General features: G+C 72.9%; 57 protein-coding genes and 1 tRNA gene (2 of these 58 cut by a window edge). 36 read left to right on the forward strand and 22 right to left on the reverse strand.

Features of this window, described 5'->3' with window-relative positions; genetic code table 11:
• Both Bra3105_RS01275 and rsmD read left to right on the forward strand, forming a co-directional pair.
• A protein-coding gene (locus Bra3105_RS01275; protein WP_228358289.1) for an ATP-dependent DNA helicase RecG crosses the window boundary here: on the forward strand, window positions 1-409 show its 3' end. Its footprint begins 1,847 nt before the window's first position; the window shows 409 of its 2,256 coding nt (coding positions 1,848-2,256); its start codon lies off the left edge, out of view; the stop codon is at window positions 407-409.
• Window position 410: 1 nt separating this feature from the next.
• Window positions 411-989, forward strand: a complete 579-nt coding sequence (gene rsmD / locus Bra3105_RS01280) for a 16S rRNA (guanine(966)-N(2))-methyltransferase RsmD (protein WP_228358290.1) — start codon at window positions 411-413, stop codon at window positions 987-989.
• Window positions 990-1,003: 14 nt separating this feature from the next.
• Here the strand turns inward: rsmD and Bra3105_RS01285 are convergent, their stop codons facing one another.
• A complete protein-coding gene (locus Bra3105_RS01285; RefSeq protein WP_228358291.1) occupies window positions 1,004-1,348 on the reverse strand; it encodes a GNAT family N-acetyltransferase in 345 nt (114 codons plus the stop codon).
• 35 nt (window positions 1,349-1,383) lie between these two features.
• Window positions 1,384-1,758, reverse strand: a complete 375-nt coding sequence (locus Bra3105_RS01290; RefSeq protein ID WP_228358292.1) for a VOC family protein — start codon at window positions 1,756-1,758, stop codon at window positions 1,384-1,386.
• A gap of 18 nt (window positions 1,759-1,776) precedes the next feature.
• Between Bra3105_RS01290 and Bra3105_RS01295 the strand changes: the two genes are divergently transcribed.
• On the forward strand, window positions 1,777-2,661 hold the full coding sequence (locus Bra3105_RS01295; RefSeq protein ID WP_228358293.1) for a helix-turn-helix domain-containing protein: 885 nt from the start codon (window positions 1,777-1,779) through the stop codon (window positions 2,659-2,661).
• 57 nt (window positions 2,662-2,718) lie between these two features.
• Here Bra3105_RS01295 and fdhD read toward each other — a convergent pair whose 3' ends face one another.
• The 5 genes from fdhD to Bra3105_RS01320 form a co-directional block, all read right to left on the reverse strand.
• Window positions 2,719-3,630 carry a formate dehydrogenase accessory sulfurtransferase FdhD gene (fdhD, locus tag Bra3105_RS01300; RefSeq protein WP_228358294.1) on the reverse strand — a complete coding sequence of 304 codons (912 nt, stop codon included), beginning with the start codon at window positions 3,628-3,630 and terminating at the stop codon, window positions 2,719-2,721.
• Window positions 3,631-3,677: 47 nt separating this feature from the next.
• Window positions 3,678-4,862 (reverse strand): ABC transporter ATP-binding protein, encoded by a 1,185-nt coding sequence (locus Bra3105_RS01305; RefSeq protein WP_228358295.1) that lies wholly within the window; start codon window positions 4,860-4,862, stop codon window positions 3,678-3,680.
• Window positions 4,859-5,647 (reverse strand): ABC transporter permease, encoded by a 789-nt coding sequence (locus tag Bra3105_RS01310; RefSeq protein ID WP_228358296.1) that lies wholly within the window; start codon window positions 5,645-5,647, stop codon window positions 4,859-4,861. The genes Bra3105_RS01305 and Bra3105_RS01310 overlap by 4 nt, the downstream gene beginning before the upstream one ends.
• Window positions 5,644-6,447, reverse strand: coding sequence for a molybdate ABC transporter substrate-binding protein (modA, locus tag Bra3105_RS01315; protein WP_228358297.1), 804 nt, complete (start codon window positions 6,445-6,447; stop codon window positions 5,644-5,646). Before modA ends, Bra3105_RS01310 begins: the two co-directional genes overlap by 4 nt.
• Before the next feature lie 74 nt (window positions 6,448-6,521).
• Complete coding sequence (locus Bra3105_RS01320) at window positions 6,522-6,914, reverse strand: TOBE domain-containing protein (protein WP_228358298.1); 393 nt, start codon at window positions 6,912-6,914, stop codon at window positions 6,522-6,524.
• Window positions 6,915-7,141: 227 nt separating this feature from the next.
• Here Bra3105_RS01320 and Bra3105_RS01325 point away from each other — a divergent pair, with 227 nt between their 5' ends.
• From Bra3105_RS01325 to Bra3105_RS01335, 3 genes are all read left to right on the forward strand, one after another.
• Window positions 7,142-8,371 (forward strand): molybdopterin molybdotransferase MoeA, encoded by a 1,230-nt coding sequence (locus Bra3105_RS01325; RefSeq protein WP_228358299.1) that lies wholly within the window; start codon window positions 7,142-7,144, stop codon window positions 8,369-8,371.
• Window positions 8,368-8,850 (forward strand): cyclic pyranopterin monophosphate synthase MoaC, encoded by a 483-nt coding sequence (gene moaC / locus Bra3105_RS01330; protein ID WP_228358300.1) that lies wholly within the window; start codon window positions 8,368-8,370, stop codon window positions 8,848-8,850. Before Bra3105_RS01325 ends, moaC begins: the two co-directional genes overlap by 4 nt.
• Before the next feature lie 139 nt (window positions 8,851-8,989).
• Window positions 8,990-9,259 carry a DUF6457 domain-containing protein gene (locus Bra3105_RS01335; protein WP_228358301.1) on the forward strand — a complete coding sequence of 90 codons (270 nt, stop codon included), beginning with the start codon at window positions 8,990-8,992 and terminating at the stop codon, window positions 9,257-9,259.
• A gap of 47 nt (window positions 9,260-9,306) precedes the next feature.
• Here Bra3105_RS01335 and moaA read toward each other — a convergent pair whose 3' ends face one another.
• From moaA to Bra3105_RS01350, 3 genes are read right to left on the reverse strand one after another with little or no spacing between them, the layout of a single operon-like run.
• Entirely contained in the window at window positions 9,307-10,506 is a 1,200-nt protein-coding gene (gene moaA, locus Bra3105_RS01340; protein WP_228358302.1) for a GTP 3',8-cyclase MoaA, read from the reverse strand.
• Entirely contained in the window at window positions 10,503-10,946 is a 444-nt protein-coding gene (locus tag Bra3105_RS01345; protein ID WP_228358303.1) for a molybdenum cofactor biosynthesis protein MoaE, read from the reverse strand. The genes moaA and Bra3105_RS01345 overlap by 4 nt, the downstream gene beginning before the upstream one ends.
• Window positions 10,943-11,428, reverse strand: a complete 486-nt coding sequence (locus tag Bra3105_RS01350) for a MogA/MoaB family molybdenum cofactor biosynthesis protein (protein WP_228358304.1) — start codon at window positions 11,426-11,428, stop codon at window positions 10,943-10,945. The genes Bra3105_RS01345 and Bra3105_RS01350 overlap by 4 nt, the downstream gene beginning before the upstream one ends.
• A gap of 234 nt (window positions 11,429-11,662) precedes the next feature.
• On the opposite strand from Bra3105_RS01350, the gene Bra3105_RS01355 reads away from it, so the two are divergent.
• On the forward strand, window positions 11,663-12,406 hold the full coding sequence (locus Bra3105_RS01355; RefSeq protein WP_228358305.1) for a ClpP family protease: 744 nt from the start codon (window positions 11,663-11,665) through the stop codon (window positions 12,404-12,406).
• The gene (locus tag Bra3105_RS01360; RefSeq protein ID WP_200500874.1) at window positions 12,403-12,993 is read left to right on the forward strand and encodes a ClpP family protease; all 591 of its coding nucleotides are present in this window, start codon (window positions 12,403-12,405) and stop codon (window positions 12,991-12,993) included. Before Bra3105_RS01355 ends, Bra3105_RS01360 begins: the two co-directional genes overlap by 4 nt.
• A gap of 459 nt (window positions 12,994-13,452) precedes the next feature.
• Here the strand turns inward: Bra3105_RS01360 and Bra3105_RS01365 are convergent, their stop codons facing one another.
• Entirely contained in the window at window positions 13,453-13,878 is a 426-nt protein-coding gene (locus tag Bra3105_RS01365; RefSeq protein ID WP_228358306.1) for a helix-turn-helix domain-containing protein, read from the reverse strand.
• Window positions 13,879-14,052: 174 nt separating this feature from the next.
• On the opposite strand from Bra3105_RS01365, the gene Bra3105_RS01370 reads away from it, so the two are divergent.
• Genes Bra3105_RS01370 through Bra3105_RS01380 form a run of 3 tightly spaced genes read left to right on the forward strand, consistent with a single transcriptional unit; the run spans window position 14,053 to window position 16,561 of the window.
• Complete coding sequence (locus Bra3105_RS01370) at window positions 14,053-14,721, forward strand: GNAT family N-acetyltransferase (RefSeq protein WP_228358307.1); 669 nt, start codon at window positions 14,053-14,055, stop codon at window positions 14,719-14,721.
• A complete protein-coding gene (locus Bra3105_RS01375; protein WP_228358308.1) occupies window positions 14,718-15,374 on the forward strand; it encodes a class I SAM-dependent methyltransferase in 657 nt (218 codons plus the stop codon). Before Bra3105_RS01370 ends, Bra3105_RS01375 begins: the two co-directional genes overlap by 4 nt.
• Window positions 15,371-16,561 carry an erythromycin esterase family protein gene (locus tag Bra3105_RS01380; RefSeq protein ID WP_228358309.1) on the forward strand — a complete coding sequence of 397 codons (1,191 nt, stop codon included), beginning with the start codon at window positions 15,371-15,373 and terminating at the stop codon, window positions 16,559-16,561. The genes Bra3105_RS01375 and Bra3105_RS01380 overlap by 4 nt, the downstream gene beginning before the upstream one ends.
• Before the next feature lie 18 nt (window positions 16,562-16,579).
• Here the strand turns inward: Bra3105_RS01380 and Bra3105_RS01385 are convergent, their stop codons facing one another.
• Window positions 16,580-17,416: a helix-turn-helix transcriptional regulator gene (locus Bra3105_RS01385; RefSeq protein WP_228359574.1), complete on the reverse strand. Its 837-nt coding sequence runs from the start codon at window positions 17,414-17,416 to the stop codon at window positions 16,580-16,582.
• A gap of 206 nt (window positions 17,417-17,622) precedes the next feature.
• On the opposite strand from Bra3105_RS01385, the gene Bra3105_RS01390 reads away from it, so the two are divergent.
• The 6 genes from Bra3105_RS01390 (at window position 17,623) to mutM (ending at window position 22,093) form a co-directional block, all read left to right on the forward strand.
• Window positions 17,623-18,396: an SDR family oxidoreductase gene (locus Bra3105_RS01390; protein ID WP_228358310.1), complete on the forward strand. Its 774-nt coding sequence runs from the start codon at window positions 17,623-17,625 to the stop codon at window positions 18,394-18,396.
• 91 nt (window positions 18,397-18,487) lie between these two features.
• Entirely contained in the window at window positions 18,488-19,096 is a 609-nt protein-coding gene (locus Bra3105_RS01395) for a GNAT family N-acetyltransferase (RefSeq protein WP_228358311.1), read from the forward strand.
• A gap of 9 nt (window positions 19,097-19,105) precedes the next feature.
• Entirely contained in the window at window positions 19,106-19,624 is a 519-nt protein-coding gene (gene coaD, locus Bra3105_RS01400; RefSeq protein WP_228358312.1) for a pantetheine-phosphate adenylyltransferase, read from the forward strand.
• A gap of 74 nt (window positions 19,625-19,698) precedes the next feature.
• Entirely contained in the window at window positions 19,699-20,337 is a 639-nt protein-coding gene (locus Bra3105_RS01405; RefSeq protein ID WP_228358313.1) for a YceD family protein, read from the forward strand.
• Entirely contained in the window at window positions 20,337-21,089 is a 753-nt protein-coding gene (gene rnc / locus Bra3105_RS01410; protein WP_228358314.1) for a ribonuclease III, read from the forward strand. Before Bra3105_RS01405 ends, rnc begins: the two co-directional genes overlap by 1 nt.
• A gap of 14 nt (window positions 21,090-21,103) precedes the next feature.
• Window positions 21,104-22,093 (forward strand): bifunctional DNA-formamidopyrimidine glycosylase/DNA-(apurinic or apyrimidinic site) lyase, encoded by a 990-nt coding sequence (mutM, locus tag Bra3105_RS01415; protein WP_228358315.1) that lies wholly within the window; start codon window positions 21,104-21,106, stop codon window positions 22,091-22,093.
• A 57-nt stretch (window positions 22,094-22,150) separates the two neighbouring features.
• Here mutM and Bra3105_RS01420 read toward each other — a convergent pair whose 3' ends face one another.
• Entirely contained in the window at window positions 22,151-22,756 is a 606-nt protein-coding gene (locus Bra3105_RS01420; protein WP_228359575.1) for a DUF4396 domain-containing protein, read from the reverse strand.
• A gap of 244 nt (window positions 22,757-23,000) precedes the next feature.
• Between Bra3105_RS01420 and Bra3105_RS01425 the strand changes: the two genes are divergently transcribed.
• Window positions 23,001-23,615 (forward strand): response regulator transcription factor, encoded by a 615-nt coding sequence (locus tag Bra3105_RS01425; protein WP_228358316.1) that lies wholly within the window; start codon window positions 23,001-23,003, stop codon window positions 23,613-23,615.
• 54 nt (window positions 23,616-23,669) lie between these two features.
• On the opposite strand, the gene Bra3105_RS01430 is transcribed toward Bra3105_RS01425, so the two are convergent.
• From Bra3105_RS01430 to Bra3105_RS01450, 5 genes are read right to left on the reverse strand one after another with little or no spacing between them, the layout of a single operon-like run.
• Window positions 23,670-24,797: a sensor histidine kinase gene (locus tag Bra3105_RS01430; protein WP_228358317.1), complete on the reverse strand. Its 1,128-nt coding sequence runs from the start codon at window positions 24,795-24,797 to the stop codon at window positions 23,670-23,672.
• The gene (gene cydC / locus Bra3105_RS01435; protein ID WP_228358318.1) at window positions 24,794-26,665 is read right to left on the reverse strand and encodes a thiol reductant ABC exporter subunit CydC; all 1,872 of its coding nucleotides are present in this window, start codon (window positions 26,663-26,665) and stop codon (window positions 24,794-24,796) included. Before cydC ends, Bra3105_RS01430 begins: the two co-directional genes overlap by 4 nt.
• A complete protein-coding gene (gene cydD / locus Bra3105_RS01440; RefSeq protein WP_228358319.1) occupies window positions 26,662-28,395 on the reverse strand; it encodes a thiol reductant ABC exporter subunit CydD in 1,734 nt (577 codons plus the stop codon). The genes cydC and cydD overlap by 4 nt, the downstream gene beginning before the upstream one ends.
• Before the next feature lie 11 nt (window positions 28,396-28,406).
• On the reverse strand, window positions 28,407-29,489 hold the full coding sequence (gene cydB / locus Bra3105_RS01445) for a cytochrome d ubiquinol oxidase subunit II (RefSeq protein WP_228358320.1): 1,083 nt from the start codon (window positions 29,487-29,489) through the stop codon (window positions 28,407-28,409).
• Between the two features lie 15 nt (window positions 29,490-29,504).
• Window positions 29,505-31,061 carry a cytochrome ubiquinol oxidase subunit I gene (locus Bra3105_RS01450; RefSeq protein WP_228358321.1) on the reverse strand — a complete coding sequence of 519 codons (1,557 nt, stop codon included), beginning with the start codon at window positions 31,059-31,061 and terminating at the stop codon, window positions 29,505-29,507.
• A gap of 476 nt (window positions 31,062-31,537) precedes the next feature.
• On the opposite strand from Bra3105_RS01450, the gene Bra3105_RS01455 reads away from it, so the two are divergent.
• The 5 genes from Bra3105_RS01455 (at window position 31,538) to proB (ending at window position 38,559) form a co-directional block, all read left to right on the forward strand.
• The gene (locus Bra3105_RS01455) at window positions 31,538-34,849 is read left to right on the forward strand and encodes an Rne/Rng family ribonuclease (protein ID WP_228358322.1); all 3,312 of its coding nucleotides are present in this window, start codon (window positions 31,538-31,540) and stop codon (window positions 34,847-34,849) included.
• Window positions 34,850-35,107: 258 nt separating this feature from the next.
• On the forward strand, window positions 35,108-35,416 hold the full coding sequence (gene rplU / locus Bra3105_RS01460) for a 50S ribosomal protein L21 (protein WP_200500859.1): 309 nt from the start codon (window positions 35,108-35,110) through the stop codon (window positions 35,414-35,416).
• 39 nt (window positions 35,417-35,455) lie between these two features.
• Window positions 35,456-35,710: a 50S ribosomal protein L27 gene (gene rpmA / locus Bra3105_RS01465; protein ID WP_200500858.1), complete on the forward strand. Its 255-nt coding sequence runs from the start codon at window positions 35,456-35,458 to the stop codon at window positions 35,708-35,710.
• A 126-nt stretch (window positions 35,711-35,836) separates the two neighbouring features.
• Entirely contained in the window at window positions 35,837-37,369 is a 1,533-nt protein-coding gene (gene obgE, locus Bra3105_RS01470) for a GTPase ObgE (RefSeq protein WP_200500857.1), read from the forward strand.
• Window positions 37,370-37,371: 2 nt separating this feature from the next.
• Window positions 37,372-38,559, forward strand: a complete 1,188-nt coding sequence (gene proB / locus Bra3105_RS01475; protein ID WP_228358323.1) for a glutamate 5-kinase — start codon at window positions 37,372-37,374, stop codon at window positions 38,557-38,559.
• A gap of 310 nt (window positions 38,560-38,869) precedes the next feature.
• Here proB and Bra3105_RS01480 read toward each other — a convergent pair whose 3' ends face one another.
• Window positions 38,870-39,793, reverse strand: coding sequence for a ribokinase (locus Bra3105_RS01480; protein WP_267062054.1), 924 nt, complete (start codon window positions 39,791-39,793; stop codon window positions 38,870-38,872).
• 200 nt (window positions 39,794-39,993) lie between these two features.
• Complete coding sequence (locus tag Bra3105_RS01485) at window positions 39,994-40,368, reverse strand: DUF488 domain-containing protein (RefSeq protein WP_228358325.1); 375 nt, start codon at window positions 40,366-40,368, stop codon at window positions 39,994-39,996.
• Window positions 40,369-40,546: 178 nt separating this feature from the next.
• Here Bra3105_RS01485 and Bra3105_RS01490 point away from each other — a divergent pair, with 178 nt between their 5' ends.
• From Bra3105_RS01490 to Bra3105_RS01520, 7 genes are all read left to right on the forward strand, one after another.
• Window positions 40,547-41,947, forward strand: a complete 1,401-nt coding sequence (locus Bra3105_RS01490) for a glutamate-5-semialdehyde dehydrogenase (protein WP_228358326.1) — start codon at window positions 40,547-40,549, stop codon at window positions 41,945-41,947.
• A 101-nt stretch (window positions 41,948-42,048) separates the two neighbouring features.
• The gene (locus Bra3105_RS01495) at window positions 42,049-42,270 is read left to right on the forward strand and encodes a hypothetical protein (RefSeq protein WP_152352815.1); all 222 of its coding nucleotides are present in this window, start codon (window positions 42,049-42,051) and stop codon (window positions 42,268-42,270) included.
• A gap of 3 nt (window positions 42,271-42,273) precedes the next feature.
• Entirely contained in the window at window positions 42,274-42,882 is a 609-nt protein-coding gene (nadD, locus tag Bra3105_RS01500) for a nicotinate-nucleotide adenylyltransferase (RefSeq protein WP_152352816.1), read from the forward strand.
• Window positions 42,875-44,065, forward strand: coding sequence for a hypothetical protein (locus Bra3105_RS01505; RefSeq protein WP_228358327.1), 1,191 nt, complete (start codon window positions 42,875-42,877; stop codon window positions 44,063-44,065). Before nadD ends, Bra3105_RS01505 begins: the two co-directional genes overlap by 8 nt.
• Window positions 44,062-44,436 (forward strand): ribosome silencing factor, encoded by a 375-nt coding sequence (gene rsfS / locus Bra3105_RS01510; RefSeq protein WP_152352818.1) that lies wholly within the window; start codon window positions 44,062-44,064, stop codon window positions 44,434-44,436. The genes Bra3105_RS01505 and rsfS overlap by 4 nt, the downstream gene beginning before the upstream one ends.
• Entirely contained in the window at window positions 44,433-45,068 is a 636-nt protein-coding gene (locus Bra3105_RS01515) for a histidine phosphatase family protein (protein ID WP_228358328.1), read from the forward strand. The genes rsfS and Bra3105_RS01515 overlap by 4 nt, the downstream gene beginning before the upstream one ends.
• Before the next feature lie 73 nt (window positions 45,069-45,141).
• A tRNA-Ala gene (locus Bra3105_RS01520) sits at window positions 45,142-45,214 on the forward strand.
• Window positions 45,215-45,338: 124 nt separating this feature from the next.
• Here Bra3105_RS01520 and Bra3105_RS01525 read toward each other — a convergent pair.
• Window positions 45,339-46,367, reverse strand: coding sequence for a pyridoxal-phosphate dependent enzyme (locus tag Bra3105_RS01525; protein ID WP_228358329.1), 1,029 nt, complete (start codon window positions 46,365-46,367; stop codon window positions 45,339-45,341).
• A 288-nt stretch (window positions 46,368-46,655) separates the two neighbouring features.
• On the opposite strand from Bra3105_RS01525, the gene Bra3105_RS01530 reads away from it, so the two are divergent.
• From Bra3105_RS01530 to Bra3105_RS01545, 4 genes are all read left to right on the forward strand, one after another.
• The gene (locus tag Bra3105_RS01530) at window positions 46,656-47,861 is read left to right on the forward strand and encodes a sensor histidine kinase (protein ID WP_228358330.1); all 1,206 of its coding nucleotides are present in this window, start codon (window positions 46,656-46,658) and stop codon (window positions 47,859-47,861) included.
• Entirely contained in the window at window positions 47,858-48,520 is a 663-nt protein-coding gene (locus Bra3105_RS01535; protein ID WP_228358331.1) for a response regulator transcription factor, read from the forward strand. The genes Bra3105_RS01530 and Bra3105_RS01535 overlap by 4 nt, the downstream gene beginning before the upstream one ends.
• Window positions 48,521-48,699: 179 nt before the next feature.
• Window positions 48,700-49,077, forward strand: a complete 378-nt coding sequence (locus Bra3105_RS01540) for an SHOCT domain-containing protein (protein WP_228358332.1) — start codon at window positions 48,700-48,702, stop codon at window positions 49,075-49,077.
• A 233-nt stretch (window positions 49,078-49,310) separates the two neighbouring features.
• A complete protein-coding gene (locus Bra3105_RS01545; RefSeq protein WP_228358333.1) occupies window positions 49,311-51,044 on the forward strand; it encodes a diflavin oxidoreductase in 1,734 nt (577 codons plus the stop codon).
• A gap of 49 nt (window positions 51,045-51,093) precedes the next feature.
• On the opposite strand, the gene Bra3105_RS01550 is transcribed toward Bra3105_RS01545, so the two are convergent.
• Window positions 51,094-51,600: a DUF6314 family protein gene (locus tag Bra3105_RS01550; protein WP_228358334.1), complete on the reverse strand. Its 507-nt coding sequence runs from the start codon at window positions 51,598-51,600 to the stop codon at window positions 51,094-51,096.
• Window positions 51,601-51,990: 390 nt separating this feature from the next.
• On the opposite strand from Bra3105_RS01550, the gene Bra3105_RS01555 reads away from it, so the two are divergent.
• Together Bra3105_RS01555 and Bra3105_RS01560 are read left to right on the forward strand one after the other, a co-directional pair.
• The gene (locus Bra3105_RS01555) at window positions 51,991-53,523 is read left to right on the forward strand and encodes an MDR family MFS transporter (protein WP_228358335.1); all 1,533 of its coding nucleotides are present in this window, start codon (window positions 51,991-51,993) and stop codon (window positions 53,521-53,523) included.
• Between the two features lie 34 nt (window positions 53,524-53,557).
• Window positions 53,558-54,316: the 5' portion of an HAD family hydrolase gene (locus Bra3105_RS01560; RefSeq protein ID WP_228358336.1), read on the forward strand. 87 nt of this gene lie beyond the right edge of the window; 759 of the gene's 846 nt are visible here — the first part of the coding sequence; the start codon lies at window positions 53,558-53,560; its stop codon lies beyond the right edge, outside the window.

Raw genomic sequence — 54,316 nt, forward strand, 5'->3', positions numbered from 1 at the left:
GGTCGTGATGGACGCCGAGCGCTTCGGCATCTCCCAGCTGCACCAGCTGCGCGGCCGCATCGGCCGCGGCGAGCACCCGGGCATCGCCTTCTTCGACACCCGCATGCCGCACGGATCGGAGACCTCCGAGCTGCTCGCGAAGATCGCCGCGACGACCGACGGGTTCGAGCTCGCCGAGATCGACATGCGCCGCCGCGGGACGGGCGATCTGGTGGGGGAGGAGCAGTCCGGTCTGCACCGCACCCTGGAGCATCTGGACGTGCTGCGCGACGAGAAGATCATCGCGCGAGCACGGGGCATCGCCTTCGACCTGGTCGCGGGCGATGTCGACCTCGAGGACCATCCGCAGCTCGCGGCGGCCGTGGAGCGCCGCCTGCGCGACGCGGACCCGAACGTGGAGAGGAGCTGAGATGCCGCGCATCATCGCCGGCGAGCTGGGCGGGCGGACCATCCCCGGCCCTCCGGGGAAGGGCACGCGTCCCACCTCCGACAGGGTCCGCGAGGCGCTCTTCTCCCGGCTCGAGGGCTGGGACGCCCTGCGCGGCGCGCGGGTGCTCGACCTGTTCGCCGGCACCGGGGCGCTCGCCTTCGAGGCGCTCTCGCGCGGCGCGGAGTCGGCGCTGATGGTGGAGATGCACGGGCCGACGGCGCGGCAGCTCGGCACGACCGCGGGTCGACTCGGCCTCTCAGCGCGCTGCACGGTGCGCACCGGGAAGGGCGAACAGGTCGCGGCCCAGCTCGCGGAGGCCGGTGTGCCGGCCGACGGGGGATTCTCGCTCGTGATGCTCGACCCGCCCTACGACCTGCCCACCGAGGCGCTCGAGCAGCTGCTGCGCGTGCTGCGCCCGGCGCTCGCGGACGACGCGCTCGTCGTGATCGAGCGCTCGAGCCGCTCCCGTCCGCTCTCCTGGCCCGAGGACTGGGCGGACGACGGCACCAAGACCTACGGCGAGACCGTGCTCCAGTACGGCGGCCCCGCGACCGACTGACCGGGAGGACTCGGTCAGCGGGACATGCGGATTTCCCGGAGGTCCTCGAGGGAGGGATCGATCTTCGTGCCGCCGTCGGCCCGGAAGCCGACCTTCTCGTAGAAGCGGCGGGCGCGCGGATTGTCCTCGACCACCCACAGGTAGGCGTGCCGATCGTCCAGCAGCTCCGCGACCAGCGCCTGCGCCAGACCGGTGCCGTGGAACTCGCGGCCGATGTTGAGGGCCTGCAGCTCGAGCGGATGCGGGGCGTCCTCGTCGCGCCCGGTGCCGATCATGAGGAAGCCGATGGGAGCGGCGTCGGCGTCACGGCCGATCCGCAGGCGCTCGCGCACGGTCCGCTCGCGCTCGGGATCGAGCATCCGGCGCCAGTATGGCGCGCGCGCCTCTCTCGTCGTCAGCCCCAGTTCTTCTCGTCGGTCAGGCAGAAGAAGTGCCCGGCCGGGTCCTGCAGCACGATCCAGGTGTCCCCGGGCTGGGGCTCGACCCGGGTGGCGCCGAGCTCGACGCAGCGCTCCGCCGCGGCCTGCGGGTCGGAGGCGGCGAGGTCCAGGTGGAACTGCTTGCGGCCGTCGTCCGGCCAGGTCGAGCGCACGTGGTCGGGGATGCGGCCGATGCCGAGGGCTCCGGAGGGGCCGGTCAGCATCGCGTAGTCCTCGGTGAGCACGGCGATCGGCCATCCCAGCACCGCGGACCAGAAGCGGGCCTCCGGCTCGGTCTCGGAGGCGTCGAGAGTCGTCATGGCAAGGCGTGCAACAGCGGTGTCGTCCATGGGTGGAAGACTGCCGTCATGGGCACGGACGCCGATAGGACGAAGGCGACACCTTCGCACATGTACGGCCATGTGCTGCGCCCCGAGGAGCTCCTGCAGCGGGCACGCTACGACTTCGCCCGGCCCTGTGCCGCGCTGCGTCCCTGGGTGGAGCGGTACTGGTCGGTTCGCTGGGACCTGGAGGACGGGGAGGTCTTCCCGGTCGCGACTCTCGACGATCCGTCGATGAACCTCACCGTCGAACGCGGCGGCGCGCAGCGGGACGGCACGGACGCCACAGACACCACGGTGGGAGCGAGCGTCTGGATCACCGGCCCCGTGACCCGGGGGCGCTTCGACGTGCGACTGACCGGCAGCGGCAGCGTGGTGGGCGTGAAGTTCGCGCTCGGCGGGACGCGCGCCTTCGCGACGCAGGACCTGCGTGCGCTGCGCGATCGCACCATCCCCGCCGAGCAGTGGTTCGGCGAGGCCGCGACGCACCTGGCCGACGGCGACCCGTCGGGCGCACTGCCCCACGATGCGGTGTCCGCGGCCGCGCGTCTCGACGCGTGGCTCCTCGCACGGGGCCCGGAGGCGCCGCCCGACGCCCCGACGCTGCGTCGCCTCCTGGGCATGATCGACGATTCGGCGACGCACTCGCTCGCTGATCTGGAGCGTCGCAGCGGCGTCTCGGCGCGCACGCTCCAGCGGCTGTTCGACCGAGGGCTCGGTGTCGGTGTGAAGCGGATGCTCGTGCGAGCCCGGGTCATCGACGCGACGGCCGCCCTCGATCGCGGAGACCCGCGCTCACTGAGCGACATCGCCACCGCTCTGGGCTGGTTCGACCAGTCGCACTTCGTCCGCGACTTCCGCGCCGTCACCGGCGAGACCCCTGCCCGCTACGCCCGGCGGGTCTCCGGCTGACCCGGCGCCCCGCACCCACCGCGACTCCGGCTCGCGCTGTTCTGCGGACCGCGCCGTTCAGCGGACCGCGGCGGGCCGGCTCTCCTCGACCTCGGTCCCGACGTCGGCCCCGCCCGCGCCCTGCTGCTCCACGGCAGGCTCGAGCACCCGGTCGGGCCGCGAGTAGACGTTCAGCCGCGGCCCGCGCACGAAGCCCGCGAGGGTCAGACCGGACTCGACGGCGAGCTCGACCGCGAGCGACGAGGGGGCGGAGACAGCGGAGAGCATCGGGATACCGGCCATCACGGCCTTCTGCACCAGTTCGAAGCTCGCGCGGCCCGAGACCTGCAGGATCGTGCCGCGCGCGGGAAGGCGGCCGTTCTGCGCGGCCCAGCCCACGACCTTGTCGACGGCGTTGTGCCGCCCGACGTCCTCGCGCAGCACGAGCAGCTCACCGCTGGCGGCGTCGAACAGCCCCGCCGCGTGCAGCCCGCCGGTCTTGTCGAAGACGTCCTGGTGCTCGCGCAGGGCGTCGGGCAGGGAGGCGATGAGCTCGGGGGTGATGCGGAGGTCGTCGTCGGTGACGCCGAAGGCGGAGACGGTTCGGACGGCGTCGATGCTCGCCTTCCCGCACACCCCGCACGAGCTGGTCGTATAGAAGTTCCGCTCGCTCGACCGGGAGGGCGGAGGTACGTGCGGGGCGAGCGTCACGTCGAGCACGTTGTACGTGTTCAGCTCGCCGCCCGTGCCGGGGCCGCCGCAGTGGATCGCCTGCACGACGTCCCGCGAACCGCGGATGATCCCCTCGGAGAGGAAGAAGCCGGTCGCGAGCTCGACATCATGGCCGGGAGTGCGCATCGTGACCGCGACCGGGCGCCCATCCGCCCGGATCTCGAGGGGCTCCTCGACCGCGAGCGTGTCGGGCCTGCGAGTGCTGCCGTACCCCAGGCGGATGCGGGTGATCGGACGGCTGGAGGTGATGCGACCCATGCCGCTCAGGGTACGCCGGGGCCTTCGCGCGGCACGAGCGGCCGACGTCAGCGGGCGGGCTCGTCCTGGCGGCAGTCCTCCAGGAGGCGCAGGGCGCGCGGGGCGAAGCGGAGCCGGGAGCCGACGACCGGCAGGCCGCTGCCGGTGGCCCGTGCGGCGGCGTCGGGGGAGACCTGGGCGACCAGGCCGTTGTCGGCCTCGACACGGACGCGACCGGCGCTCGCCTGCACCCCGATGACCTGGCCGACCACACCCGACGAGCCCCGTCGGCCGTCGCCGTCACCCGCCGCGGCCCCGTCGTCGAGCGGCAGCAGATCGACGTCCTCCGGGGCGGCGATCCCCAGGGCGCTCTCGCCATGTTGCGGAAGGGCCTCGGGATCGGGCGCGCCGGCCAGCACCGCGCCGTCCACGCGCAGGGCTGCGCCCGCAGCTCCGCCCTCCCCGGCCGTGCACGTGCCCTCGATGACGCCGAAGCCCGCGAGGCGCGCGCCGAAGCGACTGCGCGGGGACGTCGCGATCTGCTCGGGGGCGGTGCGCTCGCGGATCGTGCCGGACTCGAGGACCACGCAGCGGTCGGCCAGGTCCCAGGCGTCGCTGAGCTGGTGGGTGACCAGCAGCGCGGTGGTGCCGGTGCGGGCGAGCTCGCGGGAGAGGAGTCCGCGCACGCGCGGGGCGGATTCGGCGTCGAGGGCCGCGAAGGGCTCGTCGAGCAGGATCACCGAGGGGCCGACGGCGAAGGCTCGGGCGAGGGCCACGCGCTGCTGCTGACCTCCGGAGAGGCGGTGCGGGCGCTGGGCGGCGCGGTCGGCGAGGCCCACCCGGTCGAGCCAGTCCAGGGCGAGCGCACGGGCCGGGCGCCGGGCCATGCCGCGCGCTCTCGGGCCGAAGGCCACGTTCGCGACCAGATCCAGGTGGGGGAACAGCAGCGGACGCTGCTCGAGCAGGGTGATGCCGCGCAGATGCGTGGGGACGCTGCGGCGACCAGGGGCATCGAGCACGTGCTCCCGCGCCTGCTCGCCGCCGACGGTGACGGCGATGCGTCCGTCGGCGAGCGGGACGGCGCCGGCGAGGGCGCCGAGGATCGTGGACTTGCCGGCCCCGTTCGGACCGAGCAGTGCCAGGCGGCCGCCCGGGGGCACCTCGAGGCGGGCGCGCACGTCGAAGCTCTCGCGGCGGACCACGAGATCGGCGGTGAGGCCCGCACCCGTCGGGCGCTCCGATCCCGCGCTCACCGCACGGCCTCCTCGCGCCAGGAGCGCAGGCCCGTGACGATCACCACGGCGCTCACCAGCAGCAGCAGGGACAGCGCGAGGGCGGAGTCCTGTCTGACGCCCACCCCGTTGTACGCCGTGTAGATCGCGAGGGGCATGGTGCGGGTGACGCCCTCGGAGTTGCCCGCGAACAGGGCGGTCGCCCCGAACTCGCCCATGGCGCGTGCGAAGGCGAGCACGGTCCCCGCGACCAGGCCGGGCGTCACCAGCGGCAGGGTGACGCGGGTGAGCACGCGCCAACGGCTCGCGCCGAGGGAGGCGGCAACCCGCTCATGGCCCTGGCCGGAGGTGCGCAGCACGCCCTCGAGGGTGATGACGAGGAACGGCATGGCCACGAAGGTCTGGGCGACGATCACGCCCGCCGTCGTGTACGGGAGGGAGAACCCGGTGGCCTCGAAGATCGGCCGACCGATCACGCCCGAGCGTCCCAGCAGGGACAGCAGGGCGAGGCCTCCCACCATCGGCGGCAGCACCAGCGGCACCATCACGGCCGCCCGCAGCACCGCGGCCGTGCGCGAGGACGCGCGGGCGATGAGGAACGCGAGCGGGAAGCCCAGGACCAGGCATGCGATCGTGGAGCAGAAGGCGGTGAGCAGCGAGAGCCAGAGCGCCGTCACCGTCGAGGGGGCGACCAGGTCCTCGCCGAGGGTGGACCAGTGCACCCGGGTGAGCATCCCGGCGAGCGGCAGCACCAGCACGGCGAGGCCCACCAGGGCGATGGTCCGCAGCCAGGAGGGAGGTCTCACGGCGCGCCGAAGCCGGCCTCGTCGAGCACCTTCCGGCCGTCGTCGGAGAGCAGGTAGTCCTCGAAGGCCTGGGCGCCCTCGGGATCCTCGGCCTTGGTGCTCATCGCCACCGGATACTTGTTCACGGCTTCGTCGGACTCGGGGAAGTCGACGCCCTCGAGCTTGTCGCCCGCGGCGGTGACATCGGTGGTGTAGACCAGGCCCGCGTCCGCCTCGCCCTCGGAGACGCGGTTGACGACGCTGGTCACGTTGGTCTCCTCGCTCACCGGCTTCAGCGTCACGCCGGTGGCGTCCTCGACCTTGTCGGTGGCCTGGCCGCAGGGGACCTCGGAGGCGCAGGTGACCACGGAGACGCCGGACTTCGTGAGGTCCTCGAAGGTCTTGATGCGCTTGGGGTTCCCGGGGGCCACGGCGATCTCCAGCGTGTTGGTCGCGAAGATCTTCGAGTCGTCGGTGATGCCGGCCTCGGTGACGGGCTCGAGGCTCTTCTCGGAGGCGAAGGCGAGCACGTCGACGTCCGCCCCGTCGATCGCCTGGGTGGCGAGCGCCTGCGAGCCGTCGTACACGATCGGCTTCACCTCGTACTCGGGGTGCGCCTTCGAGAAGTCCTCGGCGATGGTGTCCAAGGGGCCCTGGAGCGAGGCGGCGGCGAAGATCGTGAGGGTCTTCGTCGAGCCGTCACCGGAGTCCGAGGCCGCGGAGTCGGAGGATCCGGAGCCCGAGCACCCGGCCAGGGCGAAGGCGGAGACGGCGAGGAGCGCACCGGCGGTGCGCAGGCGGGCGGTGGTCGACAGCGGCATGGGTGATCCTTCGATTCTGCGGGAGGGGACAGCGGGACGGGAGAGCAGGTGAGAGGCGGGCGGGACGCTCCGGGTCAGGGCGTCTCGACGATCACGGTGGTCGCTTTGACCACGGCCGTCGCCAGGGAGCCGACCTCGAGCTCGAGCTCGCGGACGGCCTCGGTGGACATCAGCGAGACCACGCGGTGCGGACCGCACTGCATCTGCACCTGGGACATCACCCGGTCGCTGACGATGCCGGTCACGAGACCCACGAAACGGTTGCGGGCGCTCGATCCGCGCTGCACGGGATCGCCGGGCCCGCCCGCGGAGGCCTCGAGGTGCGCGGCGAGCTCGCTGCCCTCCAGCACGGTGCGGCCCGAGGCGTCCGCCGAGGCGGTGAGCGCCCCGTTGTCGATCCAGCGCCGCACGGTGTCATCGCTGACGCCGAGCAGGCCGGCGGCGTCGCTCACGCGGAAGGTGGTCATGCGCTCCAGTACACCACGGACCCGCACGTGCGGAGGAATCTCGGCCCTCTTCCCGCGGATGCGGGTGGAGCCGCACGGAGGGGGCGGGTGCGGCCGGCCCGCGGGAGCCGTGACCGGCCGGATCCCGCGGGACCGGATGCCGCCGTCGGGGACGGGGGCGCGACTAGCATGGAGAGCATGCTGACCTCGACCATGACCCTCCGTATCCGGCGCGCAGAGGCGAGGGCATGATCCCCTGGCAGGACCATCGCGCCCGCCTCCTGGCGGCGGTCCGCAGGCTCGATCCGGTGGAGCTGCCGCTCGCCGAGGCGCGCGGCGCCGTGCTCGCCGAGGACGTCCGCACCGCGCATCCGGTGCCGCTGTTCGACAACTCCGCCATGGACGGGTTCGCCGTGCGTCGCTCCCAGGCGGGAGTCGATGCGCGCCTGCACGTGGTGGGCGACGTGCCGGCAGGCTCCTCCGAGGACCCGCCCTTCGGCACCGGCGAGGCGGTGCGGATCATGACCGGTGCGCCGGTCCCGACGAGCGCTGACGCGATCGTGCCGATCGAGAAGGTCCGGACCGGGCCGACGGGCAGCGAGCCGACGGGGGCCGACGAACTCCCCGCCCGGATCGAGATCCTCGAGGAGCCGAAGCCCGGCGCGCACATCCGCCGCCGCGGCGAGGACACCCCCGAGGGAGAGGTCGCCGTGCCCGCCGGTGTCGAGCTCACGCCGTGGCGTCTGGCCGCCGTGGCATCGGCCGGCCACGGCCGCGTGAGCGCGATCCGGCGGCCGCGGGTCGCCGTCGTCTCCACCGGGTCGGAGCTGGTGCCCGCCGGGCACGAGCTGCGACGCGGCCAGATCCCCGAGTCCAACTCGGTGCTGCTCGCCGCGGCCCTCGCGGCCGACGGGCTCGAGATCGCGGACGTCTCCTGGTTCCGCGACGAGGACGGCGAGGAGCTCGCCCGCCACGTCCGCGCGCTCGCGGAGCAGGATCTCGCCGACGCCGTCGTGGTCAGCGGCGGCGCGAGCGTCGGCGCGTTCGACGTCGCCAAGCATGCGCTCGCGCCGCTCGGCGTGCGCTTCGAGAAGGTCGGGATCCAGCCCGGCAAGCCGCAGGGGTTCGGCGTCGTGGGGGAGCATCTCCCCGTCTTCTGCCTGCCCGGCAATCCGGTCGCGGTCGCCGTCTGCTACGAGCTGTTCGTGCGGCCGCCGCTGCGCACGATGGCGGGCCGCAGCGACCTCTTCCGCCCCACCGTCCAGCGGCGGGCGCGCGCCGCATGGACCTGCCCCGTGGGCCGCGCCCAGGCGCTGCCCGCGGTCATGGACGAGCAGACCGTCGCGCCCGCGAGCGCGGGCGGCAGCGGTTCCCACCTGGTGGTCTCCCTCGCCCGGGCGCACGATCTCGCGATCGTCCCCGCGAACGTCGAACGGGTCCGCGAGGGAGACGAGATCGAGGTGATGGTGCTGTCATGAGCGAGAACCCCCAGCCCTTCACCCACCTCGACGACGACGGCCGGGCGCGCATGGTCGACGTCACCGAGAAGTCGCCGACGGTGCGCAGCGCGACCGCGCGCGGCAAGGTGCTGTGCCCCCCGGAGATCGTCGCCGCCCTGCGCGATCGGACCGTCCCCAAGGGGGACGTGCTCGCCGTGGCCCGCATCGCCGGCATCCAGGGCGCCAAGCGCACCCCGGAGCTGCTGCCCCTCGCGCACGTGATCGGCGTGCACGGCGCGGTGCTGGACGCCGAGATCGAGGACGACGGCGTGGAGCTGCGCGCGACCGTGCGCACCGCCGACCGGACGGGCGTGGAGATGGAGGCGCTTACCGCCGTCTCGATCGCCGCTCTCGCGGTGGTCGACATGGTCAAGGGCCTGGACAAGTCAGTGGCGGTCGAGCGCATCGAGCTGGTCGAGAAGACCGGCGGCAAGAGCGGCACCTGGCGCCGCAGCTGAGCACCGGGGGCGCGGATCACGGCGTTCGTCGGCCGTCGGCCGGGGGGGGGGCGTCCTGCATCCGCCCCGCCCCGCGCACTCCACCCCATCCCACGCACGGCCACCCCACGCACCCCGTCCGCCGCATCAAGGAGATCTCATGCCCCGCAGCGTCCCGCCCGAGCTCGAGCCCTGGATCGAGCAGCTCGCACCCGCCCTCGGACTCACGGCCGAGGAGGTTCCGACGAACCTGCTGCTGGGTCTCACCGGCCAGGTCGCCCACGGGGTGACCCGCCCGGCCGCGCCGGTGACGACCTACCTCATGGGGCTCGCGGTCGCCGCGGGCGTCTCTCCGCAGGAGGCGACGCGCCTGGTCAAGCACGAGCTCGCCGCCTGGGAGGAGACGCACCCGCAGGAGGACGACGCCTGAGCGGTCCGCCCGGGCCGGGTTCCGGTCCCGCCGGTGCTCCGGCCCGGTCAGCCGCCGATGGCGGACATCGGGCGGTCGGGCTGCAGGAAGCCGGGATCGTCGATCCCGTGACCGGGGCGCTTGGCGCCGATGCTCGCGCGGATCATCCGGGCCACGTCCTCGTCGGACCCGCCCGAGCGCAGCAGGGAGAGAAGATCCGACTCCTCGCGCGCGAACAGGCAGTTGCGCAGCTGCCCGTCGGCCGTCAGCCGCACCCGGTCGCACGCCCCGCAGAACGGCGCGGTGACCGAGGCGATCACGCCCACGGTCGCGTCGGTGCCCCGCACGCGGAACACCTCCGCAGGGCTCGAGCCGCGGTCGCCGACGGGGTCGAGGTCGAACTCGGCGGAGAGCTTCTCGAGGATCTCGGCGCCGTCGACCATGGTGTGCCGCGACCAGACGTGCCCGGCGTCCAGCGGCATCTGCTCGATGAAGCGCAGCTCGGCCTCGTGATCGATCGCGAAGCGCAGCAGATCGCAGAACTCATCGTCGTTCACACCGCGCATGGCGACCGCGTTGATCTTCAGCGGACGCAGCCCGGACGCGCGGGCGGCGGCGATCCCTGCCTGCACGGCGGAGAAGCGCTCGCGACGGGTCAGCTTCGTGAAGCGCTCGGGGTCCACGGTGTCCAGGCTGATGTTCAAGCGCGAGAGGCCCGCGGCCTCGAGGTCCTCCATGACGCGGTCCAGACGGATCGCGTTGGTGGTCATGGAGATGTCGAGCGGCCCCTCGGGCCCCTCGATCGCGTGCAGGCGCCGCACCACGTCGACGATGTCGGGGCGCAGCAGCGGCTCTCCGCCGGTCAGCCGCACCTCGACGATGCCGAGGCGGGCGAGCACGCGCGCGACGCGCTCGATCTCGTCCGTGGTCAGCACGTTCTCCTTCGCGAGCCACGGCAGGCCCTCGGCGGGCATGCAGTAGGTGCAGCGCAGGTTGCACTTGTCCGTGAGGGAGATGCGCAGGTCGCGGTGGACGCGTCCGAAGCTGTCGACGAGCGGGCCGTCCCAGACGTCCTCGGAGGACCTCGCGGCGGACGACGCGTCGGCGGGGCGGGAGGGGTCGTCGGGGTCTGCACCGGGCGACGACGGAGCCTGCGCCGTGCGCACCCGGACCGTCGGCGTGGGGAGGGCGACGGCGGTGGGCCTCGGCGCAGCGGCGGGAGCGGGCGGATCAGAGCTCGGACGGCCGGGGTGATACGCGGTGGTCATGCGCTCAACCCGGTCTCGGCGAGGCTCCCCAGCCCCACCCACTCGGCGGTCCCGTCGGCCTCGACCTGGCGCTTCCACACCGGCAGCTCGGCCTTCACGCGCTCGACGACCTCGCGGGCCACGTCGAACGCGTCGGTGCGGTGCACGCTCGAGACGGCGGCGACGATCGCGACACCGCCCACCTCGAGCGATCCCGTCCGGTGGGAGACGGCGATGCGCACGTCCTCGCTGTCGCAGCGCGCCGCGATCTCGCCGAGCAGCCGCTCGGCCTCGGGGTGCGCGGAGTAGTCCAGGCGCACCACCGTCCCGGTGGCCTCGGGATCGTTGTCGCGGACGGTGCCGATGAAGGCGGCGGTCGCGCCGACCTCCGGGTGGGAGACGGCGTCGAGGTGCGCGGCGACGTCCAGAGGGGCGGCGGTCACCGCTGTCAGGACGATCATGTGTGGTCACCTCCGCGGACCTGGTCGGCCACATGGGCGGCGACCGAGAGGATCACGGGCATGCCGTCCTGCACGGCCCCGGGGGAGCCGGCCAGGTTCACCACGAGCGTGCGGCCGCGCAGACCGGCGAGGCCGCGCGAGAGCATCGAGGCGGGAAGGCGATCGGCGACGACGGCGCGCAGGCGCTCGGCGATCCCGGGGATCCGCCGATCCAGCAGCGGGCCGGTCGCCTCCGGGGTGACGTCGCGAGGACCCAGCCCCGTGCCGCCCGTGGTGACCACGAGCGCGACGCCGGCGTCGACCGCGGCGAGGATCGCACCGGCGATCGCGTCCCTGTCATCCGGGACGACGACGCCCTCGACCTCCCATCCGGCCTCCTCGAGCAGACGGGTGCCGAGGGGACCCGAGAGGTCCTCCCTGGTGCCCTCCGCCGAGCGGTCGGACACGGTGATCATCGTGGCTGACCTGTCCGGATTCTCCATGCCTCCACTGTAGTCGCGCACCGTGCGCAGGGGCAGGACGAGACGGGTGAGGTGCGGCGCGGCACCGAGAGGAGTGGTTCAGGGGGAGAGGTGACGAGCTCTGTCAGCCCAGGTCGGTTCGACCCGCGGAAGAACAGCGGGGGGCGGATCAGCCGACGGTGGATCAGCCGACGGTGGATCAGCGGACGACGGAGAAGCGCCCATCGGCCCCGCCGAGCCGCGAGGCTCGAGGACATGACACAGAGAACAGTCCCGAGCACGGTCCCCGTCGGCCCCCGCGCCGACGCCCACCGGTCGTTCGGACCGCGCGCCGGATCCGACGACCCTGACCCGAACACGACGACCGCTCCGCCCGCACTCGCGGACCGCACCGCGACGCGGCTCCTGCACCAGCGGATCCTGCTGCTGGACCGGGAGCTCGAGCAGGACAACGGCGCCCAGCTGTGCGCGCAGCTCGTGCTGCTCGCCGCCGAGGACCCGAGCCGCGACATCACCCTGCTCATCAACTCGCCCGGCGGGCTGGTGCCCGCGATGCTCGCGATCGGCGACCTCATGGACGTGATCCCGTGCGATGTGCGCACGGTGGCCCTCGGCATGGCCTACAGCGCGGGGCAGTACCTGCTCACCCACGGCGCGCCCGGCAAACGGTTCATCCTCCCTCACGGCCGCGTCCTCATGCACCAGGGGTCGGCCGGGTTCGGCGGCAGTGCGGCGGACATCGAGCTCCAGGCCGAGGACCTGCGGAGGGGACGCGACCTGCTCATCGACATCACCGCAGAGCGCACCGGGCAGTCCCGCGAGCAGGTCGCCCGCGACTCCGAGCGCGACCGCATCTGGGAGGCGGCCGACGCCGTCGAGTACGGCTTCTGCGACCACGTGGTGGGGTCGCTCGACCAGATCCTGCCGTTCGGCGAGCGTCGCGTGGCCGGCGCCCGCGCCGGGATCCGGACCGGGAGCCGGACGGGAGGCGCGTCGTGAGCAGCTATACGATCCCCTCCGTCATCGAGCGCACCAGCCACGGCGCCGAGCGCAGCGCGGACGTCTTCTCCCGCCTGCTCAGCGATCGCATCGTCTACCTGGGCACACCCGTGGACGACGGGGTCGCCAACACCGTGATCGCGCAGATCCTGCACCTGGAGAACGACGCCCCGGACCGCCCGATCCAGCTCTACCTGAACTCCGAGGGCGGGGACGCGCAGGCCGTCCTCGCCATCCACGACGCGCTCGAGTACGTGCGCAGCGACGTCGCCGTGACCTGCGTGGGGCAGGTCGTCGCCGCGCCCGTGGTGCTGCTCGCCGCGGGAACACCCGGCATGCGCGCGGTGCTGCCGCACGCGCGCGTGGTGCTGCATCCGCTCGAGGCGAGCGGCCGCGGAGCCGTTCCCGATCTGATCCTCGCCACGCAGGAGGTCGAGCGAGTGCGCCGGGAGCTCGAGTCCGTGATCGCCGAGCACAGCGCGAAGGACCTCGCCACCGTCCGCGCCGACCTCGAGCGCGAGCGCGTGCTCGATGCGCAGGCCGCCGTGGACTACGGCCTCGCGGACAGGGTGCTGCGGAGGCGGTGAGGCCGGCCCGTTCCGGACGTTTCAGTGCGTTTCGGGCCGTCGTCGGAGTTTGACTGCTGCGTAAGCGTCGTTATGAGGCCTCATAACGACCGTTGCGCAGCACTGTCGGCGTGCTGACGACGATTTCCCAGCGCTGTCGGAGCCGTACCGGCGGGTGCACCGGGCCGGCCTGCCCTGCGCTGCGGCCTCTGCGGCTGCTGCTGAACCCGGAGACCTCACCGGGATCTGACACATGGGGCCGATGTGACGTTCCCGCGGGAACGTCTGCGACAGACCGTGGGACAAAGATGGGGTTCTCAGAACAGGGACGGGATCACGGGCCGGGTTGAACGCTGCACGGTGGCCGGAGGCAGGAGAAGGCAGGGGCCCCGCACTGAGCACGGACGGCGCACTGAGCACGAACGCCGCGCTGGGCACGGACGCCAGCAACCGGAGGCGCCTGCGGTCAGACGAGCTGCGTCAGGCGGCGCTGAGCATCGGCTCGCGTGCTGCGGACGACGAGAGGCCGTGGCTGACCGGGAGCCCAGGGATCTCCGGGAGAATCTCATCCCGCCCGCGGGCGGTCAGGTCCAGAACGACTCCCTGGCGGGCGGCCCCCGGATGCGCGGCCGTCTGACGCGCCTCGCGCTGATCCGCATCGCTGCGCGGGACGGCTGCCTGGTGGACCCGTCGGCCGATGTCGAAGACGCTGATCCCGAGCGCGCCGGTGATCGCCGCGAGCACTTCGCTCGAGGGATCCTTGCGGCCGCGTTCGACGTCCGAGACGTGCTGCATGCTCACGCCGCTCGCCTCGGCGAGGCGCGCGAGTGTCAGTCCCTGTCGGCGCCGCTCCTCGCGCAGCGCCGCACCGACGAGCTCACGCAGCAGAGGTTCGGTGGCATCCATGCTCGGAGCCTACGGCGCGGAGCCGCTGGGCGCGCATGCCTCTGCTGTGAGCGGAAGAGGGGAGAGGTCTGGCGGAGAATTCGCTCGCCGCTGCGGGTCCGCCGGATCTAGCATCCCTCGCATGTTCTCCCTCTGAGTGCCTGCACGTCACCGACCCTCGACCCAGGGAGAACCATGTCCGAGAACGACACCCCCGCACGTGCTTCGCACCGGGACATCCACTCGAAATCCGCACAGGCCGCGTCCCACTCCACGTCGGCGGTCCGGCCGTACGAACCGCATGACGAGCCCAGCTGGCTGCGCTGCCGCGTGCTCGCCTTCTTCGAGACCTGTTACTACGACGACGTCTGGCAGGAGCGCCCCGCGGATCCATCGATCCAGCTCGTCGCCGCCGTGCCCGCGAACAACGGGGAGGGTGGAGACGAGATCGTCGGCATCCTCGACGTCGAGGTCGACGGTGAACTCGCCACCATCGACACCATCGCCGTGCACCCCGACCACCGCCGGGAGGGCATCGCCGACGCGCTGCTGGCAGAGGGGCTCCGGCGACTTCCCGCGAACGTCTCACTGCTGGATGCCTGGACCCGGGAGGACGAGCCCGCACACGCCTGGTACCGGGCGAACGGCTTCTCGGAATCGGATCATTACCTGCATGTCTACAAGGGGTGGCGCGAATCGGCCGACGGGTGGACGGCCCCACCTCCGCTGGGACGCCCGGTGATGGCGTTCTGCCACGCGGACCTGGCCGACGAGGCGGAGGCCCGCGCCCGCTTCGCACGCGTCTACGTGTGCCGGCGATTCAGCAGGCCCGTCGTGCCCGCCGCACCTACCCTGCAGGGGTGAGCGAGCAGGGGACACGGGAGGCGTATGCCGCGCGCGCCGAGGAGTACGCGCAGGTGCTCGGGTCGGTCGAGCAGATGTCGGGTACGGACCGTCGACACATCGAGGACTGGGCGCGGCGGATGCGCGCGGGCACCACGGCCGACGAGGCGGGCATCGTCGATGACGGCGGGGGCGGACTGATCCTCGACCTGGGCTGCGGACCCGGCCATTGGACTGCGCACCTCGCCGCGCAGGGGCATCACATGCTCGGCATCGACCCGGTGCCGGCGTTCGTCGATCGCGCGCGCACTGTGCACCCCGGCGTCGAGTACCGGCTGGGCGACGTGCTCGCCCCGGGTGTCGAGGACGACTCGTGCGCGGGAGTTCTCGCCTGGTACTGCCTGATCCATCTCCCGCCGGAGCGGATGCAGGAGGCCCTTGCGTCCATCGGGCGGGTGCTGCGTCCCGGCGGTGCCCTGCTGCTCGGCTTCTTCGACGGGCCTCGGATCGAACCCTTCGACCACGCGATCACGACCGCGCACTTCTGGCCCGTGGCCGAGCTCGAGAGGCTTCTGACGGAGGTCGGATTCACGGTGTCCGCGGTCGAGCAGCGCACCGATCCCGGCGCGAGGCCACACGGGTCGATCGGGGCGCGGTGGGGGCTCCTGGCATGACGACGTTGCACGCGCGAGATGCGGACATCCTCGATACCGAACGGAGTTGTGCGGATCCGGCCGATCTGCTTCCCGAGTGCGGCGTGCTCGCGCTCGGCGAGCCAACGCATGGCAGCGGCAACGCGTTTGCTTGGAAGTGGCAGGTCATCCTCGATCTGGCGAAGCGCCGGCTGATCTCGACCCTGGCCTTCGAGGAATCCTTCGCAGTCGGGCTCGCCGTCGACGCCTCGCTGCGCCAAGAGTCCGACGCCGGTGTGCTTGCGGCGGAGTCCGCATCGAGATCGGCCCTCGATGACGCCTGGGATCGGGCGTCATCGATCTGGGACACCCGCGACGTGCGCGCCGGACTACACGCCCTGCAAACCCTGAATCGGAGCCTCCCGCCTGAACGGAGGATCCGCTTCCTGGGGATTGACGTCCGCAAGCCTCATGAGGCGGCGCGGCAGCTGCTGTCACGTGGATACGAAGATGCAGTGCTCGTCAACGTGGCCGAGCGAACGTGCCTCGGGGAGGACGAGCCTGAGCAGATGCTCGCCGCGGCAGGGCGCATCAGTTCGCAGGCAAGGTCTTCTTCGTCTGCCCGCGTCCCGGACGACGAGAGGGCAACGGACCTTCTCCTCGCCCGGCAGATCACCCGTTACGTCGAGACCTATCTTCTGCAGCCGGATTTCGCTGGTCTGCATCTGCGCGAGAGGTGCATGGCCGACACCCTCCTCGAGAATCTACCCGCCGTAGGTGGCACCGTGCTCTGGGCCCACAACGAGCACGTGGGCCGTGCCGAGGACGCGTTCGGTGAGGCCGCGAGCGCAGGATCATCACGTTCGACAGCGACTCCGTCGATGGGCTGGTTCCTGGCCGAGCACCTAGGTCCGCGTTACGCGCCCGTCGGCGTCCTGTGCACGACAGGGGAGTGCCGCGCCGTGGACCCTGCGACAGGGGAAGCGGGCTTCAGGTCCGTCAGCCTTCCACCGATCCGTCCCGGGACCACTGAGCACGCCTTCGCGGAATTGCCGCGAGGACTCCACCGGACACGGGATCTGCCGAGCCATCCCGGACCTCGGCGCTTCGTCGGCTGGCAGCTCGACAGCGACCTCGCCTCGTCAGACCCCGGAGCGTTCGAGATCCAGCGCCCGACGAGTGATTTCGACGCGTTGCAACTCTTGGGACCGAGCATCGCGGCGACATGAGCGTGCATGTGCTGCGCCTCAGGTGCGCTGCGTCCCCAGCACCGCCAGCAGCTCGAGCTTGCTCGCGTCCTCCGTGTGCGGGGGAGCGGTGAGCACCAGAAGAACCTGCGTCTCGTCCTCCGTGAACAGCGCCTGGCAGTCCACCTCGATCTCACCGACCTCCGGGTGGACCACGACCTTGTGGTCCTCGAAGCGCCGCGTTACGATCTGGGCGTCCCAGAGCTGGGCGAACTCCTCGCTGCGGGCATGCAGGAGCCGCGCCAGCTCACCCGCCCGCGATCGCGGGCCCATCACGCCGTAGGCGGCGCGGAGGGTCGCGACCTGCGCCCGGCTCTGCCGGGCACGATCGGACGGCGGGTACATGCCCCGGCACGTCTCGGGATGGGCGAACCACTGGAAGATCGCGCTGCGCTCCCATCCCTCCAGCAGGGCGGCGTCGCCGAAGAGTGCGCGCGCGGGCTCGTTCTGGACGAGCGGCTCGGCGAGGTTCGAGATGATCATCGCCGGCACGTCAGGGATCCGGTCGAGCACCCTCAGCAGCCCCGGCGCGACATGGGAGTGCGCGATCGACCGGTCCGGGGCGCTGTGCCCGGCGACGCGGAACAGGTAGTCCCGCTCGTCGGCCGTGAGCCGCAGGGCGCGGGCGAGCGAGGCCAGCATCGCGGTCGACGGCTGGGGCCCGCGTTTCTGCTCGAGCCGGGTCACGTAGTCGACGGACATCGTCGCCAGCTGCGCCACCTCCTCCCGTCGGAGCCCCGGTGTGCGCCGACGCGTGCCGGCGGGCAGGCCCACGTCGGCCGGCGAGATGGCCTCACGGCGGGCGACGAGGAAGCCCGCGAGCGCTTCCCTGTCCATGCCCGTCCGCGCCTCGCTGCTCCGCGCCTCGCCCGTGCGCTCCACGCGCGTGCGCGCCCCGTCTGCGACGGGTGCCTCGTCGGCCCCTGTGCTCGCTGGATCCATGCCCCGAGTATCCCGTCAGCGCGCTCGCGCATCCAGGGATCGCGGATCCCCCGATGCACCGGCCCTGGTGGGCGGCCCGGACGCGGCGAAGACTGCCTGCCATGGAACTCACCGGACACACGATCTTCATCCCCGGCGCGACCAGCGGCATCGGTCTCGCCCTCGCCCTGCGCCTCCAGGAGCGCGGCAGCACCGTCATCATCGGCGGCCGACGCACCGAGCGGCTCGCCGAGCTCGCCGCCCAGCACCCCGGGCTCGGCACCGTGGCCCTGGACGTGACCGACGCGCGGAGCATCGAGTCGGCCGCTCGCACCGTGCGAGCCGAGCACCCGGATCTCGACACCCTCATCGCGATGGCAGGGATCATGCGCGCGGAGGACTGGACGACGTCCGAGGGCCTGCTCGAGACCGCAGAGGCCACCGTCACCACCAACGTGCTGGGGCCCATCCGCCTCATCTCCGCGTTCCTGGACCACTTCGTCTCCCGCGGGGACGCGACGATCATGACGGTCTCCTCGGGGCTCGCCTTCACCCCGCTCGCCGCGACCCCCACCTACAACGCGACCAAGGCCGCGATCCACATGCTCAGCGAATCGATCCGCCTGCAGCTCGCGGGGACCGGCGTGCGCGTGCTCGAGCTCGAGCCGCCGGCCGTGCGTACCGACCTCATGCCCGGCCACGCCGAGAACGAGATGGCGATGCCGCTCGACGCCTTCGCCGACGAGGTCATGGACATCCTCGCGGCAGGGGATGCGTCCTCCCTGCGCGAGATCCAGGTGGAGGCCGTGAAGGTGCTGCGCTATGCCGAGGTGCGCGGGGACTATCCGCAGGTGGTCGAGATGCTCAACGCCCGCGACCCACACGGCAAGTCCTGAGCGCCCGAGCATCCGGTCCTCCGGCCACCCGGTCGCCCGGCCACCCGGCCACCCCGCCGTCGGCCCTCCCTCACGTGCGTACCCTGGCGCGGTGACCATCACGCTCGCAGACCTCGACTGGCCGCTCCGCACGGAGCGCCTCACGCTGCGCCGCGCCCGCGCCGAGGACGCCGAGGCGATCTGGCCCTGGTACGGCAGGCCGGAGGTCCACGAATGGACCTACGGCCTGCCGGCCTCGCGCGCCGCGCACATCGAGACCTGGGAGCAGTCGCTCGCGGCCCGGATCGTCGGGGAGCTCGACGGCCGGGTCGTCGCCGTGGGCGGCGTGATGGTCCAGGACGCCTGGTCCCAGCGTCAGGCGATCGCCGCCGCCCACCGCAGCCAGGGCGAGCTCTCCTGGGTCCTCGACCCGGACGTGCACGGCCAGGGGCTCGGCACCGAGTACGCGGCGGCGCTCCTGCGCATCGCCATCGCCGGGCTGGGACTGCACCGCGTGGAGGCCAGCTGCTTCGCCGCGAACGCGCCCTCGGCCCGGATCATGGAGAAGATCGGCCTGCGCTGCGAGGGCGTCTTCCGTGGGGAGTCGCTGCACGCGACCCGCGGGTGGATGGACGGCATGACCTGGGCGATCCTCGAGGAGGAGTGGCACGCGCAGCACCCCGGCGAAGCGCCCGCCGAGCAGTCGCCGTCGGCCGATTAGGCTTCCTCCATGAGCACCATCGTCCTGCCGGGCTCCTTCGACCCGTTCACCCTCGGCCATCTGGACCTCGCCCGCCGGGCCGCGATGCTGTGCAGCCGGCTGATCATCGCGATCTCCCACAACCCCAACAAGAAGGGGATGCTGAGCCTCGAGGCGCGCCAGCAGGCGATCGAAGAGACCATCCGCGCCGAGGGGCTCGACCCCAAGGTCACGAGCGCCGTGCTGCCGCGCGGACTGCTGGTCGACTTCTGCCGCGAGCACGGCGCACGGGCCGTGGTGCGCGGCATGCGCGGCCAGATCGACCTCGCTTACGAGGAGCCGATGGCGCGCATGAACCAGCACCTCGCGCACGTCGACACCGTCTTCCTGCTCACCGACGCCCGGTACTCCCACATCTCCTCGAGCCTCGTGCGCGAGGTGTCCCAGCTGGGCGGCCCGATCGACGACATGCTCCCCGAGGCCTCCCGCCGCGCCCTCGAGGCGGCGCTCGCCGAGCGCGAGCAGCCCACGGGCCCGTCGGGGTCCTGACGCCCGGGTCGGACCCGTCACCCCGCCCCGCGCGCCCCGAGCCCCGTCGGCGCTCCCGCTCGTATCCTGGGGCCGTGAACATTCGAGCCAGCATCCCCGCGCCCGACGATCTCGACCTCCGCTTCGACGTCGTCGACCTCATCGGCCGCCCGGGAGCCCACCGGCACGTGGACCGCACCGTCCAGGTGGCCGACCAGAAGGTCGGCAACCTCGCCCTGACCGTCCCCACGGGCGAGTCGATCAGCCTCGACGCCGAGCTCGAGTCCGTGGTCGAGGGCATCTTCGTCAGCGGCACGGTCGAGGCCCGCGTCACCGGCGAGTGCTCCCGCTGCCTGGACCCGCTCGAGCGCGAGGTCGACGCCCGCATCGACGAGCTCTTCAGCTACCCCGAGAAGATCAAGGCCGACGAGGACGACGACGTCCCCGCCCTCAGCGGCGACGACGTGGACCTCGGCCCTCTCGTGCACGACGTGATCGCGCTCGAGGCCGAGGAGCGCCCTCTGTGCAAGCCCTCGTGCATGGGTCTGTGCGCCCAGTGCGGCGCGCGCCTCGAGGACGATCCCGAGCACCACCACGACGTGATCGACCCGCGCTGGGCTGCCCTGAGCGACCTGCTCGGCGGGGAGGGGCAGTCGGCCGATGCGGGCGACTCCGAGCGCGCCGGGGCCGACGACGATCCCGACGATGGTGCGCCCGTCGACGAGGAGCGCTGATGGCCCGCTCACGGCGGTCCACCGAGGCGAGGGATCCCCAGGAGCTTCTCGCGACGCTGCCTCTGTTCCCCGACCAGGCGCGCCGGCTCACGGAGTCCGGGCTGCTCGACCTCGCGCTCACGCACCGCTCGTACTCCTACGAGCACGAGCAGATCCCGCACAACGAGCGCCTCGAGTTCCTGGGCGACGCCGTGCTGCAGCTCGCGACCACGGAGGAGCTCTACACCGTGCATCCGACGCTGCCCGAGGGTGACCTCGCCAAGCGCCGAGCCGCCACGGTCAACACGCGCGCCCTCGCGCTCATCGGTCGACGCATCGAGCTGGGCCAGTACGTCAAGCTCGGCCGCGGCGAGGACCTCTCGGGCGGCCGCGACAAGGCCTCGATCCTCGCCGACACCATGGAGGCGCTGATCGGCGCCGTGCACCTCTCCTGCGGACAGGACGTCTCCCGCAGGTACGTGCTCGAGCTGCTGCGACCGCTGCTCGAGAGCGACGAGATCCTCGAGGCCGGGTACGACTTCAAGACCCGCCTGCAGGAGATCGCCGCCGAGACCGGCACCGTCCCCGTCTACGAGATCACGGGCACCGGCCCCGAGCACGCGAAGACCTATACCGCGACCGCGACCATCGCGGGCATCGTCACCGCGAGCGGTGAGGGCGCCTCGAAGAAGGACGCCGAGCTCGCAGCCGCCCAGCACGCCGTGCGCAGCCTCCTCGAGGCCCGCGGCGAGTCCGTGCTCCCGCGCGGCTGACCCGGAGCCCGCCCATGCCCGAGCTGCCCGAGGTCGAGGTGGTCCGCCGCGGCCTCGCCCCTCATGTCGACGGCCGTGTGATCACCCGCGTCGACGTCCACGAGCCGCGATCCCTGCGCCGCCAGATCGGCGGGCCGGACGCGTTCGTGCAGGCCGTCACCGGTGCCCGCGTCGCCCGGCTCGAGCGGCGCGGGAAGTTCCTGTGGTGGCGCCTGCAGGACGAGCGCGGGGACGAGCTCGGCGAGGCGCTCATGACGCACCTGGGCATGAGCGGCCAGATGCGCGTGCGCGGCGACGCGGCAGACGTCGAGGCGCGCGCGACGGTGGGCGCGGAGACGGCCAAGGGGGTCGACGCACCGTCGGACCCCGCCCCGCGCGGCGAGGGCCCGGCCAGCGATCCGCACAGGCATCGCCGCATCGTCCTGCATCTGGACGACGGCGCGCAGGTCGACTTCGTGGACCAGCGCATCTTCGGCGGACTGTGGACGAGTGCGCTCGAGCAGGACGCCGACGGGCTCCCCGCGACCCCGGACTCGATCGATGACCTGCTGCCGGCAGACGTGGTCGGCATCGGCCGCGACCTGCTCGACCCTGCCCAGGACCGCGAGGCCGTGATCGCGGTGATGCGCGCGCGGCGCGCACCCATCAAGGCCCTGCTGCTGGACCAGTCCCTGGTCAGCGGGATCGGGAACATCTACGCCGACGAGGGGCTGTGGGCCGCCCGCACCCGCTACGACGCCCCCGGGGAGACGCTCACCCGGGGCCGTGCCGGGCGCGTCCTGGACGGCGCCGAGGCCGTCATGCGCCGGGCGCTCGACGTGGGCGGCACCAGCTTCGACGACCTCTACGTGAACGTCGACGGCCGGTCCGGGTACTTCGCGCGCAGCCTCGCCGCCTACGGCAGGGCGGGGGAGCCGTGCCCGCGCTGCGGCACGATCATCCGTCGCTCGGTGCTGCAGCAGCGCTCGTGCTTCTTCTGCCCGAACTGCCAGCGCAGGGCCTGACGCCTGATGACTGACGCCTGACGAGGCTCATGGCGCGGCCGGCGATCCCGACCCGCATCAGCCGAGCAGCGATCCGATCGAGGCGATGAAGCCGCCGAGCAGGAAGGCGCTGATGCCGATCAGCAGCGGCCGGTTGTCCATCGCAGCGTCCTCGCCGAGCGCATGGTGCGTGACGGCGTGCCCCTTGCCGCGGCGCAGCAGCGCGCGGTTGACGGGCCAGGCGGCGAAGAACGCGATCGTCAGGGAGATCGCCATCGAGACCCAGAAGAGCGGGTCGAGCAGCGTCGCGCCCATGGCGCCGGGGATCACCAGCATGACCAGGTTGTCCACGACCTCCATGGTCGCGATCGACAGGGTGTCCGCCACGAGCACCAGGCGCAGTGCGTCGCCCAGGGCGATCCCGCCGCGGACCAGCGGCAGCGCCGACAGCGAGTACCCGAAGACGAAGGCGAGGAGGATCGAGAGGATGGTGGTGGGAAGGTTCGTCCACCCCGCGGCGGTGCCGACCAGCAGCCCGATGATCTCGCCGATGGAGCACCCTGTGAGGCAGTGCAGGGTCGCGCCGACGGCCATCCCGGACATGTCGTGAGGATGAGCATGGGCTCCGTCGTGCGGGTCCGTCGCGCCCGTGGCGTGCTCATGGTGCGCGTGCTCGTCGGGCATGTGGTCCACTGCGGTCCTCCTCGTCCTCGCTCCGCGCCGGCCGGGGCTCGGAGCCGGGCCGACGGAACTCGACGATCGTACGACCTGGGAGGACCCGCGTTCCGGGAGCCCGGGTGCGCGCGGGCACCGTGGTGCATCGGCCCGTTGTTCTCCTCGCGCCCCCAGGAAGCCGATGACCTGCTGGGGTAGCGTGGCGAGCGTCGGATCCCACCACCAGCACCGACCACTCGCGGAGGACTCTGCCATGGACGACGCCCCGATCGGCGTGATGCTCGTCGACGACTTCGAGGTGGTTCGACGAGGGATCGCGACGGTGGTCGCCGCCGATGCACGTCTGCGGGTCGTGGGGGAGTCCGCGAGCGTCGCCGAGACCGCGCGCCGTCTGCCCGCGATCCGGCCGGACGTGCTCGTGGTGGACCTCCAGCTGCCCGACGGCACCGGCATCGACGTCATGCGCGCGGCACGGGCCGTCGACCCCGACATGCGGATGCTGGTGCTCACGAGCTTCGACGACGACCCGGCCGTCCACGAGTCTCGGGCCGCGGGCGCCGCGGGGCTGGTGTTGAAGTCGGCGCGGGCCGCGGACATCGTCGGCGCGATCCTCGCGGTGCACCGCGGCGAGTCGATCTGGCCCGAGGACCGCGTCGCGGACGGACCCGAGCTCTCCGCCTCCGATCAGCGCATCGTCGAGCTCATCGGCGACGGACACTCGAACCGCGAGATCGCCGAGGAGGTGGGGATCGCGGAGAAGACGGTGAAGAACCGGGTCACCGTGATCCTGCAGGCCCTGGGTCTGCAGCGGCGCACCCAGGTCGCGGCGATGGTGGCGGCGCGTCGCAGGGCCGGCTGGAAGCCCTGAGCAGAGAGTCCCCTGCCCGGGTGCCCGGGTGCCCGGACCGCGCCGGGGCCTGCGTCATGCGGGCGGGAGCGTCACCCGCCAGTTGATCATCGTGCCCGGCTCGAGCGAGATCGCATCGACCCAGCCCTGATGACGGCGCGCCCGGCTCGACATGTTCGCCAGGCCGCTGCGTCGGCTCACCGTCGGGTCGATGCCGCGGCCGTTGTCGGAGACCGCCACCTGCACGACGCGGTCCACGCCCTCGCTGAACAGCGTGACGGAGACGGCCACGGCGCTCGCATGGGCGTGCCGCGCGGCGTTGGCGAGGGCCTCGCGGACCACCGCGACGACGTCCTCGGCGATCTCCTCGGGCACCTCGGCGTCCATCGCCGCGGCGTTCCGTGGCAGGCGCAGCGCGGGTGCGAAGCCGAGCCCGGCGGTCGCAAGACCCGTCTCGTGGCGCAGGCGCTCGCTGAGCGTCGCCTCGCTGCGCTCGCGGCGCAGCGACTGGACGATCTGACGGATCTGGGCGACCGCGTTCTCGACGCCCAGAAGGGAGGTCTCGACGCTGCGGCGGATCGTCGCGTTGGAGACGGCGCCCGCTGCCTCGTCGAGCGCGGAGGTCAGTCCCTCGAGCTCCATCCCCACGGCGAACAGCTCCTGGATCGCGAGGTCGTGGAGGTCCCGGGCGATGCGGCGGCGCTCGTCGTCCAGGTCCTGCTCGGCGGTGCCGCGGCGGTCGTCGAGCGCGAGGGACACCAGCAGCGCGAGGGGTTCGAGGGCACGCTGCGCGGCCTGTCGTGAGGTCTCCCCGCCGAGGGCGAGCAGAGCGCCCGGGCCCTGATCGCCCGCCTCGACGATCTCCGCGCTCGCGCTCCACGTCCTGCCCTCGAGGACGAGCTCGGCGACGGCGCCCACGGCCTCCGGATCCCCGCTGACCAGCGCGGTGTGCAGCGCGGACCCCGCGGTGGGCGCGGCCCCCAGCAGGAGCGGGGCCTCGCGTCCCTCGGCGACCTCGACGCTCCACTCGCCCCGGCGCTGCGGCAGCACGAGCGCCGCACCGGCGGCACCGGTGCGGGGAGGCACCGCGCGGACCAGGAGGTCCAGGAGGTCCTCGACGTCCCCGCCCGCGCCGACGGCGGCCGCGAGCTCGTGCAGGCTCGTCTCCGCCGGTCGGGGAGAGGTGGGGGTCCGGCTGGTCATGGTGTGCTCCCGTGCTCGGCGGTGCGGGGCTCGGCGCGCTGCAGCTCGTGCCCGCCACCGGGCAGGATATGCAGGACAGTGGTGCCCTCGGGGATCGCCTCCACCCTGTGGGTCACGACGAGGGCGCTCGCGCCGACGGGCAGCAGGGAGCCGTCGGCAGGATCCAGGAGCCGGCGCAGCAGGTCGTCGCCGCGCGCCGCATCGAGATGCTCCGTGGGCTCGTCGAGCAGCGTGATCGGGGCGGCGCGCACCACGGCGCGGGCCAGCAGGAGCCGTCTCCGCTCGCCTCCGGAGATCGTGGTCCCGTCGGGCCCGAGCATCGTGTCGAGACCGCGGGGCAGCGAGTCCACCCAGTCCTCGAGGCCGACGGCGCGCAGCGCGTCGGCGCACTCCTGCGCGCTCACGTCGCCGCGGGCAACCCTCAGGTTCTCGTGCACCGTGGTGGCGAAGACGTGCGCGTCCTCGAGCAGTGCGATCGCCTGGGCGCGGACCGCGTCCTCGGGCAGGTCGCGCAGGTCGTCACCGCCCAGGCGCACGGTGCCGGCGACGGGCTCCAGGAGACCGGCCAGGGTCTGCACGAGCGTGGTCTTGCCGGTGCCGGAGCCGCCGGTCACGGCGATCCTCTCCCCGGGGGCGAGGTCGAGATCGAGATCGTGCACACGCACCGCGCCCCGCCCGTATCCCGCGGACAGTCCGTGGGCGGACAGACGCAGGGCCGTGGGGCGGGCGGCGCTCCCGGCGCCGCCCGGCGCGGCGACGGCGGTCCCGTCGGCCGCCTCGGTCCCGCCGGTCGTGTCGGTCCCGGGCGTCGGCGAATCCGGGCCGACGGCGTCCTCGAGACGGGCGGCGGCGGCGCGCGTGCGGGCCAGCTGCGAGGCCGCCGCCGGCAGCGCGGTGACGGCCTCGAAGCTGCTGAGGGGGAGCAGGACGAGCATGCCGATCGCCCCTGCCCCCGCGCCGCCGTGCAGCCAGGCGCCGCCCGCGGCGAGCACGGAGCCGAGCACGGCGAGGATCATCACCGTCGGGACCGACGCCGCGGCCAGGGCCGAGGGCAGGGCCGCACGGTCGATCGCGGCGTCGTGGTCGCTCTGCGCCCGCGCGAGCTCCTCCATGCGCTCGTCCAGTCGGCCCTGCACCCGCAGGGCGGTCGCATCGTCCAGGACCCCCAGTCCGCTCGCCGTGAGCTCGGAGCGGGTCTCGACGACGGCCGCCTCGGTGAGCCGCGCCGCCCGATGGGCCGCGAGGGGCGCGAGGACCCCGGCGAGCACGAGCGCGAGCAGCATGCACGCGGCCGCCGGCAGGCTGAGCGGAGCGATCGTCAGCACGACCACCACCGTCATCACGGCGGCCACCAGTCCCGGCACGATCGCCCGGATCACGAGGTCCCCGAGCTCCTGCGCGTCATCGCCCAGTCGGGCGAGCAGGTCGCCCCGGCGGACCCGGCTGAGGGCGTCCCCGCGGCGGCGGGCGAGGGCCGAGTACAGGTTGGTGCGCAGGGAGACCACACCCCGCAGGGCGACGTCATGGGTGAGCATGCGGTCCAGCCAGCGGAAGACGCCGCGGGAGATCCCGAGCGCGCGCACCCCGACCACCGCGACCGTGAGGTCCAGGACGTTCGGCATCGTCCAGGCCGTCGTCACCAGCCAGGCGGCGAGCGCCGCGAGCGCGAAGGCGGAGGCGAGGGTCGCGATCGCCGCGAGGACGGCGGCGAGCAGCCGGGAGCGCGGGATCTCCAGGAGCCCCACCATCCGACGCAGGGCGGACGGCCTCGAGACGGCGTCGCTGCTGGCGCCGGCGCTGGAACCGCTGCCGCTGCTGCCGCTTCCGCTGCTGCTGTTGTTCTCGTTGCTGCTGAGGACCGCGCTCATCGGACTGCTCCTTCCGCGGCTTCGTCCGGGCCGACGTGCACCGGGCTCAGCTGCGTGACCTCGTCGGCCACGTCGAGAAGGCGCGAGCGGTGCGCGACGAGCACGACGGTGCGGCCCTCGGCCCGCAGCGTGCGCACGAGGTCGAGGACGAGATCCTCGGTGGCGCCGTCCAGGTGCGCCGTCGGCTCGTCGAGGACCACCAGCGGGGCCGGGGCGAGCAGTGCGCGGGCGAGCGCGAGACGCTGGCGCTCGCCCAGCGAGAGACCGCTGCCGCCGCGCCCGACGGGGGCGTCCCAGCCGCGCGCGGCGATCACGCGGTCCAGTCCCGCGGCGCGCGCCGCGCGGTCCAGCCGGTCCTGGTCGGCGCTCCCGTGCGGCGCGGCCTCCGTGAGCACCTCCCGCAGGCTGCCGGTGGGGAGCACGGGCCGCTGGGGGAGCAGCATCGTCTGGGACCAGAGGGATTCCCGTCGCAGGTCCTGGATCGCGGTGGCTGTGCCGTCGGCGGCGACCACCCGGGCCGAGCCCTCGTCGGGCACGAGCAGGCCGAGCATGACCTGCACGGCGGTGGTCTTGCCGCTGCCGCTCGCGCCGGCGATCGCGTGCACCGTGCCGGGCCTGACGACCAGGTCCGCGCCGTGCGGGGCGAGGCCGTCGCGGGAGCGCACGCCGACGCCGTCCAGGCGCAGCGTCGCGGTGCGCAGGTCGGGGCACGCGGCGGTGCCGTCGGCCGGCGCGCTCTCGCCGAGCACGTCGAAGGCGGCGGAGACGGCGGCGACGCCGTCGGTCGAGGCATGGAACTGGGCTCCCACCTGGCGCAGCGGCAGGTACACCTCGGGGATCAGCACGAGCACCGCGAGCGCGGGGGCGAGCTCCATGTCCCCGTAGACCAGGCGCAGGCCGATCGCGACCGCAACGAGCGCGACGCACAGCGTGCCCAGCAGCTCGAGCACCATCGAGGAGAGGAAGGCGTAGCGCAGCGAGCCCATGGTCGAGCGGCGGTGGCGATCCCCCAGCGCGCGCACCATCGTCTCGGGCCCGCGCTCGCGGCCGAGCGCGCGCAGCGTGGGCAGCCCGTCGACGAGGTCGAGCATCTGCGACCAGAGCGTGCGGGTGTCGGCGAGGAGGGCCTCGGAGCGTCCCACGGTGAGCCTGCCGATGAGGATCATGAAGAGCGGGACGAGCGGCAGCGTGATGACGGCGATGCCGGCGCTCGTGGGGTCCAGCAGCAGGATGGTGAGCAGCGTGAGCGGGGTGACGGTGGCGGAGAGCAGGAGCTGTGGAACGTAGCCGACGAGGTAGGGGCGCAGCTTCTCCAGACCGGTCGTCGCCAGGGTGGTCAGGTCCGCGCCGCGTCCGGCGCCTGCTCGGGGGCCCAGTCTGGCCGCGTGGCCGATGAGACGGGAGCGGAGGTCCGCGATGGCCGCCGTGGCCGCCCGGTGCGCTGTGCGCTGCTCGACGAGGACGGCGAGGGCGCGGACGCCGAGCGCGACCACGAGCGCTGCGAGCAGGGCGGGGGAGTCCAGAGGGGAGCGGCGGTCCACGAGGAGGTCGGCGCCCAGACGGGCGAGGAGCAGGGCCGTCGCGATGACGGCCCCGGCCTGCACCAGGCCCAGCGCCGTGGTCCGCACGACGTGCCGGCGGGCGGCCGCGACCTCGCGCAGCAGCCGGGGATCCAGCGGCGGACGGCGCTCGCCCGAGCGCCGTCCGGTCCCCGGGGTCGCCTGGTCCATGGCTGAGGGTCTCACTCCTGCTCGAAGGCCTGCCGGTAGCCGCGGCGGGCACGCGCCAGCAGGGAGTCGGGGGCGTCCGAGCCGTCGCCGGTCACCGGATGGCGGAACACCCAGTACGCCCAGATCGTGTACGCGATCACGCACGGCAGCAGCACGCACGCGGCGATCAGCATCACCGTCAGGGTGTGCGGGGACGAGGAGGCGTTCGCGACGGTCAGCGAATGGGCCGCATCGTTCGCGGCGGGCATCACGAACGGGAAGAGACCCGCGAACAGCTGCACGCCGGCCGCGGCGATCGCGATCGCGCTCGCGAGGAAGGCGAAGCGGTCGCGGTGCGCGCGGTTCCCCGCGATCACCGCGATGAGCGCGAGCGCGGCGACGGCGAGCGGGATCCAGGTGAGTGTGGTGTGGGAGACGGTCAGCTGCGCCCAGATCAGGTACACGGCGCCCAGCACGGTCGTGGGCCAGATCGTGCGGCCCGCGAGGGCGCGGGCGTCCGCGCGCAGCGGGTCGCCGGTGCGCAGCACCAGGTACAGCGAGCCGTGGGTCCAGAACAGCATCACGAACACGAGCCCGCCCAGCAGGGCGAACGGGGTGAGCAGTCCCAGCACGGAGGTCGTCACCCACGTGTTCTCGTCGATGGCGACGCCCGCGACGATGTTCGAGAACGCGACGCCCCACAGGAACGAGGGGAGCAGCGAGGTGATCGTGTGGACGACGTCCCAGCCGGTGCGCCAGCGGGGGCCCTCGAGCTTGTCGCGCCACTTGAAGGCGCAGACCCGCAGGATCAGCGAGAGCAGGATGACCAGCAGCGGGATGTAGAACCCGGAGAACAGCGTCGCGTACCACTCGGGGAAGGCCGCGAACAGCGAGGCGCCGGCGGTGATCAGCCAGACCTGGTTGCCGTCCCAGATCGGGCCGATCGTCGAGAGCATCGTGCCGCGGCGCTCGCTGTCGCCGCGACCCAGGACGCCCAGGTTCATCTCCACGCCGAAGTCGAAGCCCTCGAGCACGAAGTAGACGGCGAACATGAATGCGATCAGGCAGAACCACGCGGTCTGCACGGCGGTGGGGTCGGTGAGGACGGGATCCATGGCTCCGTGTCTCCCTCAGTACTCGAAGGACAGGGTGGGGGTGTCCAGCTGCTGCGTCTCGGGATCGCGCCGGGGCAGGGGTATGCCCTTGAGCGCGGCCTTGCGCATGAGGTGGAACCAGATCACGGCGAGCACCGTGTAGAGCAGGGCGAAGGACGTGAGCGAGGTGATCACCATCCAGGCGGGATTGCCCGACACCCCCTGCATCGTCATCAGGAACACCGTGGGGTCGTCCGGATTGGGGACCACCACCCAGGGCTGCCGGCCCATCTCGGTGAAGACCCAGCCGGCGGCGTTCGCGAAGAACGGCATCGGGATCGACAGCACCGCGAACCACTTGAAGACCTGCGAGCCGGAGGTGCGCGCCTTCTCGCCCCGTCCGCGGGTGATCCACAGCGCCCAGAAGGCGAGGACCGCGCTGAACACGGCCAGGCCGATCATCAGGCGGAACGACCAGAAGGTGACGAACAGGTTGGGCCGGTAGTCGGCCGCGTGCTGCTCGCCGTGCACGTCGGTGACGGTGGTGCCGTAGGTCTCGAGGTCCTTCGCCTGCAGCTCGTCGACGCCCTGCAGGGTCGCGTCGAAGGTGTGCGTGGCCAGGAACGAGGTCACGTAGGGGACCTGGATGACGTGGGTGACGTCGCCGCAGTCCTGATGGAAGGCCTGGGGCCCGCCGACGGTGAGGATCGAGAAGGACGCGCCGGTCTCCGTCTCGCAGAGCGCCTCCGCGGAGGCCATCTTCATGGGCTGCTGCTTGAACATGATCTGGCCCTGCTGGTCGCCCGTGACGAACAGGCCCAGGCCGGCGATGAACAGGGCGATCACGCCGAAGCGCACGGCGGGGCGGAAGATCGTGCGCGCCTGCTGGTCGTGCGCACGACCCTCGTCGGTGGTCAGGCCCGCGGTGCGTGCGCGGTTGTGGTGAGTGACCATGTGCCACGAGGCGACGCCGGTGATGAAGGCGGCCGCGACCAGCAGCGCGCCGAAGATGATGTGCGGGAAGGCCACGAGGGTGGTGATGTTCGTGAGGATCGCCCACAGCCCGCCCTTGTCGGGATCGAGCTCGGCGCGGCCCGTCTCGGGGTTGATGGAGGCTCCCACCGGGTGCTGCATGAAGGAGTTCGCGGCGACGATGAAGTAGGCCGAGGCCATGGTGCCGAAGGAGACGCACCAGATGGTCAGCAGGTGCACCTTCTCGGGCAGGCGGCCCCAGCCGAAGATCCACAGTCCCAGGAACACCGACTCCATGAAGAAGGCGACGAGTCCCTCGAGGGCCAGCGGGGCGCCGAACACGTCGCCCACGAACCGCGAGTACTCCGACCAGTTCATGCCGAACTGGAACTCCTGGAGGATGCCGGTGGCGATGCCGATGCCGAAGTTCACGATGAGCATCGACCCGAAGAACTTCGTCAGGCGCGTCCAGGCGTCCTTGGCGATCGGGCTGCGCGCGCGCATGGAGATCGTCTGCATGACGGCGACCAGGAAGGACAGGCCGATCGTGAGCGGGACGAAGAGGAAGTGGTAGACGGTCATCGAGCCGAACTGCCACCGAGCGATGTCGAGGGCTTCCATGGGACCTGTCCTCCGTGGGGCGAGGGGACGGCGCGGCACGCGAGTGCGCCGCGTTCACGTTCAGCGTAGGACCCGGGGGAGCGGCCGCAGAGGGACGATGGTCCTGCCGCCAGCGGGAATCGCCTGCACCGTCATGCGCCTTCCCGAGCGTGCCCGAGCCCGCCCGAGCGCTTCCGGTCCTCTCGCGCGGGCCCCGTCGCACGCGTCTCACGGGTGCCCACGTCCCCGGGAGGAGCGCTCGCCTGTGCCATACTGCCGGGAGCGCTCTTCCTCCGCGTACCCGGAGGGGGAACCTCCTCGGGGTCGACCAGCCATGCACCGATACCGCGCACAGCGCGATCGAGATGCTTCGAGCGGCCGACATCGCAGCGCTCCTGACCTGGAGCCGCGCGCCGGAGAGGGCGAACGACTTCCGTCCGCATGGACGATGACCGAAGGGCCCGGGGTGCGTCGGTCCCTCTATGAGGAGCAGCCCCATGGCTGAGGACATCAGCACCCCCGAGACGTCGGCGTCGCAGGAGACGCCCAGCACCACGAGCGGAACGGGGAGGGCGAAGCGTCCGCGCCGCCGCGCCGGATCCCCGGTCGGCGCCCCGCAGCACCAGGAGACGGCGCCCGAGGCCGACGCTCCCCAGCGGCACACCACCGTCGCCGCCCAGCAGACGCCCCCGAGCGAACCGGCTCCCGTAGCGGCCGAGAAGCCCGCGACCAGGCGTCGTCGCCGTGCCGCAGGCGCTCCCGCCGGCCCGCCCGTCGCGCCGGTCGCCCCCGCAGAGACCGTCGAGGCCGACGCCGAGCCCGCCGCGACCGAGACCGTCGCTGAGCCCGCCGCCGCCGAGACCGTCGCCGAGCCTGCGCCCGAGACCTATCCTGCGGCGAATGCCGCGGACGAGACCGTCGACGCCGAGAGGTCGGAGACCGCCCCCGAGGATTCCGAGGACGACGCCGAGACCGCGGCCGACGCGTCGGCCGGGGCGGACTCCGAGCGGCCCAGCGGCGTCGCCGCGGACCTGCAGGCCCTCGCCGAGAACCGCCCGCAGGAGCCGAAGCGCGCCGTGCGCGAGCAGACCCAGATCGATTTCGCCTCGCTGATCTTCCAGGCGCCCACGCCCGAGAAGCGCACCACGGTGCCCGAGCAGCGGGCCGGCCACGACGACGAGGACCACCAGTCCGGCACCGCTGAGCTGTCCTTCGGCACCGCTTCCCGCGGCTCGCGCCGACGCCGCGCCACCCGGCCCCAGAGCGAGGCCGTGCTCCCCGAGCAGGAGCAGGCGCCCGCCGACGGCGAGGACGCCGCAGAGGTCGAGGAGACCGGGGTCAGCACGGACGAGCAGGCGCAGCAGGAGCAGGGCGGCCGCGGCCGCGGCTCCCGCGGGCGCCGCTCCTCCAGCCGTCGCCGCCGCGGATCCTCCCGGGGTGAGTCCTCCGAGGACGCGTCGGGCGAGGAGAACGGTCAGGACGCAGGCGAGGACCGCCGCCGGCGCGACGGCGCCCAGGACGACGTCGACGCGGATGCGAGCGGCGCGGACGAGGAGAACGACAGCACCGGCGAGGAGGACGGCCAGTCCTCCGGCTCCTCCCGTCGACGTCGCCGCCGGGGCGGCCGCGGTCGTCGCGGTCGCGGTCGCGGCGAGGACTCGGCCGATCGCGAGGACGAGGACTCGCGCGACGACGACGAGCGCTCCGAGGACACCTCCGACGACGCCTCCGAGCGCGCGACGAAGGACGGCAAGAAGTCCTCGGCGGACAACTCCGAGGACCGCGACTCCCAGGACGGCGAGGAGCAGGGCAAGGACGAGGACGGCTCCTCGGGCGGCTCGAGCTCGCGCCGCCGTCGTCGTCGCCGCCGCTCCGGCTCGTCCTCGAACTCGGAGAACGGCCCGTCGCCCGACGATCCGCCGAACACCGTCGTCAAGGTCCGCGAGGCCCGTGACGAGGTCAAGGCCGTCAAGGGCTCGACCCGCCTGGAGGCCAAGAAGCAGCGCCGCCGCGAGGGACGCGACCAGGGCCGCCGCCGCAACGTGATCACCGAGGCCGAGTTCCTCGCCCGCCGCGAGTCCGTCAAGCGCTCCATGGTGGTGCGCGAACGCAAGGGCAGCACGCAGATCGCGGTGCTCGAGGACGACATCCTCGTCGAGCACTACGTGGCCCAGAAGTCGCACACCTCGATGGTCGGCAACGTGTACCTGGGCAAGGTCCAGAACGTGCTGCCGTCCATGGAGGCCGCGTTCGTCGACATCGGCAAGGGCCGCAACGCCGTGCTGTACGCGGGCGAAGTCAACTGGGACGCGGCCGGCCTCGAGGGCCAGCCCCGCCGCATCGAGCTCGCGCTCTCGAGCGGCGACCCGGTGCTGGTGCAGGTCACCAAGGACCCGATCGGCCACAAGGGCGCGCGGCTGACCAGCCAGATCTCCCTGCCCGGCCGCTACGTGGTCTTCGTGCCCGGCGGCTCGATGACCGGCATCTCCCGCAAGCTGCCCGACGCCGAGCGCTCGCGGCTGAAGAAGATCATGAAGCAGGTCATCCCCGAGGACGCGGGCGTCATCGTGCGCACGGCCTCCGAGGGCGCGAGCGAGGAGGAGCTCACCCGCGACGTCGAGCGCCTGCGCAAGCAGTGGGACCGGATCCAGAAGGCGCAGAAGTCGAAGTCCGCTCCGGCCTCCCTCTCGCAGGAGCCCGACCTCGCCATCAAGGTCGTCCGCGACGTCTTCAACGAGGACTTCACCTCGCTGATCGTCGAGGGCGAGGGCGTCTACTCGGACGTGCACGAGTACGTCTCCGACGTCGCCCCCGACCTGCTGGAGCGCGTGACCAAGCACGTCGGCGAGAAGGACGTCTTCGCCAAGCACCGCATCGACGAGCAGCTGCTGAAGGCCATGGACCGCAAGGTCTACCTGCCCTCGGGCGGCTCCCTGGTCATCGACCGCACCGAGGCGATGACCGTCATCGACGTGAACACCGGCAAGTTCACCGGCGCCGGCGGCTCCCTCGAGGAGACCGTCACCAAGAACAACATCGAGGCCGCCGAGGAGATCGTCCGCCAGCTGCGCCTGCGCGACATCGGCGGGATCATCGTCATCGACTTCATCGACATGGTGCTCGAGGCCAACCGCGACCTCGTGCTGCGCCGTCTCGTGGAGTGCCTGGGCCGGGACCGCACCAAGCACCAGGTCGCCGAGGTCACCTCGCTGGGCCTCGTGCAGATGACCCGCAAGCGCGTGGGCGCGGGCCTGGTCGAGACCTTCTCGACGACCTGCGAGGCCTGCGCGGGCCGCGGCATGATCGTCGACCTCGACGGCGTGGACACCGGCCATCAGCACCACGGCGGCCAGGGCTCCCAGGACGACGACTCCTCGAAGGGCGGCCGCCGCCGCAAGGGCAAGTCCAAGGGCGGCAGCGGGAGCAGCGGCAACGGGAGCAACGGCGGCGGAAACGGCGGGAACGGGAGCAGCGGCAACGGCTCAGGCGGCGGGAACGGCGGCTCGGACCGCGGGTCCCAGAGCGCCAAGGAGGCCGTCGAGGAGCTCACCGCCTCCACCGACGTGCACCGCCTCGAGTCCGACAGCGCATCGCGCGCGCTCGCCCGCGCGACCATCGCCTCGATCGCGGCGGCCACGGGCTCCAAGGAGCACCCCGAAGTCGTCGTCGACGGGGAGGCCGTGACGGTGGAGGCCGACGCCGCGCAGGCCGCGGGGGACACGCCGGAGCAGGCGACCGAGGTCACCCCCGATGCCGCGGACGGCTCCGCGAGCGCCGAGGAGCGCGACGACAGCGCCGCCGACGCGTGATGAGTTCCACAGGCTCTCAGCGGTGAAATCGCAGGTCGGACCGGTCATGAGCCTTGACCGGTCCGGCCGGGCCTCGTAGGCTGTCCCTCGGCGCAGAACGCGTCGATCGTCGTTCCCGGCCGCTCGGTCGGCGGAGCTGCGACCCTCGCGGGTCGCGCACCCGGCCCGGACGTCACCCGCCCAGCTCTCCGCCCCGGAGCGCCGGAGGCGGTGCGGCGGGAGACGACGACCCAGTACGAACCAAGATGGAGCAGTGACGTGGTGTACGCAATCGTCCGCGCAGGCGGTCGTCAGGAGAAGGTGTCGGTCGGCGACACCATCGTGATCAACCGCGTCGCCGGCGAGCCGGGCCAGAGCGTCGACTTCACGCCCGTGCTGCTCGTCGACGGCGACGCGGTGACCTCGGCCAAGGGCGACCTCGAGAAGGTCACCGTCTCGGCGGAGAAGGTCGAGGACCTCCGCGGTCCGAAGATCCGCATCCTCAAGTACAAGAACAAGACGGGCTACAAGAAGCGCCAGGGCCACCGCCAGGAGCTGACCCGTCTGAAGATCACGGGCATCGCCTGAGCGTCGCCCTTCCAGGCTGAACGAGAGAAGGTTCTTCCCATGGCACACAAGAAGGGCGCGAGCTCCTCGAAGAACGGTCGCGACTCCAACGCGCAGCGCCTCGGCGTCAAGCGCTTCGGCGGCCAGCAGGTCGGCGCGGGCGAGATCATCCTGCGCCAGCGCGGCACCCACATTCACCCCGGTGCGGGCGTGGGCCGCGGCAACGACGACACGCTGTTCGCGCTCACCGCGGGCACCGTGGAGTTCGGCCGCAAGCGCGACCGCAACGTCGTCAACGTGATCGCCGGCGTCTGAGACCTCGGTCCCGGCGCGGCGCGCACAGCGCGACGCAGCACATACCCTCGTGAAGGGGCGGAGCACCTGCTCCGCCCCTTCACGTCTTTCCCCGCAGCACCATCCCGCCGTCCGCAGGAGAGACCCATGGCCACCTTCGTCGATCGCGTCGTCCTGCATGTCACCGGCGGTGACGGCGGGCACGGCTCCGCCTCCATCCGCCGCGAGAAGTTCAAGCCGCTCGCCGGGCCCGACGGGGCCAACGGCGGCCGCGGCGGCGACGTGGTGCTCGAGGTCGACCCCTCGACGACGACGCTGCTGAGCTACCACCACAAGCCGCACCAGCGCGCGAGCTCGGGCGACTTCGGCAAGGGCGACATGCGCCACGGCTCCCGCGGCGAGGACCTGATCCTGCCCGTGCCCGACGGCACCGTGGTCGCCGACAAGGACGGGAACGTGCTCGTCGACATGGTCGGCACCGGCACCCGCTTCGTCGCCGCCCGCGGCGGACAGGGCGGCCTGGGCAACGCGGCGCTCGCCTCCCCGAAGCGCAAGGCGCCCGGCTTCGCCCTCCTCGGCGAGCCCGGCCAGGAGCGCAGCCTCGTCCTCGAGCTCAAGAGCGTCGCGGACGTCGCCCTCGTCGGCTACCCGAGCGCCGGCAAGAGCTCGCTGATCGCCGCGATGAGCGCGGCCCGGCCCAAGATCGCCGACTACCCGTTCACGACCCTGGTGCCGAACCTCGGCGTCGTCGAGGCGGGGGAGCACCGCTTCACCGTGGCCGACGTGCCCGGGCTGATCCCGGGCGCGAGCAGCGGCAAGGGCCTGGGGCTGGACTTCCTGCGCCACATCGAGCGCTGCCACGTGATCGTCCACGTGCTCGACGCCGCCGCGCTCGAGTCCGACCGCGACCCCGTGAAGGACCTCGAGACCATCGAGGGCGAGCTCGCCGCCTACGCGGGCCGGCTCGACGAGGAGACCGAGGACCGCACTCCGCTCATGGAGCGGCCCACCGTGGTGGTCCTGAACAAGACCGACGTGCCCGACGGCGCCGACATGGCCGACCTCGTGCGCGACCGCCTCGCCGAGCGGGGAGTGCCCGTGTTCGAGGTCAGCGCCGTCTCCCGCCGGGGCCTGCGCGAGCTCGGCTTCGCCCTCGCCGAGCTCGTCGAGCAGGCCCGCGCCCGGCTGCCCGAGCCGGAGGCCGCACCCATCGTCCTCACCCCGCGGTCGTTCGGTGCCAAGGAGTTCGAGGTCGTCACCGAGCAGTACGACGGCGACAAGGCGTACCGGGTCGTCGGCGACAAGCCCGAGCGCTGGGTGCGCCAGACCGACTTCTCCAACGACGAGGCCGTCGGCTACCTCGCGGACCGCCTCGCCACCCTCGGCGTCGAGGAGCAGCTCTACCGCGCCGGGGCCGTTCCCGGCAGCACCGTGGTCATCGGTCCTGGACAGGATGCCGTGGTCTTCGACTGGGAGCCCACAATGGTGGGAGGCGCCGAGCTGCTCGGCCGCCGCGGCACCGACCGTCGACTCGAGGACCACCACCGCCCCACGCGCGATGAGAAGCGCGAGGAGCAGCGCGCCCGCACCGAGGCCCGCATGGGACGTCTGGCAGCGATGGAGGAGGAGCGCCGCGCCGGGCACTGGGCCGATCCCGCGATCGACGACCAGGAGGACTGACCATGGCCACCGTGACCGACGAACCGCACCAGCCGGCGCGACTGCAGGCGCGCACCGACATCCCCGGACCCCGTCGGGCGGTGGTGAAGATCGGCTCCTCGAGCCTCACTCGCGACGACGGTCACCTCGACGAGACCGGGCTGCGGATCATCGCCGACCGGATCGCCGCGCTGCTCGAGGACGGCTGGGACGTCGTCATCATCTCCTCGGGCGCGATCGCCGCGTCGTTGCGCCCCCTGGGCCTCGACGCACGGCCGACCGACGTGCCCTCCCAGCAGGCCGCCGCGAGCGTCGGCCAGGCGCTGCTGGCCACGGCCTGGTCCGCGGCCTTCGGCGCGCACGGCCGGATCACGGGGCAGGTGCTGCTCACCGAGGCCGACGTCATCCGGCGCGAGACCTACGGCAGCGTCCGCACCGCCCTCGAGGCGATGCTGGGCCTGGGCATCATCCCGATCATCAACGAGAACGACACCACCGCCACCCACGAGATCCGCTTCGGGGACAACGACCGCCTCGCCGCGCTCGTCTCCCAGCTGCTGGGCGCCGACTTGCTGGTGCTCCTCACCGACGTCGACGGGCTCTACACGAAGAACCCGGCCGAGCCGGACGCCGAGCGCCTCAGCGTGGTCGAGGACTTCGCGGCGCTCACCGACGTGAAGGTCGGCTCGGTCGGCTCCTCCGTCGGGACCGGCGGCATGGTCACCAAGCTCGACGCCGCCCACCACGCCGCGAGCACGGGCACCGCGACGCTGCTCACCGCCGCCGAGAACTTCGGTCGCGGCGTCTCGGGCGAGGACGTGGGCACCTTCTTCCCGGCCCAGCAGGGCCGCCGCCGCTCCCGCCTGGTGTGGCTGCGGTACGCGACGCGCGGCGCGGGGACCCTCGTGGTCGACAAGGGCGCGGCCGAGGCCCTGCGCTCCCGTCGCCGCTCCCTGCTCGCCGTGGGCATCGCCGAGGTCGACGGCGCGTTCCCCGCGGGCGTCCCGGTGGACATCGCGGCGCCCGACGGCGACGTGATCGCCCGCGGCCTCGTCACCTACTCGAGCGAGGACCTGCGCGCGATGGCGGGGCTCACCACCAAGGAGCTGCGCGACCGCATGGGCGACCGCTACGGACGCTCCGTGGTGCACCGCGACGACATGGTGCTGATCACCTCTCCCGTCGCGGACGCCACCGGCTCCGCCGAGTGAGCGGAGGCCGGCAGCGGTCGGTCCCACCGCTGTGCGATCGGCGGCCAGCGGACGTCGGTTCCTTCGAGGCGCGCCGGCCCGACCGAGGCGCGTCGGCTCCACCGAGGCGCGTCGGCTCCTCCGGGGCGCGTCGGCTCCTCCGGGGCGTTCAGTGCTGCGTAACGGTCGTTATGAGCGCTCATAACGACGATTACGCAGCACTCTCGGACGCCAGGACGTGCGCAGCACTCTCGGTGGCCAGAACGTGCGCTGCACTCCCGGGGGTCGGGAAGGATGCGGCATCCTGGGCCGCACGGGGCGCGCAGCGCTCTCAGGCGCTGGGAAGCTCCTCGCCCCTGTGCGGGTAGCTGGTCTGCGCTCCCTCCCGCGTCACCGATGCGGCGGAGACCCGGGTCGCGAAGCGGGCGGCGTCGACGAGGGACGCGCCGTCTGCCAGCCGCACCGCGAGGGAGCCGACGAAGGCGTCGCCGGCTCCTGTGGTGTCCACCGCGCGCACCGTGACGGCGGGCACCCGCACGAGCGACCAGGCTGTGTCGGACTGCGGATCGTCGTCGGCTCCCGACACTCCGACCAGGGCGCCCTCGGCTCCGAGGGTGATCACGAGGCTCTCGATGCCGGCTGTGTGCAGGGCGTGGGCGAGGTCCTCCGGAGCGGGGGAGGAGCCCGCGTGCTCCTCGAGCAGATCGATGACGAGCGCCGCCTCGTGCTCGTTGACCACGAGCGGGTCCGCACGCAGGAGCACGTCGCGGTCGAGCTCGAGCACGGGGGCGGGGTTCAGTATCAGGCGTCCCTGGGTGCGGCGGGCGGCCTCCTCGATCCCGTCGCGCGGGATCTCGCCCTGGAGGACGACGACGGCGGCGCCCGCGATGAGGTCGGCGCTCTCGCGCACTCGCGCGGCGTTCATGGTCGCGTTCGCGCCAGGGACCACGACGATCGTGTTCTCCCCGTCGTCGGAGACGGTGACCACGGCGAGGCCCGTCGGCCCGTCCACCTGGTGCACCGCGGAGAGGTCCGCGCCGCTGGACGAGAGCACGGAGAGGGCGTCGGACGCCATGGCGTCATCGCCGACCGCGCCCACCATCGCGACGGCGCCTTCCTGCAGCGCGGCGGCGGCCGCCTGGTTGGCGCCCTTGCCGCCCGGGCGCACCTCACCTCCCGTGCCGTGCAGGGTCTCGCCGGGCCGCGGGTGTCGGGCGACGCGCGTGGAGAGATCGGCGTTGATCGAGCCGACCACCACGATCCCCGGCCGCGACGTGCCGGGTTCGTTCGACGCGGACCCGGAAGGCGAGCGCCGGAACGGGGAGGGCCCGGGCGAGGCCGGCGCCGAAGCGGACTGTGCGGACGGCGCGGGCGCAAGGGAATGGGAGTCGGAGTGCATGCTCCGATTCTGTCCCATCCGCACCGCCTCCTTTGCAGGTCGCGGCAACCCCGGCCTCAGGACTGCTTGCTCTCGCGCTCCTCCTGGAGCACGTCCTTCAGCACCGTCGCCTCGCTGATGTCGTCCCGCTTGGAGGCGGTGAGCAGCGTGAGGTTACCCTTGGCCGCGTAGCCGCGCAGCTCGTCGAGGGCCTCGGCGCGCTCGGTGTCGTCGAGCTCCGCGCGATAGCGCTCGGCGAACTCCTCCCACTTCTCCGGGTCGTGCTGGTACCACTTGCGCAGCTCGGTCGACGGAGCGACGCCCTTGCACCAGCTCGTGAGGTCCGCGCGCTCCTTGCTCACGCCGCGCGGCCAGATGCGGTCCACGAGCACCCGCGAGCCGTCGGACCGCTCAGGGTCCTCGTAGATGCGTCGGACCCGGATCGTGCTCATCGTGGACTCCTTCCGAGGGGACGGCGCAGACGGCGACAGGACGACGCCGCCGTTGCGACCGGGCTGCGCCGGTGCTCGCGACCGTAGCACCGCGCAACGTGACTCCGCGCACGTCCAGGGACGTCCAGAAGGGGAGCGGGCCTGCCTCGGGGAGGGGCCGGCGGCCTAGTGTGGAGGGATGGACGAGACGACTTCGACGCCCGCGCCCACGCCCACCTCTGCTCCCAGCGCCCCCGGCTCTGCTGCCCCCGGCTCTGCGGCGTCCGGCTCCGCCGCGCCCGGCGCCGCCCCCGATGTCGAGGAGGCGGTCCTCGTCGCCGCCCGGCGCGCCAAGGACGCCCAGCCCGCGCTCGCCACCCTCACCCGCGAGCGCAAGGACCAGGTGCTGCGCTCCATGGCCGACGCCCTCGTCGCGCGCGCCGGGGAGATCGTCGCGGCCAACGCCCAGGACATCGCCGAGGCCGACGCCGCCGGCATCGAGGCGGGACTGCGCGACCGCCTCCTCCTGGACGAGGACCGCGTCGCCACCATCGCCCAGCAGCTGCGCGACGCCGCCGCCCTGCCCGACCCGATCGGAGAGGTGGTCCGCGGCGGGCTGCTCGCCAACGGGCTCGAGCTGCGCGAGGTTCGCGTGCCCCTCGGCGTGATCGGCATGATCTACGAGGCCCGCCCGAACGTCACCGTCGACGCCGCCGGGCTCTCGCTCAAGGCCGGCAGCGCCGTGGTGCTCCGCGGCGGGTCCGCCGCACTGCACTCGAACACCGCCCTCATCGCCGTGCTGCGCGACGTCCTGGAGGAGCAGGAGCTCCCGCGGGACCTCGTCGTCGGCATCGACGAGCACGGGCGCGCCGGGGCCGACGTCCTCATGCGCGCCCGAGGACTCGTCGACGTGCTCATCCCGCGCGGCGGCGCCGGGCTGATCCGGCGCGTCGTCGACAACGCGAAGGTCCCGGTGATCGAGACCGGCACCGGCACCACGCACGTGTTCATCGACGCCAGCGCCGACCTCGCCAAGGCCGCTGCGATCGTCGAGAACGCGAAGACCCAGCGCATCGGCGTGTGCAACGCGCTGGAGACGCTTCTCGTCCACCGGGACGTCGCCGAGGAGGCTCTCGCCGCGATCACGGAGGTCCTCGCCCCGCACGGCGTCACGCTCCATGCGGACGACGCGGCCCGCGCGATCCTCACCCGGGACGACGCCGGCGATGCGCCGGCGGTGCTTCCCGTGGTCCCCGCGACCGAGGACGACTGGGCCGCCGAGTACCTCTCGCTCGATCTCGCGGTGCGCGTGGTCGACGACGTCGAGGCGGCCATCGCCCATATCCGCCGCTGGTCCTCCGGGCATACCGAGTCGATCATCACGTCGGACCTCGCCTCGCAGCGACTGTTCACGACGGCCGTCGACTCGGCCGTGGTGATGGTGAACTCCTCGACCCGCTTCTCCGACGGCGCCGAGTTCGGCTTCGGCGCGGAGATCGGCATCTCCACGCAGAAGCTCCACGCCCGCGGGCCGATGGGCCTGCAGGAGATCACCTCCACCAAGTGGATCGTCATCGGCGACGGGCACGTGAAGCCCTGAGGACCTGCTTGAGAAACCGCGCACGACCCGGCCGCGCCCGGGTCCGGGGAGCGCTCGGCTATGGGATGATGTGAGGGTTCACGTCATCGAAAGGTGCACACATGCTCGACCACGTCCTGATCCTCGCCGAGGGCGGCTCGCACGCCTCCGAGGGCGGCGTCCCCCCGATCCTCGTCGGCGGCGCCATGTTCCTCGGCCTGCTCATCCTGCTGGGCATCACCTACCTGTTCAGCGGCCAGAACCAGCGCCCCGCGAAGACCCGCACCGGTGCTCGCGCGCACACGGCGCAGGAGAGCGCCTCGACGGACGCGCGTCGGCACTGACGCATGGAGGGGCAGCCTCGCCGGATCGGCGTGATGGGTGGGACGTTCGACCCGATCCATCACGGCCACCTGGTCGCCGCGAGCGAGGTGCAGAGCGTCTTCGGGCTCGACGAGGTCATCTTCGTGCCCACGGGGCGGCCGTGGCAGAAGTCGGACAAGGTCATCTCCGACCCTGAGCACCGGTACCTGATGACGGTCGTCGCGACGGCCGCGAACCCTGTGTTCACGGTGTCCCGCGTGGACATCGACCGTCCGGGCGCGACCTACACGATCGACACCCTGCGGGATCTGCAGCGCATGCATCCCGACGCGGACCTGTTCTTCATCACCGGTGCGGACGCCCTGCAGTCCATCCTCACCTGGAAGGACACCCGGGAGATCTTCGAGCTCGCCCACTTCGTGGGCGTCACGAGGCCGGGCCATGAGCTCGAGACCGAGGGCCTGCCCGCGGACCGGGTGACGCTCATCGAGGTCCCCGCGATGGCGATCAGCTCGACCGACTGCCGCATCCGGGTCGCCGCCGACCAGCCCGTCTGGTACCTGGTCCCGGACGGCGTGGTCCAGTACATCAACAAGTACGCCCTGTACACAGGAGGTGAGGGCGGTGAGTGACAACGACGCCCCGCAGGCGCCGCGGCGCCACGGTCGACGTGCCCGCCAGCTGACCCCCGAGGAGACCGCCGAACAGCGGGCCCTCGCCGCCCAGCACACCGGCGAGCTCCCGGCCACCGGCGACGACGGCAGCTCCGCTCCGGAGGCCGACGCCGCTGTCGGCACCTCCGCCCCGGGGGCCGACGGCTCGTCCTCCGAAGGGACGTCGCCGGATGCTCCGTCGACCGATGATCCGTCGACCGACGGACCGTCGCCCGACGGACCGTCGTCCGGGGGATCCTCCGACGAGGCCTCCGCGGTCGAGGGGGCCCACGGCGCCGACGGAGATGCCGACGCCCCCGGCGCTGACGCCGTGGCTGCCGACTCCGCAGCCGGCGATCCCGCAGCCGGCGATCCCGCGGCTGCCGATCCCGCGGCTGCCGATCCCGAGTCGGCCGACAGCACGACCTCGCGCACCGATGCCGCCGGGCCGACGTCGGGCGCACCCCACCATGCGGCGTCCACCGCCGGTGCCGGTGCGCACGGCAGTTCCACCCGGACGGGAGCGCTCCCGGCGGGCCGGCCGTCCTCGCGCGGTGCGATGGCCGCGCCGACGGCCGACACCCCCGTCCCGAAGCTCCGCAAGTTCGGCAAGCGGGCCCGGATCATCGAGGTCGAGCCCGAGGAGCCGAGCCCGTCGGCCGCCCCCGCGCCGACCGCCGACGCGGACACCCACGCCCCGGATGCCGAGCGTGCGAGCGTCTCCGACGACGCGGGCGCCCCGTCCCAGGGCACGACGAACGAGGCCGCGACGAACCAGGCCGCGACGAGCGAGGACGCGAGCACCTCGACTCTGACAGTCGATCGCGACGCCGACGGCGTCGAGCTCGGTGAGATGGGCGTCGGCGAGGCGCCGGGTCCCAAGCCCGCCCCCCGCTTCGAGGGCCGCGTGCTGAACCGTCCCGAGCAGGGGCGCGGCAAGCCGCTGCTGTGGGTCGTGTGGGTGCTCATCGCCCTCGCGATCATCGCGCTCGTGGTCCTGCTGGCCACGGGCGTCCTCGGCCCCGGGACCGACCAGGCCCTGGCCGCCCCGCTCGGGGCCCTGCACTCCGACGTCCTTCCTTCCGACACCCTGCACGGAGCGGCGTCCGCCGCCTCTGCCTCGACTGCCGTCCCCACCGACCTGGAGGTCACCTCCGCGTGAGCGCTTCGCCCGAATCCCTCGACCTCGCCCGTGCCGCCGCGCACGCGGCCGCCGACAAGCTCGCCGAGGAGATCATCGGCCTGGACGTGTCCGAGCAGGTCGTGATCACCGACGTGTTCGTGGTCTGCAGCGGCTCCTCCGAGCGCCAGGTCAGCGCCATCGTCGGCGGCATCGAGGGTGACCTCATCAAGGAGCACCGCCGCAAGCCTCTGCGCCGCGAGGGCGAGCGCGACGCCCGCTGGGTCCTGCTCGACTACGGCGACGTCGTCGTGCACGTCCAGCACGCCGAGGACCGCGCCTTCTACGCGCTCGAGCGCCTGTGGCGGGACGCGCCCGTCGTCGACCTGCAGGTCGAGGGCGCCGGCGCATGAGCGATCCCCGCAGCCGCCTGCTGCTGGTGCGGCACGGGGAGACCGACCACAACGTCCAGGGGCGCCTGCAGGGACAGGTCGACATCCCGCTGAACGAGACCGGCCGCGAGCAGGCCCGAGCGGTCGCGCACGCGCTGTCCCGCCACAGCTTCGACCTCGTCATCAGCTCGCCGCTGACCCGCGCCCGCGACACGGCCCGCGCGATCGCCGACGCGGTCGGTGCGGCCGAGGTGGAGACCGAGGCCGCCTTCATCGAGCAGAGCTTCGGGAAGTGGGAGGGCCTCACCGGCGAGGAGATCCACGAGGGCTGGCCCGAGCTGCACGCCCAGTGGCGCGCCGGCAGGACCGTCCCGGGCATCGGCATCGAGGACCGCGAGAGCGTGGGGGAGCGGTTCGCCGTCGCCGCCCGGACGCTGATGGCGGAGAACCCCGGGGCGATGATCCTCGTGGTCTCCCACGGCGCTGCGATCCGCGCCGGGATCACCACCCTGATCGGCCTGGACGCGAGCGCTTTCCACGGCATCGGGGGCATGGGCAATTGCCACCGCAGCCTGCTCGAACCGCTGCACTCCGACCCCACGGGGAAGGCGATGAGGTTGCTGTCACACAACGTCCCGGCCGATTTCGCATGAGCTGGCCGAGGTTGTAGACTCGTCGAGTCGCAAGGCCGGACCGAGAGGTCAGAGCCGGATCGGCACCCAGTACGGGGCTATGGCGCAGTTGGTAGCGCGCTTCCATGGCATGGAAGAGGTCAGGGGTTCGAATCCCCTTAGCTCCACTCGAGAAACCGTGAGACAGTGACTCGTCACGAAGGCCCCCACCGGATGGTGGGGGCCTTCGTCGTGTCCGGGACGCTCGTGGGGCGGCCGGACCGGACGTCGACCGTCGACCCCGCGGCCCCGTCACTGCTCGAGATCGAGCTCCCGGAGCACGTCCGCCGGCACCAGTGACTCGGGCTCGTCGACCTCGAAGCCGTTCTCGCGCATCCATGCATCGTCGAAGAGCTTCCCGAGGTACCCGCGCCCGTGATCGGGGAGCAGGGCGACCACCACCGCGTCGGACGGCAGCTCCCGGGCCGTGCGCAGGGCGGCGACCACGGCCATGCCGCTCGAGCCGCCCACCAGCAGACCCTCCTCGCGGGCGAGGCGGCGCGCCATCGCGAAGGACTCCGCGTCGGGGACCCGCTGGAGGCCGTCGACGACCTCGGGGTGGAAGGTCTCGGGGACGAAGGTGACGCCCACGCCCTCGATGAGGTTCGCGTGGATCTGCTCGGGATCAGCGGGGTCCGCCGAGTAGATCGACCCCTCCGGATCCGCGCCGATCACCTGCACGCGACCACCGGAGGCCTCCTTGAGGAAGCGTCCCGCTCCGCTGATGGTGCCGCCCGTGCCGATGCCGGCGACGAAGTGCGTGACCGCGCCGTCCGTGTCGCGCCACACCTCCGGTCCCGTGGTCTGGAAGTGCGCGAGCGGGCCGTTCTGGTTCACGAACTGGTTGGGCTGGAAGGCACCGGGGATCTCGCGCGTCAGCCGATCGGCGACGCTGTAGTAGGAGCGCGGATCCTCCTTCGCCACCGCGGCCGGCGTCACCACGACCTCGGCGCCGTAGGCCGTGAGCACGGCGCGGCGGTCCGGTCCCACCTTGTCCGGCACCACGAAGACGGTCCGGTAGCCACGCTGCTGGGCGACCAGGGCGAGGCCCACGCCGGTGTTGCCGCTCGTGGGCTCGACGATCACGCCGCCCGGGCGCAGACGGCCCTCCCGTTCGGCGGCGTCGATGATGGTGCGGGCGATGCGGTCCTTCGAGGATCCGCCGGGGTTGAAGTACTCGACCTTGACCAGGACGGTCGCGTCGATCCCCTCGGTGACGCGCTGCAGGCGGATCAGGGGAGTGGAGCCGATGAGATCGGCCGCGGACTGGGCGTAGTGCACGAGTGGTGTCCTCTGGACGGGGTGCGGCGGACGGCGTCGACGCCGCACGGTGGTCGATGGATCGTCGGGCGCGCTCGGCGGGGAACGCGGGCGCGCTCGGGCCGAGCGCAGGCGCTCAGGGACGACAACGACAGGTCAGCACGGCGTCACCGTAGCCCGCCGCGACCGCGTGAGGCAATCGGAGCGCTCCGGCCCGGCGGCTCGTGGCCTGGTCTGCTCCCTCGGGAGCACCGGCGCATGCTCCCGGGGGAGGACGACCCGGCGCACGCTCCGGCGTAGCCTTCGAGCATGCGCGCGAGAGACGGGGCGGATCCCGCGCCCCGCACCCGGGGACGACGGGGTCCGGGGCGCGTCGTCGCTCTGCTCCCCGCCCTGGTCGCGCTCCTGATCCAGGTGCCGCCGACGCTCGCCATCGGCGTGTGGACGGAGACGGCCCCCGCGCTCGTCGCTGCGCGGACCGCGGCGGCGGCCCTCTCGGCTCTCGCCCTGCTCGCGATCTGGACGCGTCCCGGGCCGACGGTGATCGTGATCGCGCCGCTCGCGCTCGTCCTGCTGTTCCTGCCGCCGCCCTTCGGCCCTCCGCCGGTCGCGCTCGGCATCGCGCTCGTGATCGCGCTGGTGCGCGCCGCCCCCGTGTGGGCGCTCGCGACGGCGTGCACGACCTGGGCGGTGGGCGTCGTGCTCGCGGAGCTGCTGTGGCCCTCGGGAGCACCCCAGCGGATCATCGCCGGAACGGTGATCCTGGCCGTCTGCCTCGGCGTCGGCATGGGCATCCGCTCGCGCGCCGAGCGGATGCGGAGGCGGGAGGCGCTGCTCGAGCAGCGGCGGCGCGAGGCGGAGCAGGCCGAGCGCGACCAGATCGCCCGCGAGCTGCACGACGTCCTCTCCCACTCGCTCTCCCAGATCTCCGTGCAGTCGGGGATGGGACTCCACCTGTTCGACAGGGACCCGGCGAAGGCCCGCGAATCCCTCGGGAACATCCGCCGCCTCGCGGGCGGCGGCCTCGAGGAGGCCCGCGGCGTGCTCGCGACCCTGCGCGGAGAGGAGGCGCCGCTGACCCCCGAGCCGCAGCTCGCGGACCTCCCCGCGCTCCTCGATCAGCACCGGGGGCTCGGTCTCGCGATCACGCTGGACAGCGACCTGGACGGCGTGGACCCCCTCGGCACGGAGCCCGACGGCACGGAGCCTCGCGCCGCGGACGCTCCGGCGGGCCGCACCCAGGCGACCGCCGTCCGGATCGTCCGCGAGGCGCTCACCAACGTGGTGCGGCACTCCGGGGCGGAGACGGCCGAGGTCCGGCTGCGGCGCGAGGGCGGCGCGCTCCGGATCGACGTCGCCGACGACGGCGTGGGCACCGCGCTCGCTCATCCGGGGGCGGGGATCCGCAGCATGAGGGACCGCTCCGAGCTGCTCGGAGGCACCCTCTCCCTGGGGCCCGGTCCGCAGGGACGCGGGACGGTCGTCACCGCGAGGCTTCCCTGGGGGCAGACATGATCCGCGTCGCGATCGCCGACGACCATCAGCTCGTGCGCGGCGGCTTCCGCGCGCTGCTCGATGCCGAGGAGGACATCGAGGTCGTCGTCGAGGCGGCGGGCGGTCGGGAGCTGCTCGCGGCGCTGCGTCGGACCCCGGTGGACGTGGCCCTCGTGGACATCCGGATGCCGGAGGGCGACGGGCTCTGGGCCACGGAGCAGATCGCCGCCGATCCCGCGCTCCGCGCGGTGCGCGTGGTGATCGTGACGACCTTCGAGCTCGATGAGTACGTGGTGCGGGCGATCCGCGCGGGCGCCGCGGGCTTCCTGGTCAAGGACACCGAACCCGCTGATCTGATCCGTGCCGTGCGGGTCGTGCACGACGGCGGCGCGCTGCTCTCGCCCGGCATCACCCGACTCCTCCTGGACCGCGCGGCCGGGGGCCTGCGCGAACGCCCGGACCCGACCGCGCTCGGCGAGCTCACCGAGCGTGAACGGGAGGTGCTGCGCCTGGTCGGGGAGGGACTGAGCAACGAGGAGATCGCCGGCAGGCTCGTGCTCTCCCCGCTCACCGCGAAGACGCACGTCTCGCGGATCATGCAGAAGGTCGGCGCCCGTGATCGCGCGCGCCTGGTCGTCCTCGCCTACGAGACGGGCCTGGTGCGCCCCGGCTGGAGCTGATCAGGTCCGGCTGGAGCCGGCGAGGTCCGTCTCGAGCTGGTGAGGGGCCCGGCGCGCGGCGTCTGCTCCCGGGGGAGCAGTCGGAGTGTCTCCCGGGGCGGGATGTGCGGAAGTCCCGTGGCCGGTTCGCTGGAGGCATCGGGTCGCCGCAGGTGCGGCCCCTGTCGGAAGGACATGCCATGCACACCGCGATCACCACCGCACTCACCGCGACGCCCGCCGCCCCTCTGCTCGCCGACGGCGGAGCGGGACCCTGGGGCGCCCATCCCGTCGGCCCCTTCTTCCTGCTCGCACCGCTGTTCTGGCTCGTGATCCTCGTGGTCGCGGTCGTGCTGCTCACCCGCGGGCGCCGGCGCTGGTCCGCCGAGCGCCACGAGGAGCGCGAGCAGCGCCGGCTCGAGGAGCGAGCGCGTCGGGCCGACGAGGCCCTCACGCCGCTGCGCCGGGCCGAGCTGACCCTCGCCGAGCGCTTCGCCCGGGGAGACCTCGAGGAGGCCGAGTACCGCAAGCGGCTCGAGGTGCTGCGCGCGAGCGCCGCCCTCACCGAGCGGAGCTGAGCGAGGACTCGGGGGCCTCGTGGGGGACACGCCGGGGTCGACGCGATCGCTGACCCCGGCGGGACCGCCCGGGCAGAGGGTGTGACCCACGGCATCCGCAGTGCTCCGCGGGGATCCGTAGGCTGGAGTCACGCCCCACGAGGAACGGAACTCCGTCTGCCCTGGAGGCGATCGCCACGACCCGCTGGACCACCACCGCCGCCGCCCACGAGACCGGCCGGAGCGCGCAGCCCGTGCTCCACGTGCTGTATGCCTCCGAGACCGGGAACGGCGAGGAGCTCGTCGAACGCGTCGCGCCGCCCGCCGCCCGCGCCGCCGGCATAGGCGTGCGCGTGCGCGAGATCGACGCCGTGTCCCTCGAGGAGCTCGCGCAGATGCGCTGGGCGCTGTTCGTCGTCTCCACCACGGGTCAGGGCGATGTCCCCTACGACGTCGGAGAGCTGTGGGACGCGCTGATCGCCGCGGACGCGCCGGAGCTCGACCAGCTCCGCTTCGGGGTCCTCGCCCTCGGAGACCGGGTCTACGCGGACTTCTGCCAGGCCGGCATCGAGTTCGACGACCGCCTCGCCGAGCTCGGCGCGCAGCGCCTCGTCGAGCTCGTCACCTGCGACTACGACTACGAGACGCCCGCCTCGCGCTGGCTGCGCGAGGGGATCGACGCGGTCGCCCGCGACATGGCCGGGGCCGCCGGAGGAGCGGACGCCGGGGAGCCGACGGGCGCGGATCCGGGCCCGAGCGATCCCGGTTCCGCGCCCGCCGGCCCCCAGGACGTGGAGCCCGAACCGCTGCGGATCCCCGACCCTGCGGCCCGGACCGACGGGACCGCGATCGTCGAGGACGTGCGGGTGCTCACCGACAGGGACCCCGATCGGGAGATCCTGCACTGCACCCTCGCGCTGCCGCCGGCGCTCGCGGCCGCGGGACCCGACGGCGACGGACCGCCCTGGCGCGTCGGCGACTCGCTCGATCTGCTCGAGCCCAACGACCCGCGTCTCGTGGCCGCCGTGCTCGACCGGCTGCGGATCGATCCGGACCAGGTCGTGGAGGACGGGACGACGAGCATCTCCGCCGCGCGTCTGCTGACCGAGCGGCTCGAGCTGCGCCAGCTGCCGCGATCGCTGGTGGAGGCGATCCAGGAGCGCACCGGGGACGACGCCCTCGGACGCCTGCTCGCCGCGCGCGCCACGGACTTCGAGCGCTGGCGATGGGGACGCGACCTGCTCTCCGTCCTCGAGGACGTTCCGCAGCTGGAGGCCGACGCCGAGGACCTCGCGCGGTGGCTGCGCCCGCTGCAGACGCGCGCCTACTCGATCGCCTCGAGCCCGAGGGTGGACGCGGGCCGCGTGGACCTCACCGTGCGGACCCTCCGGTACGAGCGGGCCGGCAGGATCCTCGAGGGCACCGCGAGCGGCGCCCTGTCCCGGCTCGCCCGGAGCGCGGGGGAGGAGCCCGACGGGAACCCGTCCCGGGAGGTCCTCGTGCGGCACCGGCCCGCACCGGGATTCCGTCTGCCCGACGATTCGTCGGCCGATCTGGTGATGATCGGCCCCGGCGTGGGCGTCGCACCGTTCCGCGGCTACCTCCAGGAGCGCAGCGCGCGCGGCGACACGGGCCGCAGCTGGCTGCTGTGCGGGATCCGCGAGCGCACGACGGACCTGCTGTACGCACGGGAGCTCGAGGCATGGCGGGACGAGGGCGTGCTCACGCGACTGGACGTCGCCGAGTCCCGGGCGGCGGACGGAGCCGAGTACGTCCAGCACACGATGGATCGACTCGGCCCCGAGCTCTTCGCATGGATCGACGGAGGAGCGCATCTGCACGTGTGCGGCGATGCGCGCGAGATGGCGCCCGCCGTGCGACTCGCCCTGCGCGCCGTCGCCTCCCGGGAGCTCGGCTCCCCGGAGCGGGGCGCGGCCTGGGTGGCGCGGCTCCAGGCCGAGCACAGGTACCGGGAGGACGTGTACTGAGCCCGGGCGGCGGCGCCACGGATCCGCGGAGCCTCGGGCTTGCGGAGCCTCAGGCCTGCGGAGCGGTGAGGACGCTGCGGATCGTCATGTCCTTGGCCGGACCGGTGACCTCCCAGGTCACGTGCCATTCGCGCTCGTCCCGGATCTCGACGAGGCCGTCGTAGCGGTCCTCGCCGCAGGGGTGCACCACGGCCCGTCCGGGCGTCCAGGGGTGGAAGTCCCGGCCGTCGGCGAACAGGACCATCCAATCCTCGTCCGGGGAGGCCGCGCCGCGCTGCCCATCGAGGGGGCGGGCACGGCGCTCGATGAGGAGCTCGCGTCGCACGGGGATCGGCCGAGCATCCGCGGCGCCGCGGACGAGCACACCGCTCTCGCTCCAGACGATGCGACCGTCCTCGCGCATCGAGATCTCGGTCGTCCCGGTCACCTGCAGGATCTCGCGGGACAGGCGGTCCTCGATGCGGCGGTTCAGCAGCCAGTCGCCGAGGAGCGCCAGCGGGCTCGCACCCGGCGATGTCCGAGGGGTCGGCCGGAGGTCATGCCGCGGGTCGCTCACCCGTCGAGGCTATCGAGGGCGTTGCGGAGGCGACAACATCGGTCCGGCGCCCTCCCCACGGAGCGTGCGCTCACCGTGGCGAGCGCGGCCCGAGGTCGGACGCGTCCTCGGAGAAACCCCCGTGACGCGAGGGGCCCCGGACCGCGATACTCGTGGACGGGGCGATCGGCATCCTCGGTCCGGACCACGGGAATACCGCCCGATCCGCCGACGTTGCCCGGAGTGCCGCTCGCGTCGACGCCAGGCGCCGGTCCACGGCGTCCGCCGTCGGCCTCAGCGCTCCCGCCCTTCCCGCAGGGCCGTCGGCCCCGCCGATCCGGCCGCGGGCCCTCGACGACCCACCGGCGCCCCTCGCCCGCGAGCGCGCCGCCGCCCTGACCCAGGAGTCCCATGTCCTCGCACGAGACCGCGCCCTCCCCGCAGCCCGCCGCGCCGCCGGCCACGGGCATCGATCCCCAGGGCATGCGCGTCATCTGGCTGCTACTGGTCGCCGCCTTCGTGGCGATCCTCAACGAGACCACGATGGCGATCGCGATCCCGCACCTGAACAACGACCTGGGCATCGCCCCGGAGAACGGGCAGTGGCTGACCAGCGGCTTCATGCTCGTGATGGCCGTGGTCATCCCCACCACCGGCTTCCTCCTGCAGCGCTTCACGACGCGCCAGGTGTACCTCTTCGCCATCAGCGCGTTCTCCCTGGGCACGCTGATCTGCCTGCTCGCGCTCGGCTTCCCGATGCTGCTGCTGGGCCGCGTCGTGCAGGCGGTCGGCACCGGCATCATGATGCCGCTGCTGATGACCACGATCATGAACGTCGTGCCCGCGCACTCGCGCGGACGCATGATGGGCCGCGTGGGCCTCGTGATCTCGCTGGCCCCCGCCATCGGCCCGACCCTCTCGGGCGCTGTCCTGGACACCCTGGGCTGGCGCTGGCTGTTCGGGATCGTGCTGCCGATCGCGCTCGTCGCCCTGCTGCTCGGCGCCCGCTGGATGACCAACCTCGGGGAGACCCTGCGCGCCCCGCTCGATGTGCTCTCGGTGATCCTCTCCGCCCTCGCCTTCGGCGGCCTCGTCTACGGGCTGAGCCTGCTGGGCTCGGCGCACGAGACCGCGGGCGGCGGCGGAGCGAGCGCGACCATCCCTGGCCTGGGGACCCAGGGCACGGCGATCGTCCTGATCGTCGTCGCCCTCGTGATCCTCGCCCTCTTCTGCCTGCGCCAGATCTCCCTGCAGCGCGCCGACGACGCCCTGCTGGACCTCCGGGTCTTCCGCTCGCGCACCTTCACGCTGGCCGTGATCATCATGGGCGTCGTCGCGATGGCCATGTTCGGCACGCTCACCCTGCTGCCGCTGTACCTGCAGAACGTCGCGGGACTGGACGCCCTCATGTCCGGCCTGATCCTCATGCCCGGCTCGATCCTCATGGGACTGCTGGGGCCCGTGATGGGCCGCGTGTACGACGCCAAGGGCCCGCGCGTCCTCCTCGTGCCCGGCACGATCGTGGTCGCGGGCGCCCTGCTGTTCTACTCGACGGTGGGCGAGGACACTGCGTGGCCCGTGCTGATGATCGTCCAGACCCTCATGTCCGTGGGCCTCGCGATGACCTTCACGCCGCTGTTCTCCGCCTCGCTCGGCTCGCTCCAGCGCCGGCTGTACTCCCACGGGTCGGCCGCGCTGAACACGCTCCAGCAGGTGGGCGGCGCGGCCGGCGTCGCCGTCCTCATCGGCCTGTACTCCTCGATCCTCCATCAGGGGGAGGCCGACGGCCTCTCGACCGCGGCGGCCGGCGCCCCGGGAGCGCGGGCGGCCTTCCTCGTCGCGGGACTGATCGCCCTGGTGCCCGTGGTGCTCGCCTGGTTCATCCGCGCACCCGAGGAGGCCGAGGAGGAGCCGCAGCAGATCCCCGTCGAGTCGGCCGCCTGAGCGGCGCGACGTCGCGGACCGCAGAATGGACGGCATGACCAGCGCAGCCTCCGCACCGCCCGAGCGCTCCGCCCCCACCGCGCGGACCCTCGGCCTCGATCTGGACGCGACGCTCATCCACGGGCCGCTGGGGACCGTGATCGCGGACCTCGATGCGCAGGTCGCGCGCGAGCAGGGGATCGTGGGCCTCCACGACCAGGTGATGGCCGAGGCGCAGCGCCTGTTCGCCGAGGACCCCGCCGCGGCCTACGACTGGCAGGCGACCCTCGCCCGGGTGGCTCGCGAGCGCGGTGCCCGGCTGCCGTTCGACATCGTCGAGCGACTCGAGGAGGTGGCTCCCGCGCGCACCCGACTCCTCGAGGAGGATGCGCCGGAGGTGCTGCGGGCGCTGAAGGCAGACGGCTGGCGACTCGTGGTGATCACCAACGGGTGGCGCCGCTATCAGGTGCCGGCGCTGCGGGCCGTCGGCCTGCTCGACCTCGTCGACGACCTCGTCACCGCCGACTCCGCCGGTGCCCCGAAGCCCGATCCGGTGATGTTCGCGAGCGCCCTGACGGGTGCGCGCAGCGGCGCCGGACCCCTCGTCCACCTCGGGGACCGGCTCGACGACGACGTGCTCGGCGCCCATCGCGCGGGCGGCGCGGCGGTCCTCTACTGCCCCTCGGCGCCCGCCGAGCTCCAGGGGCCGACGGATCCTGCGCCGGCGGCCCCGCCCGGCACGTCGCCCGAGCGCGAGGACCCCTTCTCGGAGTTCTTCCGCGACCTCGCCGCGCGTCAGCAGGCGCGCGTGGAC

Origin of the sequence: Brachybacterium halotolerans subsp. kimchii (assembly GCF_020792675.1) — a bacterium.
GTDB lineage: Bacteria > Actinomycetota > Actinomycetes > Actinomycetales > Dermabacteraceae > Brachybacterium > Brachybacterium halotolerans.

What these genes read in the sequence shown, in the direction of transcription:
- Bra3105_RS01555 (WP_228358335.1), top strand. Translation starts at nt 51,991, where the DNA reads ATGTCCTCGCACGAGACCGCGCCCTCCCCGCAGCCCGCCGCGCCGCCG.
- rnc (WP_228358314.1), top strand. Translation starts at nt 20,337, where the DNA reads ATGGCCCGCTCACGGCGGTCCACCGAGGCGAGGGATCCCCAGGAGCTT.
- Bra3105_RS01495 (WP_152352815.1), top strand. Translation starts at nt 42,049, where the DNA reads ATGCTCGACCACGTCCTGATCCTCGCCGAGGGCGGCTCGCACGCCTCC.
- nadD (WP_152352816.1), top strand. Translation starts at nt 42,274, where the DNA reads ATGGAGGGGCAGCCTCGCCGGATCGGCGTGATGGGTGGGACGTTCGAC.
- Bra3105_RS01290 (WP_228358292.1), bottom strand. Translation starts at nt 1,758, where the DNA reads ATGGACGACACCGCTGTTGCACGCCTTGCCATGACGACTCTCGACGCC.
- Bra3105_RS01455 (WP_228358322.1), top strand. Translation starts at nt 31,538, where the DNA reads ATGGCTGAGGACATCAGCACCCCCGAGACGTCGGCGTCGCAGGAGACG.
- Bra3105_RS01420 (WP_228359575.1), bottom strand. Translation starts at nt 22,756, where the DNA reads ATGCCCGACGAGCACGCGCACCATGAGCACGCCACGGGCGCGACGGAC.
- Bra3105_RS01295 (WP_228358293.1), top strand. Translation starts at nt 1,777, where the DNA reads ATGGGCACGGACGCCGATAGGACGAAGGCGACACCTTCGCACATGTAC.
- Bra3105_RS01540 (WP_228358332.1), top strand. Translation starts at nt 48,700, where the DNA reads ATGCACACCGCGATCACCACCGCACTCACCGCGACGCCCGCCGCCCCT.
- Bra3105_RS01490 (WP_228358326.1), top strand. Translation starts at nt 40,547, where the DNA reads ATGGACGAGACGACTTCGACGCCCGCGCCCACGCCCACCTCTGCTCCC.
- Bra3105_RS01335 (WP_228358301.1), top strand. Translation starts at nt 8,990, where the DNA reads ATGCCCCGCAGCGTCCCGCCCGAGCTCGAGCCCTGGATCGAGCAGCTC.
- moaA (WP_228358302.1), bottom strand. Translation starts at nt 10,506, where the DNA reads ATGACCACCGCGTATCACCCCGGCCGTCCGAGCTCTGATCCGCCCGCT.
- Bra3105_RS01365 (WP_228358306.1), bottom strand. Translation starts at nt 13,878, where the DNA reads ATGGATGCCACCGAACCTCTGCTGCGTGAGCTCGTCGGTGCGGCGCTG.
- Bra3105_RS01370 (WP_228358307.1), top strand. Translation starts at nt 14,053, where the DNA reads ATGTCCGAGAACGACACCCCCGCACGTGCTTCGCACCGGGACATCCAC.
- Bra3105_RS01515 (WP_228358328.1), top strand. Translation starts at nt 44,433, where the DNA reads ATGAGCGATCCCCGCAGCCGCCTGCTGCTGGTGCGGCACGGGGAGACC.
- Bra3105_RS01380 (WP_228358309.1), top strand. Translation starts at nt 15,371, where the DNA reads ATGACGACGTTGCACGCGCGAGATGCGGACATCCTCGATACCGAACGG.
- Bra3105_RS01425 (WP_228358316.1), top strand. Translation starts at nt 23,001, where the DNA reads ATGGACGACGCCCCGATCGGCGTGATGCTCGTCGACGACTTCGAGGTG.
- cydD (WP_228358319.1), bottom strand. Translation starts at nt 28,395, where the DNA reads ATGGACCAGGCGACCCCGGGGACCGGACGGCGCTCGGGCGAGCGCCGT.
- Bra3105_RS01430 (WP_228358317.1), bottom strand. Translation starts at nt 24,797, where the DNA reads ATGACCAGCCGGACCCCCACCTCTCCCCGACCGGCGGAGACGAGCCTG.
- fdhD (WP_228358294.1), bottom strand. Translation starts at nt 3,630, where the DNA reads ATGGGTCGCATCACCTCCAGCCGTCCGATCACCCGCATCCGCCTGGGG.
- Bra3105_RS01450 (WP_228358321.1), bottom strand. Translation starts at nt 31,061, where the DNA reads ATGGAAGCCCTCGACATCGCTCGGTGGCAGTTCGGCTCGATGACCGTC.
- Bra3105_RS01320 (WP_228358298.1), bottom strand. Translation starts at nt 6,914, where the DNA reads ATGACCACCTTCCGCGTGAGCGACGCCGCCGGCCTGCTCGGCGTCAGC.
- Bra3105_RS01350 (WP_228358304.1), bottom strand. Translation starts at nt 11,428, where the DNA reads ATGGAGAATCCGGACAGGTCAGCCACGATGATCACCGTGTCCGACCGC.
- Bra3105_RS01530 (WP_228358330.1), top strand. Translation starts at nt 46,656, where the DNA reads ATGCGCGCGAGAGACGGGGCGGATCCCGCGCCCCGCACCCGGGGACGA.
- Bra3105_RS01285 (WP_228358291.1), bottom strand. Translation starts at nt 1,348, where the DNA reads ATGCTCGATCCCGAGCGCGAGCGGACCGTGCGCGAGCGCCTGCGGATC.
- proB (WP_228358323.1), top strand. Translation starts at nt 37,372, where the DNA reads ATGGCCACCGTGACCGACGAACCGCACCAGCCGGCGCGACTGCAGGCG.
- rpmA (WP_200500858.1), top strand. Translation starts at nt 35,456, where the DNA reads ATGGCACACAAGAAGGGCGCGAGCTCCTCGAAGAACGGTCGCGACTCC.
- rsmD (WP_228358290.1), top strand. Translation starts at nt 411, where the DNA reads ATGCCGCGCATCATCGCCGGCGAGCTGGGCGGGCGGACCATCCCCGGC.
- mutM (WP_228358315.1), top strand. Translation starts at nt 21,104, where the DNA reads ATGCCCGAGCTGCCCGAGGTCGAGGTGGTCCGCCGCGGCCTCGCCCCT.
- modA (WP_228358297.1), bottom strand. Translation starts at nt 6,447, where the DNA reads ATGCCGCTGTCGACCACCGCCCGCCTGCGCACCGCCGGTGCGCTCCTC.
- Bra3105_RS01390 (WP_228358310.1), top strand. Translation starts at nt 17,623, where the DNA reads ATGGAACTCACCGGACACACGATCTTCATCCCCGGCGCGACCAGCGGC.
- coaD (WP_228358312.1), top strand. Translation starts at nt 19,106, where the DNA reads ATGAGCACCATCGTCCTGCCGGGCTCCTTCGACCCGTTCACCCTCGGC.
- Bra3105_RS01345 (WP_228358303.1), bottom strand. Translation starts at nt 10,946, where the DNA reads ATGATCGTCCTGACAGCGGTGACCGCCGCCCCTCTGGACGTCGCCGCG.
- cydC (WP_228358318.1), bottom strand. Translation starts at nt 26,665, where the DNA reads ATGAGCGCGGTCCTCAGCAGCAACGAGAACAACAGCAGCAGCGGAAGC.
- Bra3105_RS01355 (WP_228358305.1), top strand. Translation starts at nt 11,663, where the DNA reads ATGACACAGAGAACAGTCCCGAGCACGGTCCCCGTCGGCCCCCGCGCC.
- Bra3105_RS01535 (WP_228358331.1), top strand. Translation starts at nt 47,858, where the DNA reads ATGATCCGCGTCGCGATCGCCGACGACCATCAGCTCGTGCGCGGCGGC.
- Bra3105_RS01385 (WP_228359574.1), bottom strand. Translation starts at nt 17,416, where the DNA reads ATGGACAGGGAAGCGCTCGCGGGCTTCCTCGTCGCCCGCCGTGAGGCC.
- cydB (WP_228358320.1), bottom strand. Translation starts at nt 29,489, where the DNA reads ATGGATCCCGTCCTCACCGACCCCACCGCCGTGCAGACCGCGTGGTTC.
- Bra3105_RS01485 (WP_228358325.1), bottom strand. Translation starts at nt 40,368, where the DNA reads ATGAGCACGATCCGGGTCCGACGCATCTACGAGGACCCTGAGCGGTCC.
- obgE (WP_200500857.1), top strand. Translation starts at nt 35,837, where the DNA reads ATGGCCACCTTCGTCGATCGCGTCGTCCTGCATGTCACCGGCGGTGAC.
- Bra3105_RS01325 (WP_228358299.1), top strand. Translation starts at nt 7,142, where the DNA reads ATGATCCCCTGGCAGGACCATCGCGCCCGCCTCCTGGCGGCGGTCCGC.
- moaC (WP_228358300.1), top strand. Translation starts at nt 8,368, where the DNA reads ATGAGCGAGAACCCCCAGCCCTTCACCCACCTCGACGACGACGGCCGG.